Origin of the sequence: Nostoc sp. PA-18-2419 (assembly GCF_005869855.1) — a bacterium.
Lineage (GTDB): Bacteria > Cyanobacteriota > Cyanobacteriia > Cyanobacteriales > Nostocaceae > Nostoc.
The window spans coordinates 1-57,671 of the sequence record NZ_SZNH01000008.1 but is presented as its reverse complement, the minus strand read 5'-3'; the positions used below and the strand labels follow the sequence as shown (position 1 = coordinate 57,671).

General features: G+C 39.5%; 39 protein-coding genes, 1 pseudogene, 1 CRISPR repeat array and 1 riboswitch (1 of these 42 running past the window's edge). Of the genes and pseudogenes, 12 read left to right on the top strand and 28 right to left on the bottom strand.

All coding sequences use genetic code 11. The features are described from left to right. A protein-coding gene (locus FCR06_RS10405; protein ID WP_138499279.1) for an HhoA/HhoB/HtrA family serine endopeptidase crosses the window boundary here: on the bottom strand, positions 1-46 show its beginning. It extends 1,187 nt beyond the left edge of the window; the window shows 46 of its 1,233 coding nt (coding positions 1-46); the start codon lies at positions 44-46; its stop codon lies beyond the left edge, outside the window. Positions 47-210: 164 nt separating this feature from the next. Here FCR06_RS10405 and dnaA point away from each other — a divergent pair, with 164 nt between their 5' ends. Both dnaA and FCR06_RS10395 read left to right on the top strand, forming a co-directional pair. Further along, a complete protein-coding gene (dnaA, locus tag FCR06_RS10400) occupies positions 211-1,584 on the top strand; it encodes a chromosomal replication initiator protein DnaA (protein WP_138499277.1) in 1,374 nt (457 codons plus the stop codon). Between the two features lie 787 nt (positions 1,585-2,371). After that, entirely contained in the window at positions 2,372-3,484 is a 1,113-nt protein-coding gene (locus tag FCR06_RS10395) for a sulfate ABC transporter substrate-binding protein (RefSeq protein WP_138499607.1), read from the top strand. Between the two features lie 121 nt (positions 3,485-3,605). Here the strand turns inward: FCR06_RS10395 and FCR06_RS10390 are convergent, their stop codons facing one another. From FCR06_RS10390 to FCR06_RS10375, 4 genes are all read right to left on the bottom strand, one after another. Continuing rightward, a complete protein-coding gene (locus FCR06_RS10390; protein ID WP_138499275.1) occupies positions 3,606-3,971 on the bottom strand; it encodes a cupin domain-containing protein in 366 nt (121 codons plus the stop codon). A 136-nt stretch (positions 3,972-4,107) separates the two neighbouring features. Further along, the gene (locus FCR06_RS10385; RefSeq protein ID WP_138499273.1) at positions 4,108-4,260 is read right to left on the bottom strand and encodes a lmo0937 family membrane protein; all 153 of its coding nucleotides are present in this window, start codon (positions 4,258-4,260) and stop codon (positions 4,108-4,110) included. Between the two features lie 542 nt (positions 4,261-4,802). Next, positions 4,803-8,123 carry a GAF domain-containing protein gene (locus FCR06_RS10380; protein ID WP_138499271.1) on the bottom strand — a complete coding sequence of 1,107 codons (3,321 nt, stop codon included), beginning with the start codon at positions 8,121-8,123 and terminating at the stop codon, positions 4,803-4,805. Between the two features lie 250 nt (positions 8,124-8,373). Next, entirely contained in the window at positions 8,374-9,561 is a 1,188-nt protein-coding gene (locus FCR06_RS10375) for a TRC40/GET3/ArsA family transport-energizing ATPase (RefSeq protein ID WP_138499269.1), read from the bottom strand. Between the two features lie 191 nt (positions 9,562-9,752). Between FCR06_RS10375 and FCR06_RS10370 the strand changes: the two genes are divergently transcribed. Further along, positions 9,753-10,361, top strand: coding sequence for a hypothetical protein (locus FCR06_RS10370; RefSeq protein ID WP_138499267.1), 609 nt, complete (start codon positions 9,753-9,755; stop codon positions 10,359-10,361). A gap of 35 nt (positions 10,362-10,396) precedes the next feature. Here the strand turns inward: FCR06_RS10370 and FCR06_RS10365 are convergent, their stop codons facing one another. The 3 genes from FCR06_RS10365 to FCR06_RS10355 all read right to left on the bottom strand — a co-directional run bounded on the left by FCR06_RS10365 (position 10,397) and on the right by FCR06_RS10355 (position 12,848). After that, positions 10,397-10,678, bottom strand: coding sequence for a hypothetical protein (locus FCR06_RS10365; RefSeq protein WP_138499264.1), 282 nt, complete (start codon positions 10,676-10,678; stop codon positions 10,397-10,399). A gap of 52 nt (positions 10,679-10,730) precedes the next feature. Continuing rightward, complete coding sequence (locus tag FCR06_RS10360; protein ID WP_138499262.1) at positions 10,731-11,948, bottom strand: acetate kinase; 1,218 nt, start codon at positions 11,946-11,948, stop codon at positions 10,731-10,733. A 432-nt stretch (positions 11,949-12,380) separates the two neighbouring features. Further along, positions 12,381-12,848, bottom strand: a complete 468-nt coding sequence (locus FCR06_RS10355) for a hypothetical protein (protein ID WP_138499260.1) — start codon at positions 12,846-12,848, stop codon at positions 12,381-12,383. Between the two features lie 412 nt (positions 12,849-13,260). Between FCR06_RS10355 and menH the strand changes: the two genes are divergently transcribed. Together menH and FCR06_RS34760 are read left to right on the top strand one after the other, a co-directional pair. After that, complete coding sequence (gene menH, locus FCR06_RS10350) at positions 13,261-14,076, top strand: 2-succinyl-6-hydroxy-2,4-cyclohexadiene-1-carboxylate synthase (protein ID WP_138499258.1); 816 nt, start codon at positions 13,261-13,263, stop codon at positions 14,074-14,076. A 49-nt stretch (positions 14,077-14,125) separates the two neighbouring features. Next, positions 14,126-15,031: direct repeats of the CRISPR family, unit length 36 nt; unit sequence GTTTCCATTAATTCCGATTTAAAGCAATCGGTAAAG. A gap of 201 nt (positions 15,032-15,232) precedes the next feature. Then, a complete protein-coding gene (locus tag FCR06_RS34760; RefSeq protein WP_411267989.1) occupies positions 15,233-15,457 on the top strand; it encodes a glycoside hydrolase 100 family protein in 225 nt (74 codons plus the stop codon). Positions 15,458-15,607: 150 nt separating this feature from the next. Here the strand turns inward: FCR06_RS34760 and FCR06_RS10340 are convergent, their stop codons facing one another. The 5 genes from FCR06_RS10340 to FCR06_RS10320 form a co-directional block, all read right to left on the bottom strand. Next, positions 15,608-18,415, bottom strand: a complete 2,808-nt coding sequence (locus FCR06_RS10340) for a Calx-beta domain-containing protein (RefSeq protein WP_138499256.1) — start codon at positions 18,413-18,415, stop codon at positions 15,608-15,610. A gap of 155 nt (positions 18,416-18,570) precedes the next feature. Further along, complete coding sequence (gene aspS / locus FCR06_RS10335) at positions 18,571-20,358, bottom strand: aspartate--tRNA ligase (RefSeq protein ID WP_138499254.1); 1,788 nt, start codon at positions 20,356-20,358, stop codon at positions 18,571-18,573. A 642-nt stretch (positions 20,359-21,000) separates the two neighbouring features. After that, the gene (locus FCR06_RS10330; RefSeq protein ID WP_138499252.1) at positions 21,001-21,909 is read right to left on the bottom strand and encodes a hypothetical protein; all 909 of its coding nucleotides are present in this window, start codon (positions 21,907-21,909) and stop codon (positions 21,001-21,003) included. A 225-nt stretch (positions 21,910-22,134) separates the two neighbouring features. Continuing rightward, positions 22,135-23,415, bottom strand: coding sequence for a S41 family peptidase (locus FCR06_RS10325; protein WP_138499250.1), 1,281 nt, complete (start codon positions 23,413-23,415; stop codon positions 22,135-22,137). Positions 23,416-23,554: 139 nt separating this feature from the next. Next, positions 23,555-23,941 carry a hypothetical protein gene (locus FCR06_RS10320; RefSeq protein ID WP_138499248.1) on the bottom strand — a complete coding sequence of 129 codons (387 nt, stop codon included), beginning with the start codon at positions 23,939-23,941 and terminating at the stop codon, positions 23,555-23,557. Between the two features lie 660 nt (positions 23,942-24,601). Here FCR06_RS10320 and FCR06_RS10315 point away from each other — a divergent pair. Both FCR06_RS10315 and FCR06_RS10310 read left to right on the top strand, forming a co-directional pair. Beyond that, a complete protein-coding gene (locus FCR06_RS10315) occupies positions 24,602-25,813 on the top strand; it encodes a sensor histidine kinase (protein WP_223280096.1) in 1,212 nt (403 codons plus the stop codon). Between the two features lie 290 nt (positions 25,814-26,103). After that, positions 26,104-26,748, top strand: coding sequence for a response regulator transcription factor (locus FCR06_RS10310; RefSeq protein WP_138499244.1), 645 nt, complete (start codon positions 26,104-26,106; stop codon positions 26,746-26,748). Between the two features lie 318 nt (positions 26,749-27,066). Here the strand turns inward: FCR06_RS10310 and FCR06_RS10305 are convergent, their stop codons facing one another. The 3 genes from FCR06_RS10305 to FCR06_RS10295 form a co-directional block, all read right to left on the bottom strand. Next, a complete protein-coding gene (locus FCR06_RS10305; protein ID WP_138499242.1) occupies positions 27,067-27,495 on the bottom strand; it encodes a hypothetical protein in 429 nt (142 codons plus the stop codon). 119 nt (positions 27,496-27,614) lie between these two features. Then, positions 27,615-28,484 (bottom strand): zinc metalloprotease HtpX, encoded by an 870-nt coding sequence (locus FCR06_RS10300; protein WP_138499241.1) that lies wholly within the window; start codon positions 28,482-28,484, stop codon positions 27,615-27,617. 377 nt (positions 28,485-28,861) lie between these two features. Then, the gene (locus tag FCR06_RS10295; protein ID WP_189523369.1) at positions 28,862-30,940 is read right to left on the bottom strand and encodes a potassium channel family protein; all 2,079 of its coding nucleotides are present in this window, start codon (positions 30,938-30,940) and stop codon (positions 28,862-28,864) included. Positions 30,941-31,071: 131 nt separating this feature from the next. Next, positions 31,072-31,156: riboswitch (Fluoride riboswitch) on the top strand. A 95-nt stretch (positions 31,157-31,251) separates the two neighbouring features. Between FCR06_RS10295 and FCR06_RS10290 the strand changes: the two genes are divergently transcribed. Then, positions 31,252-32,703, top strand: a complete 1,452-nt coding sequence (locus FCR06_RS10290) for a voltage-gated chloride channel family protein (RefSeq protein ID WP_223280095.1) — start codon at positions 31,252-31,254, stop codon at positions 32,701-32,703. Positions 32,704-32,781: 78 nt separating this feature from the next. Here FCR06_RS10290 and FCR06_RS10285 read toward each other — a convergent pair. The 4 genes and pseudogenes from FCR06_RS10285 to FCR06_RS10270 form a co-directional block, all read right to left on the bottom strand. Further along, positions 32,782-33,418 (bottom strand): annotated as a pseudogene (locus tag FCR06_RS10285) (Uma2 family endonuclease). Positions 33,419-33,540: 122 nt separating this feature from the next. Continuing rightward, positions 33,541-34,776: an LL-diaminopimelate aminotransferase gene (locus FCR06_RS10280; RefSeq protein WP_138499240.1), complete on the bottom strand. Its 1,236-nt coding sequence runs from the start codon at positions 34,774-34,776 to the stop codon at positions 33,541-33,543. 154 nt (positions 34,777-34,930) lie between these two features. Beyond that, on the bottom strand, positions 34,931-36,271 hold the full coding sequence (locus FCR06_RS10275) for an NAD(P)/FAD-dependent oxidoreductase (RefSeq protein ID WP_138499238.1): 1,341 nt from the start codon (positions 36,269-36,271) through the stop codon (positions 34,931-34,933). Between the two features lie 140 nt (positions 36,272-36,411). Beyond that, complete coding sequence (locus FCR06_RS10270) at positions 36,412-37,320, bottom strand: DUF4349 domain-containing protein (protein ID WP_138499236.1); 909 nt, start codon at positions 37,318-37,320, stop codon at positions 36,412-36,414. 251 nt (positions 37,321-37,571) lie between these two features. Here FCR06_RS10270 and ilvC point away from each other — a divergent pair, with 251 nt between their 5' ends. After that, positions 37,572-38,567, top strand: coding sequence for a ketol-acid reductoisomerase (gene ilvC / locus FCR06_RS10265; protein ID WP_138499234.1), 996 nt, complete (start codon positions 37,572-37,574; stop codon positions 38,565-38,567). A gap of 264 nt (positions 38,568-38,831) precedes the next feature. Next, positions 38,832-40,379, top strand: a complete 1,548-nt coding sequence (locus tag FCR06_RS10260; RefSeq protein WP_138499601.1) for a glycine betaine ABC transporter substrate-binding protein — start codon at positions 38,832-38,834, stop codon at positions 40,377-40,379. A 186-nt stretch (positions 40,380-40,565) separates the two neighbouring features. Here FCR06_RS10260 and FCR06_RS10255 read toward each other — a convergent pair whose 3' ends face one another. The 5 genes from FCR06_RS10255 to FCR06_RS10235 form a co-directional block, all read right to left on the bottom strand. Further along, on the bottom strand, positions 40,566-41,060 hold the full coding sequence (locus tag FCR06_RS10255) for a DUF427 domain-containing protein (RefSeq protein ID WP_138499232.1): 495 nt from the start codon (positions 41,058-41,060) through the stop codon (positions 40,566-40,568). A 126-nt stretch (positions 41,061-41,186) separates the two neighbouring features. Beyond that, positions 41,187-42,524, bottom strand: a complete 1,338-nt coding sequence (ovoA, locus tag FCR06_RS10250; RefSeq protein WP_138499230.1) for a 5-histidylcysteine sulfoxide synthase — start codon at positions 42,522-42,524, stop codon at positions 41,187-41,189. A 33-nt stretch (positions 42,525-42,557) separates the two neighbouring features. Next, positions 42,558-43,532 (bottom strand): L-histidine N(alpha)-methyltransferase, encoded by a 975-nt coding sequence (gene egtD / locus FCR06_RS10245; RefSeq protein ID WP_138499229.1) that lies wholly within the window; start codon positions 43,530-43,532, stop codon positions 42,558-42,560. A 676-nt stretch (positions 43,533-44,208) separates the two neighbouring features. After that, positions 44,209-46,365, bottom strand: a complete 2,157-nt coding sequence (locus tag FCR06_RS10240) for a polyribonucleotide nucleotidyltransferase (protein WP_138499227.1) — start codon at positions 46,363-46,365, stop codon at positions 44,209-44,211. 154 nt (positions 46,366-46,519) lie between these two features. After that, on the bottom strand, positions 46,520-47,065 hold the full coding sequence (locus tag FCR06_RS10235; protein WP_138499225.1) for a GNAT family N-acetyltransferase: 546 nt from the start codon (positions 47,063-47,065) through the stop codon (positions 46,520-46,522). A gap of 151 nt (positions 47,066-47,216) precedes the next feature. On the opposite strand from FCR06_RS10235, the gene FCR06_RS10230 reads away from it, so the two are divergent. Further along, positions 47,217-50,525, top strand: coding sequence for a DEAD/DEAH box helicase (locus tag FCR06_RS10230; RefSeq protein ID WP_138499223.1), 3,309 nt, complete (start codon positions 47,217-47,219; stop codon positions 50,523-50,525). A gap of 223 nt (positions 50,526-50,748) precedes the next feature. On the opposite strand, the gene FCR06_RS10225 is transcribed toward FCR06_RS10230, so the two are convergent. Further along, on the bottom strand, positions 50,749-51,699 hold the full coding sequence (locus tag FCR06_RS10225; protein WP_138499221.1) for a hypothetical protein: 951 nt from the start codon (positions 51,697-51,699) through the stop codon (positions 50,749-50,751). Positions 51,700-51,970: 271 nt separating this feature from the next. Here FCR06_RS10225 and FCR06_RS10220 point away from each other — a divergent pair, with 271 nt between their 5' ends. Further along, complete coding sequence (locus FCR06_RS10220) at positions 51,971-52,807, top strand: SWIM zinc finger family protein (protein WP_138499219.1); 837 nt, start codon at positions 51,971-51,973, stop codon at positions 52,805-52,807. Between the two features lie 191 nt (positions 52,808-52,998). Here FCR06_RS10220 and FCR06_RS10215 read toward each other — a convergent pair whose 3' ends face one another. Continuing rightward, positions 52,999-54,681 carry a S8 family peptidase gene (locus FCR06_RS10215; RefSeq protein WP_138499216.1) on the bottom strand — a complete coding sequence of 561 codons (1,683 nt, stop codon included), beginning with the start codon at positions 54,679-54,681 and terminating at the stop codon, positions 52,999-53,001. A 948-nt stretch (positions 54,682-55,629) separates the two neighbouring features. Beyond that, positions 55,630-57,671 (bottom strand): CARDB domain-containing protein (locus tag FCR06_RS34580; RefSeq protein ID WP_317616812.1); only part of this gene is annotated, 2,042 nt, incomplete at its 5' end.

Here is a 57,671-nt window from a genome sequence, read left to right as displayed (position 1 = left end):
TGGTATTAATATTTTTGAGTATTAAGTCATGGTTTGTTATCTTCATGTGTCGTTGCTTCTCCCTTGTCAGTCAGTGGGTGTTAGGATCTTGCCTACCGGGTATGTCCCAAAATGATTACAACTTAAAAGCTTGTTCAGGTCTAGCGTCTGGGGATGCTAAATTGATGCTTTCTTTTCTATTGTGACGATTAGCAGCAAAGGTGGTGGAGAATGGAAATTTCCATAGAAAATCTGTGGAGTCAGGTACTAGAGCGCTTACAACTTGAGCTATCCCGACCTACCTTTGAAACTTGGATCAAAACTACTAGTGCAGAACGATTAGAAAATAATTGCTTGGTGATACGTACTCCTAATCCATTTGCTCGTAATTGGTTACAGAAGTATTATGTCAACACCATTGCTCATGTAGTACAAGATATTTTGGGTCATCCTGTAGAAATTTACATTACTGTTGTTCAAGGTGATGAATCTCATGTTAATGAAGCAGAGGTTGCTTGGGAATCACCAAATCCTAGCAGTATTTATGAACCCATTTCTCATAACAACCAAAAAACTACGGAATTAAACTCTAAATATATATTTTCACGTTTTGTAGTTGGCGCTAACAATCGCATGGCTCATGCTGCTTCTTTGGCAGTTGCCGAATCTCCTGGAAGAGAGTTTAATCCTTTATTTTTATGTGGTGGCGTTGGCTTAGGTAAAACTCATCTCATGCAGGCTATTGGTCACTATCGCTGGGAAATTTCTCCAAATTGTAAAATATTTTATGTTTCTACTGAGCGATTTACCAATGATTTAATTACAGCAATTCGTAAGGATAGTATGCAAAGCTTTCGAGAGCATTATCGAGCTGCTGATGTTTTATTAGTAGATGATATTCAGTTTCTTGAAGGTAAGGAATATACTCAAGAAGAATTTTTTCATACTTTTAATACTTTACACGAGGCAGGTAAACAAGTTGTCATTGCTTCTGACCGTCCTCCTAACCAAATTCCTAGTTTACAAGAACGTCTTTGCTCTCGGTTTTCTATGGGGTTAATTGCAGATGTTCAAACACCGGATTTGGAAACGAGAATGGCGATTCTTCAGAAAAAAGCTGAGTATGAAAATATTCGTCTGCCCCGGAATGTAATTGAATATATTGCTTCTAACTATACTTCTAATATTCGAGAATTAGAAGGAGCTTTAATTCGAGCTTTGGCTTATATTTCTATTTGGGGTTTACCAATGACGGTGGAAAATATTGCCCCAGTTTTAGAGCCACCGAACGAAAAAGTGATGGTTACCCCAGAAGCAATTTTGACAGTTGTTGCTGAGAATTTTGATGTTTCAATTGATGACCTAAAAGGAAACTCACGACGCCGGGAAATTAGCTGGGCGCGTCAAATTGGTATGTATCTGATGCGTCAACACACCTCTTTGAGTTTGCCGAGAATTGGGGAGGAGTTTGGTGGTAAAGACCATACAACGGTGATCTATAGTTGTGACAAAATTGCTCAACTCCAAGAGAGCGATCGCACTTTAGCACAAACACTACGCCAACTGAGCGATCGCATTAGTATGACTAGCCGCTCTCAAAAATGATGTCATCACTCAAGCAAACTCAATATCTCGTTTTGAGTTTTCGATTCTATACTTTGCTTAGTTGGAAAATAGTTAATTTAAAGTTTTCCACAACCATCTTCCTAAATTATTAGTCTTGAAAGCTAAACTATTACTCGAAAATATTAAGTAACGTATAAAAATTGATTAAATTTAACTTAGCTTGTGGAAAAAATCTTACTTTTTGTGGAAAAATCTGTGGAAAACTTGAGATTTTTTTGATAAAACTTAATTAAGTATAATTACCTTGTGGAAAAACTATGGTATTTTTCCACAAGTTTTCCACAGGCCTTTAACTGGTTGAATTCAGATCCAACATAGCTTGTAATAGGTTTTCCACAATTTCCACAATACTAGCGATCAGCACTACTACTACACTCGAATTCAAATCGAGTAGATGACGATTCCGTCTAGTAGCCAGATGTAAAACCTGTTTCTGCTGTATGTGTTGTGGGAGCGATCGCACAACTAACAGTGACAGCTGTAACGCTACTGTTAATACTAAGGGCAGATGTTTTATTCAAGCTGTAAATCTTTTGAATAAATAGTTAGCAAAACTGATGTCACCACAAGCTGGCTTCATTGACAATTTAAAATTAGGTTAACAAAAGGTTATGTAACCTTAGCTACTGCTCTATAATCACCTTAAACTACTATATCTCGCGCAATTTACCGCAGTTTAAGGAAAAAGTTGATGAACCAGTGGCCAACAACTTCTCAATCAATCAGACGCTTCATCGAGTTAGTTCAAACTTATACCGTCATCTCTATGCAGGCTATCAGAAAATGGAAGCTACATCCAATCAGAAGTTGGACGCATAAGCTTTCTTTGTGGGGCTTTATTAGTTTATTTTTTATCGGAGTTAGCTTGAGTGTAGCGATAACAGCTTGTTCATCACGCAATGCAGATAACACAAGTAATGTGAATTCCACTGTCAAGGATAATATAAAGCTAACGCTTGTTTCCTACTCAGTTACCAGTGAAGCGTATAAGCAAATTATTCCCAAATTTATAGAACTGTGGAAGAAAGAACATCAACAAGATGTCACTTTTGAGCAGAGTTATGAAGGTTCTGGTTCTCAAGCATTAGCTGTGATTGATGGCTTAGAAGCCGATGTAGTACACTTGTCACTCGACCTTGATGTTCAGAAATTAGTTCAGTCAGGTTTGATTCAACAGGGTTGGGAAAAAGAAGCGCCTAATGATGCAATAGTTACTCAATCTGTAGGAGCGATCGCTATTCGTCAGAATAATCCTAAAAATATCAAAACTTGGGCAGACTTAACACAAAATCAGGTGGAATTAATTACAGCTAATCCTAAAACGTCTGGTGGCGCGCGCTGGAATTTTCTTGGTCTTTGGGGTTCAGCAATCAAAACTGGCAAAAACGAAGCTCAAGCATTAAACTTCATCTCGAATGTTTATCAACATGTACCTTTGCTACCCAAAACTGCTCGTAATGCCAGCGAACTATTTTTTAAAAAAGGTCAAGGTGATGCTTTGCTCAACTATGAAAATGAAATGATTTTATCGGCACAAAATGGTGAAAAATTTACATATGTAGTACCCGATGTCAATATTTCCATTGACAATCCTGTAGCTGTCGTAGATACAAATGTCGATAAACATAAAACTCGTTTAGTCGCAGAAGCATTTGTTAAATTTCTTTACACTCCAGAAGCGCAACGAGAGTTTGTCAAGTTAGGATTTCGCCCTGTTGATACCACAATTGCCAAAGAAGTAGAAGGCAAATATCCGAAAATAAAAACTATTTTCAAAGCTCAAGATTTGGGAGGATGGGACGAAATTCAAAAAAAATTCTTTAATGAAGGTGCAATCTTTGACCAAATTCAAACTAAGATTCACTTGAAACAGGTGTAGGTTGGGTTAAAAAGCGAAACTGAACTTCAAACCTTGATATTGTTGGGTTTGGTTGCGTTTAACCCGACCTACCCCTTTATTCTTTATTGTCAAAATTTCTTGGAACTCTTGGTAACTCTTTCTAGGGAGAATATACAGTCTCGTCTGACTGACGCCATGCAGGATCGACTATGCATATAAATACTAGTGGTTCAACCCCAGAATTCCGAATAAATTGTTTAGCATTGGGTGGAATATAGACAGCATCTCCTGGTTCTACTATCTCTAGTTCATCATCTATGTGCATTTCTCCTTGACCACTAAGAATGTAGTAAACTTCAGAAGTTGTCAAGGAATGAAGTGTAGAGGTTTGGCCAATGGGCAATATTGCATGAGCTAGACTGTAGCGTAATTTCAAAGGTTGCTTATCAGGATGCAACAATTCTCGCAAGATAGTACTATCACCTGCAATGAATTCTGCACATGCATTAAGTTTTTGTACTAACACTGTAAAAAGCCTTTAAAACAAGAAATAAACTTTAATTGTGGCTGACTACCAGCCATTAAAAAAGCCCAAATTTAATCTTCCAGCTAGCCCATAAACAGAGAAGGCCGATTCATCAGGGATGTTATTAGTTATTCATCTAGACATCACGGGCTTTGAAAAAATTGTAAATGGCAAGTGCAATAGCTAAAAGCAATACTGCATGAATTAAATTACCAGCAATATGAAGTGTTAATCCTAGTGCCCAAAAAGCAAACAGTACAACAACAATGCCCCAAAGTATACTCAACATATATTTACTCTTAGTAAAGTGATTTTTAGTTATTGAAATATTTTATAGCTTAACTTCAGTTTTACTGTATTTATCTGGAGATAGGTTTATAAATTTAAATCATCCTTCTTCAGGAATAAAATTTAGTAACATGAGCCTTGAGTGGTTTTCACCAGTCATTCTTGTTTAGTTACATAATAATAAAATAAGGTTCTATTTACTATCTCACTTCACAAGGGGAGTAAGGGACTTCCAATTAAAAAAATATTCCATCCCTGCGGGACGCTACGCGAACGCCTTGAGGGCAGGGGAGCAGGGAGCAGGGAAAGAGAAAGTCGTTTTGATGGGCATGAAATTGGATAATTTATTTTCTGGAAGTCCCTAAGCTGTTAAGTATTTAATTTACACATTGAGGTTGCTGGGTAGCAGGGAGCAAGGGAGAGGGTTTGCAGCTTTTTTGACAATGAAAATGGTGCAACTAACTTGTAGGCACGAGAGCTTACTATAACCTCAGACCAAAAAACTTGGATTTTGTTGGGTTTGGTTCGACCTAACCTCAATGGTTAATAGTGTGATTTGGTGATTTGTGTAATTGGAATTTCAATCCAAAATTCTGTACCTAATCCTGGCTCAGAATTACATTTAAATACGCCACCGTGTTTATCCACAACGATCTGGTAACTAATTGATAACCCTAAGCCAGTGCCTTTTCCCACTGGTTTAGTAGTGAAAAATGGGTCGCAGATTCTTGCTTTCAGGTCTTGGGGTATTCCTGGGCCATTGTCTGTTATGCGAATTACTACACTCTTAATATTCCCTTCTATCTTCCCAACAGCAGTATGGATAGTAATTTGACTGCTATGAAGTTTGGATGTAGAGCCTCTGTAATCTTCTAGGGCATCGATCGCATTGCTTAAAACATTCATGAATACCTGATTCAATGGCCCGGCATAGCATTCTACTAAAGGAAGGTCACCGTACTCTTTAACTAATTTAATCGCCGGACTTTCTGGTTTTGCTTTTAAGCGATGCTGCAAAATTAGCAAGGTGCTATCAATACCCTCATGGATATTAACTGGTTTTTTTTCTGCTTGATCGAGGCGGGAGAAGTTCCGCAAACTCAAGACAATTTGCCGGATGCGATCAACGCCAATTTTCATTGAGGAGAGAGTTTTGGGTAAATCCTCAGTCAAAAATTCTAAGTCTATTTCTTCTGCGCGCTCGCGAATTACAGGGTTGGGGTTAGGGGAGTTTTGCAAATACAGGTCGAGGATACTGAGTAAATCTTGGGCGTATTCACTGACATGATTAATGTTGCCATAAATAAAGTTGACTGGGTTATTAATTTCGTGGGCAATACCAGCTACCAGTTGACCTAATGAAGACATTTTCTCAGTCTGGATGAGTTGGGTTTGAGTTTGTTTTAAATCATCCAAAGCTGTAGCCAGTTTTTCTGCCTGCTCCTTAGTCTGATTGAGTAATTCGACTTGTTGGAGTGCAACCCCAAGCTGATTGGCAATTTGAGTCATAAACTTAATTTCTGAGGTTTCCCAGTGACGGGGTGCAGAGTTTTGGTAAGCTGCTAACAAACCCCACAGCTGTTGCCCAATAAATATTGGGGCGATCGCATACGCCTTTGCCTGAATTTGCTCTAGGCCTGCAACATGGCACTCAGAGTGACCAGCTTGATAGATGTCATTGACTGCAAAGGTTTCATTGTGGCGATATCGCCCACCTTGGGTTTCCTGCAAATAGGTATCTCGCCAAACTGTGTTAGTATCTGGACTTACTAGCTTTATCCAATCCTCACCCACAAACTCCGCAATGTATTCACCACTCCAATCAGTTTGGAAGCGGTACACTGCAACTCGATCCGCTTGTAGTGATTTACAAATTTCTTGAGTAGTTGTCTGAAAAATTGCATCTAAATCCAGAGATTCCCTAACTTTGGCCACAACTTCAAACAATACCCTTTGCTGTTCTGCTGCTTGTTGTAAATCTAAGGCCTGTTCTCGTGTCTGAGTGAGTAATTGAGCTTGCTGGAGTGCTACCCCCATTTGAGCAGCAATCTGACTGATAAAGTTGATTTCAGAAGCTTTCCATTGACGAGGACCTGAGTGTTGATAAGTTGCCAGTAAGCCCCAAAGTTTTTGTCCAACAAAGATTGGAGCAAGCACAAAAGCGTGAATTTTAAACTGCTCTAGATTGTCGATATGACATTGAGCAAACCCCATTTTGTAGATGTCATCGACTGCAAATGTTTGATTGTAACGGTAACGTCCTCCCTGGGTATCTTGTAAGTAGGTATCATTCCAAACTGTATTAATACCTAGTTTGGACTCATTCGACCAGTATGGAGTAGCAGCCTCGAAATCTCCAACAAATTCACCACCCCAATCACCATCAAAACGGTAAACAGAAACGCGATCAGCTTTGATTAATTGACAAACCTCTTTAGTTGTTGTTTGAAAAATCGTATCTGTGTCCAAAGATTCACGAATCTCAGCAATCACTTTAAACACAGCCTGTTGTTGTTCAGCCGTCCGTTGTAATTCGCTTGTGCGCCTCTTAACTTGGTGTTCTAAATTTTCATTAAAGACTTGTATTTGTTGATATAGTTCATACTGTTGAATTGCAGAAGCAAAGTGTTTACTGAGGTTTTTAGCCAGTTCAATTTCTTCGATTGTCCATTTTTGAGCTTGTGCTTTTTTTGCTTCACGCCAAACTTCAAAGGATTGTCGGGGGTACAATTGTCTTTGATCGCTGTCATACTGTCCCGCCCACAGGGTTTCTGTATCTATTTCGTTGCGGAAAATAGTTAAATAGCCTAGCAACTGCTGACGATATTGAAGTGGAATCGCCAACATACTGCGAATTTTAGTTGGTTGAAAAGCAACTTGCAAACTTCGCAAACTAGAAGTTAGATAAATATCTGAAATTGCCCAAACATCGTATTCTTCACTGGACTTATAGTGTTCTTGCCAAACATTATACTGCTCTATCAGTGGATATATCGTCTGTTCTGGCATTATAGGTTGCTGACCACAAGTATAAAGTTTGATGCAGGTGTTTCCAGGAATTAAGCATTCTGTGAAGCTCGCGACCCTGCTATGGTGAAAATCAAAAGGTGCATTTCTGATGCAAAGCCGACCACCAACACCATCAAAGGCAGTAACAGCGGCTTCTAGGGCTGGCTGTAATACAATTGTCGGGAGTGAATGTAGTAAGCTAGCAATGTGGTTAATGATGGTTTGTTGTTCGGCTGTTTTGCGGACTTGAGCCAGGAGGCTACTTTGAGCGATCGCTATTGAGAGCTGATCGACTACCATCTGCATTGCTTCTAGTTCATATTCTGAAATCAGACGCACTTGGGAATTATGAGACACCAACAGCCCCCAGAGTTGATTTTGATAAAGGATAGGGGCTGCAATGCTGGATTTGACACCCATTGCTGTCAAATACTCAATATGGCAGGGGTCTACAGGGCGGTAACGGATTTCCTCTGTTATGGTTTCTCCACTTTCTAAATCACGCAGGTGACTTTGACCAACTTCTTGAGTATCAACGTTGACAATAGAACGCACCCGTGATTTAATAAACAGTTCGCGGGCGGTGGCTGGAATATCATCAGCAGGGAAATTCAGCCCCAGTAGCGACGGCAAGCGATTGTGATAAATTGACTCAGCAATGACCTGACCGCTACCATCGGCATGAAATTTGTAAATCATCACTCTGTCAGTTTGCAGTAGTGATCGCACCTCTGCTGTTGTTGCTGTGATAATCTCTTCTAATTCCAAGCTTCGTCGAATACGGTTTGTAATCCGGTGTAGCAAACTTTCTTCATGGCGAGTTTGCCGCCAGTCTTGTTCTGAGTTCGAGGTCATTGCTGATAATATCTTTAATTAATAATTTTTAAACATAGATAATTAAATCTAATAATATTTTGAAATTTATTGAATCAATTTGTCTTCAGTAAAACTACGGCAAATCAATCAGAGAAAGTTTTATTTTTTTGAGAAAATTCAAAAAGAATATAAAAAAAGACGCTAATATAATTGCGTCTCTATCAGCTATTAATCAAGATTTTTACTTTGTAGTTTTAGTTTTTTGTAGAGATATAAGCATTCTACAAAATTAAACTCTGATGTTGTCAGCAAAGCTAATTTTCAGATAATCCTCTTCCATTTTTGCTCCTGCTGGTTGTAGTGCTGCTAAGGCTTGTGGCAAAACTAAGTTACGCCGATGATTGCCAATAGTAATATTTAATTCGTCCCCTGTTTTACTCAATTGAACTTGGTTTTTAGGAATACCAGGTAAGTAAAGTTCTAAGCTGTATTGATTTTGTTCTTGCACAACTCGAATCGTCGTTTCTTTATAATAAACCTGAGTCGGGTCTTCATCTTTATAAAGAGTTTCTTTCAAGCGTTCTAATGCAGCTAATCCACACATTTCCTCAGAGAATAATGGAACTTCTTTCACAGGTAGAGGGTGGAAATTATCGTGAATCTCCTGGCGATATTGCTCTTGACTTTTCTTCCAACGTTGAAAAAATGGGTCTTGGACTTCACTGGGAATAATCCGATTGGCCACAACTAAATCAGTGGCAACATTATATAAACTCAAATAAGCATGGGCGCGAAGAGACTCTTTAATCACCATCTTTTCAGGATTAGTCACCAGACGCACTGAGGTTTGAGTATTGTCTGTCAATACTTTTTCTAGAGCTTCGATTTGTTCATAAAACTCATAAGGCGCATCCATTACCTCTTTATCTGGTAATGAAAAACCAGCAATTGGTTTAAAAATAGGTTCAACTAAAGGCCGGAGTGCTGCTGAGATATTTTGAAAAGGTTTGTAAAAACGGCGCATATACCAACCACCGACTTCAGGTAAACTCAACAAACGCAGTGCTGTACCAGTCGGGGCTGAGTCGATAATCAAAACATCAAACTCACCTTCGTCATAGTGGCGTTTCATCCTTACCAAGCCAAAAATCTCATCCATACCTGGCAAAATTGCCAATTCTTCCGCTTGCACCCCTTCTAGACCTCTAGCTTGTAAAACTTGGGTAATGTAACGTTTCACAGCACCCCAGTTTCCTTCTAATTCTTGCAATGCATCTAATTCTGCACCCCACAAATTTGGGCGAATTTTTCGGGGTGCATGTCCCATTTCCATGTCAAAACTGTCTGCTAGGGAGTGAGCGGGATCTGTACTTAAAACCAACGTTTGATAGCCTAATTCTGCACAACGGAGTCCAGTTGCAGCAGCAACAGATGTTTTACCCACGCCACCTTTGCCGGTCATCAATATTACACGCATGGATGATTCTTTCCTGCCTGAGGATTTTAACAATTATTTACATTATCGACTGTTTAAGGAAAATAAATGCTGCTTTAGCACGTCTAGACGCGAACACTTCAATAATAAATATGGGAAATAATCCAGCCATATTGTCATACTGACTGCTATTTATATAGTAGTGGATTAATGAAATACGGTAGGAGGCGGTAATGTCAAAACCAAAAATTCTCCAACCGGATGGAAACTATTCGTTTCGTTCATACTTTGAGTTTTTCAGTGATACAGATGAAGTTTTAGCAGAGTTTGATTATGCTTTTGTGCGTAAGCGTTTGCAACTTCCGAGAACGAGTAATCAAATAGACGGACTCGATGAACTTCGACAACAACTTGAAGATACAATTCCCTACGTTACTCTTAGCAGTGAAACCGCCAAAAGAGAAATTTTGGTTGCACCAGTCTTAAGTCGAGTAGCAGTTATTTGTAAGCGACTGCTGCGGATTGAATACCCGTTGAAAATAAATAATTTACTTCAAGGTAATTTGGACTATTTCATTCAATCGCAATACAACTTAGTTGTAATTGAAGCAAAACGAGATGATTTGACACGCGGATTTACCCAGTTAGCAGTAGAAATGATTGCACTGTCGATGTTAGAAAATGCGCCAAATATAGTCTATGGTGCTGTGACAATGGGGGATGTCTGGGTATTTGGGACTTTGGAGCAGAATTTACGTACTATTACACGAGATATTACATCGTATACTTTGCCAGATGATTTAGCAGAGATAGTCAAAATTTTAGTGGGAGTATTGGAGTAAGTTTTATTACTAAATACATACACTTAATATAAATATTACCCTAAATTCTCTGTTGGGTCTTGCTGCAATAGTAGATCGAGCTTTGTTTCTATTGCTGAGAGTTTTTTAATAATTGTCGGACGATCGCCATCAACAGAAATTAGTAAGTTGGTTATTCTATCTTGTATATTGCTTAATTGTGCCATTGCATTCTGAAGCTGGATCATTCCTTCTCGGAGTTCCTGGCGTTCCTGTCGCGCTTCAGTTATTTCATCTAACATAGCTTGGACTGTTTTAGCATTACTCTCAATTAGATGTTTGAGTTCTTTATCAGTCATTGCGATCGCACTTTCAAGTTAAGTTTATTATTAATCATAAATTGTTGGTTGATTACTTTTTAAATAGTTGCCAACATTGTTGAGCGATCGCCCAGTCTTCTTGAGTATGGATTACTAATACTCTCACTGCTGAGTCGGGTGTGGCAATATCTTCATCTACAGGCTGCTGTTGATTTTTTTCTAGGTCTATTTTTAATCCCAAAAATCCCAAAGCTTCACAAGCGGCTTGGCGAATTGCTGGAGTGTTTTCACCCACGCCTGCGGTAAACACCAAAGCATCTAATCCTCCCAAACTGGTAAGCATTGCACCAATACCTGAACACAAGCGATGCACGTAGATATCCCATGCCAGTTTAGCGCGAGTATTGCCTTGGGCGATCGCTTTTGTGACTTCACGCATATCGCTAGATACACCCGAAATTCCTCGTAAACCAGAAGCTTTATTTAAAACTTCATCTAATTTTTCTACAGAGTAATTGCAGTACTGCAACAGGTAAATCAAAATTCCCGGATCGAGTGAACCAGAACGACTACCCATCATTAATCCTTCCAAAGGTGTCATTCCCATAGTGGTATTAATACTCTGACCATTTTTAATCGCTGCCAAAGAGCAACCATTGCCGAGATGACAGATAATTAATCGTAGCGATGCTAAATCTTCACCGAGAATTTGGGCAGCACGACTAGAACAATATTGGTGACTGATACCATGAAACCCGTAGCGGCGGATAGCTTGCTCTACCCATTCATAGGGTCCGGGGTAAATTGCTGCTGCATCAGGAAGAGTGCTGTGAAATGCAGTATCAAAAACTGCAACTTGGGTGACTTCTCCTAAGATATTTTCAATTGCTTCTATACCTGCCAAAGCGCTCGGATTGTGTTCTGGAGCAAGGTTAGACAGACGAGCGATCGCCTTTTTGACATCCTCCGTAATTACCACACTATCTCGATAATCTTGTCCACCATGTACTACACGATGTCCTACTAAATCAATTTCTGACAAGCGATTTATTACTTTAGTAGCATCACGAGTGAGTGTATTGAGCAGATGAGTAAGGCGTGTCTGTGGAGAGTCACCAGAAATTGATTCTTGTAACTTTGCACCTGTAGCAGTTTTCACTTCGATTTCTGCCACACCGTTGTCTTGAGTCCAGTTGACTTTTCCTTCCCAAAGGGGTTGGGCTGGTTGATTAGGGAGAGCCTGATCTGGAATTTCATACAGACAACTTTTTTGACTGCTTGAACCAGCATTTAGCACCAATATCTTCATAATCGGAAAAGGCAACCTGCTCTAATCATGTCACAATGCTACAGTTAGTCGCGACTGCGTGCTATTGGGCATTAGACGTATTTTAAAAATAGGGAACTATTGAGAGCTAACTGAACAAGCAGAAAGACTGAGGCGCAAGGGTGTTAAGGGACTTTTACAAGAGGTCTAATTTTTATACGTCGATGCAATCGCATTGCAGGTCGATGCACTCACATTGCAGAGCGATTGTGACTACAAGCAGAACGGAGTGAAGCGTACCACTTCCCTGCGGAACGCTATGCGAATGTGGAAGCAAGCTACCGGGAGCGTCTCGTAGAGAAGTAATCGCAAAGATTCTATTATCAAATATTAAAAGTCAAAATTCAAAAGTAAAACAATAGTTTGTTTATTCCTATTGAACTTTGACTTATAAGTTTAAAGTGATTAAATTACCTAAGCAGCAGTATTATTCAATAACTTTTCTAAGTTTTGCTTTTGAATAAAATTGAGATACTGTGACACAATTTCTGGACTAAGCAATTCTATCATCAGGTGGTTCTCAATCCAAAATTCAATCACTTCAAACTGACCCCGGCTACAATGCAGTACCCGCCATCCTTCATTAGCAGCAATTTCTTCAATCTCTTTTTCGCTAACAGGTACACTTATAGCAGCATGAACTGCATTGAATTGGCTAAAATTATTATTTTCACGAAATTGAACTTGTTGTTCGCCATTACCAGGAATCAACTCAGTACCCACTGGGTAAACTTCAATCAGAGTGCCTTGTTCATCAAGAGCTAATGCTACATAGCTACCAGCGTTGGGACGAAATGGAGCAGTCTTTCCGCCCAATAGTTTAGCTAAAACCTCAGCAACATGACGAGGATTATTCGCTGGAATAGAAATATGGTGAATCATTGGTGCTACCTCCAAATTTTAGATAATTTATAGTTATTTAGACCTTTAGTCGATAGTTAATATTGACTTGATATAGCGAGCTACTTCGATTTTCAACTTATTTGTGTAGGTAGTGAGGAGGAAATAATAAGTAATAAATTAACCATTTAGAGTTGAAGGCGGGTTTTTCACCCAATCTAAAGGATTACTATATATAATAACTATTTAAAAAATTGTTTTTTAAAATACTACTGACTTTTTAATAAAAGTTAGTATTAATTAAAATTAGTTAGAGCTTCTATTCTCTATAAATAACTTTAAGTCTTGATGACATCTATCTTTATTAGTATTTTTTTTAAATCTGTAGTAATATTTAAAATTTAGTTGTCTAGATTAAGTCTTCTGAATTTATTTTTATTCAAAAACTAGTTTTATGATTTTAGAAAATTATCAGTTTAATTATTCATTAATTAGTAAACAAAATAAATCAATAATTATATTTTTACATGGCTTCATGGGTAATAGTGATGAGTTTGATGAAGCAATAAAATTACTATCTGATGAATTTTCTTACTTAACACTTGATTTACCTGGACACGGCAATACTCAAATTTGGGGTGGAGATGAATACTATACAATGACAAAAACTGCCGATGCGATAATTAATTTATTAGATAAATTAAAAATTAGCAAATGCTTTTTAGTTGGTTATTCAATGGGTGGGAGATTAGCTTTATATCTAGCCCTACATTTTCCAGAACGTTTCTTTAAAGTTATTTTAGAATCAGCTTCCCCAGGTTTGGCAACAGAAGCAGAACAATTAGAACGAATTAAACGTGATACGCAAATAGGCAGGAAATTGACAAGAATTACTACTAAAATTGATTTTGCTGATTTTCTCTCAAATTGGTACAGTCAAGCAATTTTTGGTTATATAAAAAATCATCCACAATATGACAACATGCTAGAAAATCGCTTGCAGAACAATCCGCAAGAATTAGATAAATCATTGCGCTTCATGGGTATTGGATGCCAGCCTAATTTGTGGTCTAAGTTAGCAGAAAATACAATTCCTATGCTTTTATTAGCTGGCGAATATGATGAAAAATTTATATCTATAAATATAGAAATGGCTAAAACATGTAAATTTGCCCAGCTAAAAATAATTAGTGGTGCAGGACATAATATTCATTTGGAAAACACTTTGACGTTTGTACAAATTCTGAGAGATTTTTGTAAGGTGCTTTGAGGACTTACAAAAGAGAATTATCCCAAATTATTTATAATCATCGCTTCTCGTTTCCGTTAATTGCGATTTAAAGCAATCAGTAAAGCAATGATTTTGTTTTTACTGGGTGTCTTCGGCATGACGTTTCCATTAATTCCGATTTAAAGCAATCGGTAAAGGGCTAAGCAAGTTTTGGCTGCTGCTTTATCAGTTGGTTTCCATTAATTCCGATTTAAAGCAATCGGTAAAGATTATGAATGCACAGGTTGTGAAAGTGACGCCTAGGCCGTTTCCATTAATTCCGATTTAAAGCAATCGGTAAAGACAGCGTTTGATCGTGTCTATGACTTGGGGGTAAAGTTTCCATTAATTCCGATTTAAAGCAATCGGTAAAGGTGGTTCTGAGGTGCTTCGAAGGGGTCGCATTTTTGTTTCCATTAATTCCGATTTAAAGCAATCGGTAAAGCTTAAGAATAAGTAGGAAATAAAGCCTAAGAATCCCAAGAAGTTTCCATTAATTCCGATTTAAAGCAATCGGAAAAGGAAGATGATAATGAAGGAGTAGACCTTGGTTGTTTCCATTAATTCCGATTTAAAGCAATCGGTAAAGAAAAAGCGAAAGACCAAAAAACTAAATAATATTTAGGTTTCCATTAATTCCGATTTAAAGCAATCGGTAAAGTGCTTCTGGTGGTATTGACGGATCATGGGTATTTTTGTTTCCATTAATTCCGATTTAAAGCAATCGGTAAAGACAACCCCAAGTTCAGCAACAGGTTGAGTTAAAAAAAAGTTTCCATTAATTCCGATTTAAAGCAATCGGTAAAGGCGATTTTGCCTTGGTTGTCCTCCCAACCAAGATCGGGTTGTTTCCATTAATTCCGATTTAAAGCAATCGGTAAAGTCTCTACGTGTGTTCGCCAAGCATGGGATTGGCGGCGTTTCCATTAATTCCGATTTAAAGCAATCGGTAAAGAGTTAGTTCAGGAGCCTTCGCCCCATAAGGGTTTCAGCCGCCAAATCGACGCATCTCTGAAAAGGATTATATACCTTGTGCAAAATTAAGTAAAATACATACTTCAAATCCTTGTGCTGTAAGGCATCGACGCATGTCAACGAAAAATATAGGGTTTCGGCGATTTGGCGAGATGCGTCGATGAACATTTGAAAGTTCCCTTTGAGAGTCAAAAGTCAACACTGGCGTTGTACAAACTTTATAATAAGATTAAAGGGGAAGAATGCGCTAATTACAGGTGCAATATCAGGTTTCGACGAAGCGATCGCAATTGCTAAAAGTCGTTTATTTGAACATAAATTCCCCGAATACTACGATGGCAACAATGGTCGTTTGATTGGCAAAGAAGCCAGAATTTATCAAACTTGGAGTATTGTGGATTGTTAGCAGCAAAACAATTCCTCGCAAATCCAGATTACTTGAAATTAATTAGTTTTCCAGAGGGACTGGAAGGCCCTGGCTGTAGCATATAGTCTCCTACAGAGGCAAGATAGGATGCATCCTATCTTTGCCTCACCTTGTTTCCCTCATCTAGTATCAAGCAATGATAGTAAAATCAGCAGTGGTCAAACTAGGCAAATTCAGCAAATTAGCTAATTCCGCACCAGTACCAAACCCAGCAGCACTACCATTTTGGTTATAGTAAAGACTGCCACTACCGACACTGTAAACCAGGAATGCTGTACTAGTTGCAGCTAAATCATCATCCTCTACAGTAGTAAAATCAGAAGCTTGACTCAACCCATCGCCTACAACACTACTCAAAGCAGTAAAAGTCTGTTTACTCAACACCAACTTGTCACTGGCAGATGTAAAGTCAGTCAAGGTATCATTGCCAAAATCGCTACTGGTAAAAGCTCGCCCACTACTGTACCAAAAGCGATCGCTCTCCGTCCCACCAGAAAGAATATCATTTCCCGCCCCGCCAATTAAAATATCTGCACCGCTTCTACCTGTTAATACATCATTGCCACTGCCCCCATTGAGATTATTATTGAGGCTATTGCCAATCAGGCGATCGCTACCACTACCACTAACCACATTTTCAATGACATTATTAGCAGATAGAGTCAACTTCAAGTTACTGTTGACTGTCTGCGTAGTAGTGACACCTAAATTAACCCGTACATCAGTACTAGTGCTACTAAAACTGATAGTATCATTGCCGCCTGTGCTGGTTTCTTGTATGGTATCGCTACCCAATGGGGTGGAAGTATTGAATGCGTAGGTATCATTCCCAATACCACCTGCCAGAATATTATTGCCACTATTGCCCGTCAATATATTATTGCCACTATTGCCAGTGCCATTAATATTGCTCGTTCCAGTTAGAGTTAAATTCTCGATCCCATCAGCTAAGGTTGTGGTGGTACTAGCTTGCAAAGTGTCAGTTATGGTGACAGTCCCAGAAGCTTTTTGCAAATTTGCATTGGTAGGGCTAGAAAGGTTAACTTTAAAAGTTTCGTTGGCTTCGCCCTGACTATCATTCAGGATGGGAATGGTAATTGTGCGAGTGGTAGTATTGGCAGCAAAAGTTAAAGTACCGCTGCTGCTAGTATAGTCAGCATTGGCAGTAGCAGTCACAGGGGCTGTAGCGTATTGAACTGTGACTGGTTGACTAGAGGCACTGCTAAGAGTGACACTTAAGACTGCTTGCGGAGTTTGTCCTTCGACAACAGTGATGTCATTGATAGAGAGAGTCGGCAGAGTGTCATCATTGGTTATAGTTCCCACTGCCTGATTATCTGCAATGGTGGCATTAGCGGCATTGCTGAGATTAACAAAAAAAGTTTCGTTCGGTTCAATTGTTAAATCGCCAGTTACAGCAACGTTGAGAGTTTTACTGGTATCACCGGGATTGAAAGTTAATGTACCTGTGGTAGCGATATAGTCACTACCTGCTGTAGCTGTGCCGTTAGCAGTAGCATAGTTAACTGTAACAGCAGAGGTACTAGCAGCAGAAAGAGTTACAGTAAAGGTAGCGTTCGTTGTGCCTGTATTACCTTCAGTAACAGTAATATCTTTAATGCTAAGGGTAGGTAAGGTAGCTGGTTGTACCTCAAATGCGCCGATATCGACTGTACCGCCAACAATCCGCGTCAAACTGCGTTGGTCGTAGGGAATTGGTTCTGCTGTATCACCATCGCCATCAAGGTCTTCTGTATCAGTAGGAATTAAGCTGTTGTTACCAGCATTAATTGCAGGACTACCAGGAAGAAGAGCATGGGTAAGGGTGAGTCCACCGTTGTTTTGTAAAGGGCCGAGTCCGGGGTTGGGCTTAACGATATCTGTACCAGTGCCTACAGTACCTTTAGCACCAGTTAAGCTACCAATAAGGTTGTTATTGTTACCATTAAATAACGCTGAACTCAAAGTAGAAGAGAGAAGATCGGGAGCATTACTATTCGTATTCCCAGCTACAATCGTGTTTTTGAGATTAACTGTGGCACTAAGACTATAAATACCGCCGCCGCCGTAGCCGGATGCGGTGCTGACAGCAGTATTGTTAGTAACAGTGCTGTTGATCAAATTGAATACTCCATCAGTAGAAGCATATATACCGCCACCTTTAGAATCTGCACTATTGCCACTGACTGTAGTATTTAGTAAGGCAACTGAAGTAGCGTTACTTCTGATTCCACCCCCATTTCCCGCATTATTGCCACTAACAGTAGTATTGATTAAAGTCACCGATCCGTCGATGGTGGAGATACCGCCACCGTAAACTCCCGCTTGGTTGTTACTAATTGTAGAGTTAGTTGCAATTAGTGTACCGTTAACATTGTAGATGCCCCCACCTTCTTGACTAGAGCCTCCAGCAGCGATATTGTTACTAATTGTGCTGCCGTTACGTAGGTAGACGACACCACTGTTGTAGATGCCGCCGCCGTTATTATAAGAACCGGACGCTTTGTTGCCCGTAACTGTCGAATTATACAAATCGAGAGCGGCATTAGAATCAACCCTAATACCTCCACCATCACTAGATATATTGCCGCCCGTAACCACGACATTCTGTAAACTTAATGCTCCTCCAGTTAATAGATGAAAAACGCGATCGCTATTTAATAAACCTGACGCATTAATAGTTGCTTGCCCACCAACTGCCACAATATAAAGCACATTACTGCGACTTTTAATATCTAAATCTCCTGTCAGGGCTGCATCTTCATTAATCCCATTTGATGTGAGGTTGTAAGTTGTTCCTCCAGTTAAGTGAATTTCATAATCAGTAGTCGGATTCGCATTAGCAATTAAAATCGCATCCCGCAGAGATAAACCATTAGCAGCACTACCATCATTTTGATCGGCTGTAGTGTTGACTGTCAAAATAGTAGAAGCCATATTACTGTTCTTGCATCAAAAAATGCATCTTAGATTAACACAACCTACTGGATAATTTTTTTGGCGTTGCTGATTTCATGTATGAAAACGATTCTGTATGATATCAAAATCCTTGTAGAGACGTTGCAATTCAACGTCTCTACCCATGCGTTTTGTTAAGATTTGGGCTTATATGTCGAAGCCACATGCAATTCTTTTAATTGCTTGACATCTACACCAGAAGGTGCGTCTGTTAACAAACAACGGGCTTGTTGCGTCTTCGGAAAAGCAATCACATCGCGAATCGATTCTTCCCCAGCTAGCAACATTACCAAACGGTCTAAACCGTAGGCAATGCCACCATGCGGCGGTGTACCATATTCAAATGCTTCCAACAAAAAGCCAAATTTATTTTGTGCTTCTTCAGGAGATAAACCGATCGCATCAAATACCTGTTGTTGAATTTCTCGCTGATAAATCCGCAGACTTCCACCGCCAACTTCCACGCCGTTGAGTACTAAATCATAAGCTTGGGCGCGTGCAGTTTTTAAATCGCTCAAATCCTCAGGGTGGGGTGCTGTAAACGGGTGATGCAGTGCTTCTAGGCGTTTTTCTCCAGCGTTCCACTCAAACATCGGGAAATCTGTAATCCACAGCAAGTTAATTTTTTCTGGATCGATTAAGCTAAATTCCTTGGCAATAACTTGCCGTAATCTATCCAAAGTTTTATTGACAGTGGCAGCATCACCAGCTCCGAATAACAATAAATGTCCAGCTTTGGCATCTGTGCGTCGGAGAATTTCTTGTTTTTGTTCAGCGCTGAGGTTGTCTTTTATTGCCCCAATAGTGTCAATTTCGCCATCGTCTCTGACGCGGATATAAGCTAAACCTTTAGCACCGGCTTCGCTGGCTTCTTTGAATAAATCACCACCTGGTTTAATGCGGACATTAGAAATTACATCATTACCATTGGGAATGGGTAGGATTTTGACGACACCGCCATTGATTACAGTGTCTCGAAAGACTTTGAAATTAGAGTCTTTGACAATATCCGAGACGTTGACTAATTCCAAACCATAGCGAGTATCTGGTTTATCGCTACCGTAGCGTTCCATTCCTTCGGCATAAGTGAGACGGGGGAAAGGGCGCTGTAACTCAATGCCTTTAACCGTTTTGAAGATATGACAAACTAACTTTTCGTTGAGTTCGATAATTTCTTCTTGAGACATGAAGCTCATTTCCATGTCTAACTGAGTGAATTCTGGTTGTCTGTCGGCGCGTAAATCTTCATCGCGGAAGCAACGGGCGATTTGATAATATCTATCCAAGCCGGATACCATCAGCAATTGTTTAAATAGCTGGGGTGATTGGGGTAGAGCAAACCATTCACCAGGGTTGACGCGACTGGGTAAGATATAATCTCTAGCACCTTCGGGAGTCGAACGCGTAAGTATTGGGGTTTCGACTTCGATGAAACCTTCTAAATCTTCCAGGTAACGGCGCATGGCTTTGACTATTTGATGACGCAGTTGCAAATTTTGCGCCATACGTTCGCGCCGCAAATCTAAATAGCGATATTTCAGCCGCAAGTCTTCCCGCACTGTTTCGCTGTCAGTTATGGAAACTTGGAAAGGTAACTGTTTACGGACAGCGTTGAGTAGTTGAATTCGGTCGGCGTAAACTTCTATCTCACCTGTGGGTAGACGGGGATTTAGGGATTCTTCGGGACGTTGTGTCACCCTACCAGTGATTTCAACAACATATTCATTTCGCAGAGCGTTCGCCTGCTCATAGGAATCGGGGGTGCGTTGCGGATCGCTGACGATTTGGACAATACCAGAGCGATCGCGTAAATCTAAAAATATCACGCCCCCATGATCGCGGCGACGGTCTACCCATCCGTAAAAGGTAACTGTTTCTCCAATATGTTCTTTTCGGAGTTCGCCGCAATAGTGAGTTCGCATAATTGTTAGTTCTGTTTATCTGGGCTAGATTGGCAAGTAAATCTCAAAGCTTTCCCATTATCTAGCATCAATAGTAATTGTAGTAGTTTCAGTTCCATAAAAAATAGATTAAGCTCATCCCATGCCTAAAAGGGGATAGCATTTGACGTTGAGAGTTGACAGTTGACAGTTAATGGCGTCGGGAACACAAACTCTCTGCACGCCAACGAACTCTAATGCTTCAACATTTCTTGCTCAACCTCTAAAATTAGTTCGTTTAAAGACTTGGTTTAAATGTAACAGTGAACAAGACTAAGTACTGAGGCAATAAAATTAACTTCAGAGTCCGCTTCGATAATGACGTCAAATTCTCTGGTCATCTAAAAATTGTTATTTAAGTTAGATAGAACCAAGTAGTATAAAATTACTGTTTTATCATCCAAAACTGATAATTGTTAATCACTGTCTCTATAAAATTTTCATCTAATAATTGTTCAACAAGAAAAGGACAATCTAGTTAGTGAAAATTGAGGATGAGCAGTTTTTCTGACAGTGGTTGGAAGAATTACCTAAAATGACTGAAGCTGAAAAAACCTTTCTAGAAACACTGCGGCGCAGATATCTATATCACTGTGGTTCAGCTAATTTATTAGCTTCAACCGATTAATCAGGGTATTTTGCATTAGGAAAGAACCGCCGATAATGACTCGGCGATCCATAAAGACTTTTATAAAAAAACCAGGTATCAAGTACTAGCTCTAACAGAGAAATTAATAACCAAAATGCTAGAGTAAAAATTACAGGTAGGCTGAGATCGGGAAACTTACTTTGCAAATCGATAATGCCAAATAACAGCAAAAACAGCAGCGAAACTCCCAGCAGAAAAGACAACTTAACAATCGCGAGAATGAAACGGCTCATCTCCAGAATCCGATTGTAAAGCCGAGAAAATCTTTCCAGGATTTCTTCCATGTTATTGATCACAAGAAAGATTTGTTGCCTATGCATATGGGTAGCTAAGGAGTATTGTTGCTGCACTTGCGGCCGTTGATATTCATTCTTGAAATTATCTAAAAGCTTGTCCAAAGATAGCACTTGGGAGCTAGTTTCCCAGATTGGGAAATCCTTTAAATGCAAAGGAACTAAATAGTTAATCAGCTCTACCAAATTTTCATTAAAATTACTGAGTTCGGCAGGAAGAGACTGAGTTAGACGAATAAGTTGGTCAATCTGAATCTGAAGTGTATAGTAATCATCATACTGCCTTTGAGCAATTAGCTGACTATTAAACGTGAGAAAAACAATTAACACCCCCAATAAAGCAGCTAAGGACTGGGATACAGCAGAAAAGAATTCAATCGCCACCTGTTTAGGTACTGTAAGCCAAGGGCCGTTTTCCCGCATAGCAAAAAGCAAGCTGCTAACAAATACAACTCCTACAAACGCTAGCTGATGGCGGGTAAGAGTAGCTATGACTGTCCGCACTAAAGGAATGTTACTGAGTTGAACCAGGATTTTCAGACCTGGAACTGGCTCACAAATTTCAAGTCGTTGGGCTTTGCGCGTTGGCATGATTGAAGAAGAATACAGAATACAGAATTGGTGAATTCAGCAATTTTTAGTGTAGCCAACTACCACCAACACTGAGAACCACTAAATCAAAGATTTAGTGTGATGTTTCACCCTTTATTCATCCACCAGTCACACTTCAATTTAATTGGAGAATTCTGGTGAGTTATATCATGTCCGCTTGATTACTTACTGAATTCTAAGAACTCCAAAGAGCCAAACCTATACTTATTCCCCACGCTGTAAACTCACATGATTTGCCCCGGACTGAATCAATTTGTTCAGGTTAGCCACGGCAGTAGCATACTGAGGATCGGCTAATGTGGCCAAGGTTCGGTTTTGGATTAATGCTTTCTGTTGTGCCTGGGTTAACTCCACATTAATATCTGGTGCAATGCCAACATGATTGATATCTCGACCTTTCGGTGTATAGTATTTGGCGATCGTTAGTTTTAATGCCGAACCATCCTCCAGTGGCTCTACAGATTGAACTAAACCTTTACCAAAGGTGCGAGTTCCTACTAAGGTGGCGCGATTATCATCTTGCAAGGCTCCCGCCAAAATTTCGCTGGCACTAGCAGATCCCTTATCGACCAGTATTACTAGGGGTTTGTTGGTGAGAGGATGTCCTGATGCATTGTAGCTATCTTTAACTTGGTTTCGATTTACCAAAGACACGATCGCCCCTCGGTCTAACCACATACTGGCAATTTGCAAACTTGCATTTAGCAGTCCACCTGGATCGGAACGTAGATCCAAAACGTAGCCCTGCACTTGCTGTTTTTCTAATGCTTGAATTGCCCGATACATCTCTTGGGGAGATGTTTGCGTAAACTCTGGTAAACGAATGTAACCAATCTTGCCGGCTGTGGTTGTTTGCGTGTTGTAAGTTACAGGATGGATAGCGATATTTGCGCGGGTAAGTTTGAAAATTTGCGATTGATTGCCCCGTTGAATCGTCAGTACTACTTTGGTTCCCACTGGGCCGAGAATCCGTTTAACGGCATCCTCTATTTTCATTCCCTGAGTGATTTGACCGTTAATTTGGACAATTATATCGTCGGGCAAAATACCCGCCTTAAAAGCAGGCGTTCCTTCAATCGGGGCGACAACGGTTAAAGCTTTAGTTTTCTCATTCTGTGCTAGTTCCAGTCCTACGCCACTGAGGTTGCCAGAAAGGTCGTTATTTAGGGCTTTAAATTCCTGGGGGTCGAAAAACTCTGTGTAGCGATCGCCTAATTTAGCCACCATTTCTTGAATTGCCCCATAAGCCTGTTCCTTGGAAGTATAGGAACGGCTGAGATATTGCTGTCGAATTGCTTTCCAATCTTGATGGTTAAAGCTGACATCAACATAATTCTTATCTAGGATTTGCCATACCTCATCCACGAGTTTTTGAGGGCTAGATTGGGGTTTGCCCAAAGCTTTTGAAGCGTAGAGGCTACTTCCTGCCAGGATTATGGCGATAACGGCAAGTTCTATCTTGACGAGCAATTTTTGTTTGAACATACTTTAACTATTGAAGAATAATCCAGAATTCAGAATCTAGAATTCAACAATACTTGAAGAGGGGGATTAAATACCTCTAGTCGGATATAATTTTTTGAATTCTGACGACTGACTCCTAAATTTTATTTTAATCAAACTACTAAGAATTATTTTGGGATTGCCCTTTACGGTGTGGATAGGCAGTTTTAAAAATATTTTGAATTTTAGTCTTTTGTTCAGCCGTGAGATTCAAGCTTAACACTGCTTTACGCATTTTTTCACCTTCTTGCAATTTCGTTGACAATTGCTTTACCTGATCTGGAGTCAGAACTGCCTCAACTTGCTTGCGAACTGCTTCGCGCTTCTCGGCGCGTTCCGGGGTATTCGATGCCGGATTTTTTGTAGAAGTGTTAGTATCAGATACCTTTGTTCCAGAGTTGTCCCCTTGAGACACATCTGGAGACTTAGAATTGCTGCAACCCGTGATTCCTGCAATCAGGATAGTTGCAAGTAAAAACGCTGGTAAAACTATCTGTTTTTTAATCATTTAATTGTGTTGTTTTTCTTGTATACGATTATGACTGTTGTAATTCGATTTTAGTTGATGACTTTTAAGAAGATGTTTAAAAACTTGCTACTTGAGTAACATCTCCAGCTAATCTTAAAAGTTGAGATAGATTTGTGCATGGACTAGAATTCCTAAGCTGACCAGTAAAAAAGTACCTAATTTTTTGTGACTTTTTTCCTAGATTATGAATAGTTAATCAGTCGAAATAGCTCTATCGATATTAGAGAGAGATTCGTTATAGAAAAAGAAGAGTTTAATTATCCACTGCGCTAATTTCTTTAACTTCTTAAACAAATCAACTAATTTTGAAAAGTTCTGTAGCCTGTGGGATGGCAAAGCCAGACCTTGCAGAGTTGACTTCGGGATTTGTAATAAATAAATTACTACTACTTGTCGGGTAGAGATTTCTAGAAAAGAAATGATCCCTCTGGTGAAGTGGGCAGGAAAGCCCGCCCTAAATATAAAACGGATCTGGATACCCATCCCATAAGAAAATTTGGAATATTTTTATTTGTCAGTCTCTTACCCTACTCGCACTTTGCAATTTAAAGGACTAATGTGTTTTTTAACAATATTCCCTCTAAAATTGTGAAAATACTGATGGTTTTGTCATCGAGACCATTGAGTTGGAACAGTTCTATGGTTAGCTTAACCTACCCATCATTTCGTCTGTTGCTTTACTTAGAGTGGTTATTATTAGCCACGGCAATGTTCATGGAAGTTTTGTTGCCATTTGAGTTGTCCTGGTCATTGCTGCTACGAGTTCTGGCGATCGCAACTTTCAGCTTGATGGGCTTGAGACTACCAATGGTTAAGCTGGAAACAAAATTACTTTATACGGCCCTCGAATTTGGTTTAATTTTGCTACCAGCGACTCACCATAGCTTATCTAGTCGCTCCGTTTTCCTGCTGTGTCTGGTACTGGTGATGCGGAGTTGTCTAATATTTAAGCGTTTTGGACAGTTGATTGTCTTAGGTTTATCTCTGCTTTGTTATGGAACACTGCTTTTGTCAAAACCGATTGTACCTAAGAATTTTATCCCAGATAAACTGGTTGTCATGTCCTGGGACTGGCGATTAAGTAATATACTATTGTTTAGCTTAACGTTAGTATTCGCTTTACTGTTAATTAATGCCCTGCTGGCAGAGCGCCAAAGTAGAGAGCAATTAGAAATCGCCCATCAGCAATTAGAAATAACCAATCAACAACTGTGCCAATATGCGCTACGGATTGAAGATCAGGCAACCTTGCAAGAACGCAACCGAATTGCCCGCGAAATTCATGATGGGTTGGGTCATACTCTAGCCGCCCAAACAATTCAGATTAATAACACCCTGTTGTTCTGGGAATCGAATAATGATAAAGCATTGGCATTTCTCAAACAGGCAAAGCAACTGGGGGCTGAGGCACTGCTGGAAATTCGGCGATCGCTTTCTGTTTTGCGTTCAAATCCTTTGCAAGGACAATCTCTCAAATCAGCGATTGAAAAGCTGTTGACAGATTTTCAGCAAACCACAGGTATTGAACCGTCCTGTAGAATTGATGTCCCACACATGCCAACAGAAGTAAACACCGCTCTTTACCGTATAGTACAAGAATCGCTGACAAATATTTGCAAACACGCTCAGGCGACGACTGTCACGGTTAGACTACTGGCATACGCTGGAATGATTTATCTGTCAGTTGCAGATGACGGAAAAGGATTTAACCCAACTCAAAATACAACTGGCTTTGGGCTACAAGGGATGCGAGAACGAGCAGTTGCACTGGGTGGTCAGTTGAATCTCCACAGTCAACTAGAAACAGGTTGCCGTATTTGTGTTTCTTTACCACTATCAAAACTATTGTAAAGTTAATGTTTCAAAAGGCAGTTCTTGCAGGAGGTAAAACTATTACTGTTCCTAAAATTCACGCTTGTATTTATGTCCTAAAGGGTGTGACTACGGCTATAAATCCAGAACTAAAGTTTTAATTAATACTTCCTACCTTCTGCCTTCTGCCGACGCTCTCTACCAGACGCGCAAGGGACGCGGACATGGCTTAGCTGCGCTATCCTAACTCCTGCCTTTGTTAGTAACTTTGTACAAATATTTATAAAGGCCACAACAGTGAATTGGGCAATGAATATGCATTTTTACTTATGATTAACATTTTATTAGTTGACGACCAGCATCTTATTCGCCAAGGACTTAAGAGTATGCTCGAGTCGAATGCCCAGATGCATGTAATCGGTGAGGCAGAGAATGGGCAACGGGCACTCGAACAGCTTGCTGCGCTGCAACCCGATATTGTATTAATGGATATCCGGATGCCGATAATGGATGGAGTTGCCACCACAAAAGCGATCGCTCAACAATATCCTAATATTAAGGTTCTTGTCCTCACCACCTTCGATGATGATGAGTATGTTTCTCAAGCAATGCGGCTAGGTGCAAAGGGGTATTTGCTCAAGGATACCGAACCAGATGAACTAATGTTAGCAATTTTAGCCGTCTACAAAGGACAAACCCTACTCGGCCCAGGATTGTTTGAGAAAGCACTCATACCTATGGCCCCAACTATCGCGTCTGTACAACCTCCTCCAGAATTGGCACAACTTACACCTAGAGAACTAGATGTATTGCGCTTAATTGCTTCTGGAGCCAATAACCGTGAAATTGCCGAATCGCTGTTTCTTTCAGAAAATACTGTTAAGAATTATGTGACCAATATTCTCAGTCGCCTGAATTTACGCGATCGCACTCAAGCTGCTTTGTTTGCCCATTCGTTGTTTGGTGGACGGTAGTTGGTAATAACAGTAGTTCGCAAAATTCTCTGTTGAGGCTGGGTATGGGGTGTTGGGTGTAGGGAAGAGCTTGTATGTTCTGAGTGGCTATAAAAGTTAATTAATATTAGTAAATAATAGTTTTTACCAGCAAAAAACTATTATTTACTTAATTAACATTTTATATCACCAAAAAAACTATTTCCACCATCACTCTTTAGAACGTCCAATAGTATATGTTGTAAAAAATAAACAATAAGGGCACAATAATGTTATATTGTACCCTTACTAAAATGCTGTATTTTGCCTAATTTTAAACAGTTATAATTCATCCCCTATTTAACTTTGAGAATAAGGGTGATTAAAGGTTTCCCAAGCAGCTTGACCTGCTTTTTGGAGGCGAAAGCTAAAGTCTACTAAATCCTTCATTAATAAGTGCCAGTTTCTTTCAGCTTCATCCTGAATTATCGCCCAAGAGTCTTCTAAGCGATCGCCTTTGACAATTTTCCTTCTTTCAATCAATTCTCTGGCTCGACGCACAGTATTTAAATAAGTTTCGCGTGTAAGAGTACCTGTTGAATCCGTCTCAGCTTGGGCGCGTCTTAATGCCTCAATCAACGCTTCAGTTTCGCGCTTCACCTCATCACTTTCACCAACCATGTCAATTTCGAGTAATTCGTCAGTTGAAGAATTTATCTCTACAATTACTGTTGATTCGATTGATTCAATAAATGTAGCTTCAATGGATTCGATGTTGTTATTAGTCATACTTCAAACATCCTTAATTAGAAACTTTAGTCTCAAATTATAATTGCACGCCGTATTTAATAGTCATTTGTCATTGCTCGTTGGTAAATTACCAATGATTAATGACTAATAACTAACATTTAATAAGCTTTTGTTGTCAGTTTTTGCTCTAATTTCAGTAATGCTGTAACTCGTGCTTCTGTAGCAGGATGACTAGAGAATAAGTTACCCAAAAATTGTCCAGAAATGGAATTGATAATTAATAATGGCTCAAAAGCTGGATTAGTATTTAAAGGTATCTGTTTTGCTGTAGCTTCTAACCTTTGTAGCGCTCTAGCTAAAGCGCGGGGATTACCTGTTAATTTAGCAGAACCAGCATCAGCAGAAAATTCTCGCGTGCGTGAAATTGCCAATTGAATGATTGTTGCAGCTAATGGTGCAAGCATTACTGTTAATAAAACACCTAAAGGATTTCCACCTCTATTATCATTTCGTGAGCCACCACCAAACCATAAGCTGTAACTTACCATTTGGGCTAGGAATGAAATAGCACCAGCTACCGTAGCAGCAACAGCTTGTGTGAGGGTATCGCGATTTATAATGTGAGTGAGTTCATGGGCAATAACGCCTTCAAGTTCGTCTTCTGGTAATATATTTAAAATTCCTTCGGTGACAGCTACAGCAGCATTTTCTGGATCTCGTCCGGTAGCGAAGGCGTTAGCAGTTTGACTGGGGACAATATAAACTCTAGGCGTAGGAATATTGGCGCGGCGAGATAGCTTTTCTACCATCCGATAAAGTCCCGGTGCTTCCCTTTCACTTACAGGTTGTGCCCGATATACTGCAAGGGCAATTTTATCTGATTGATACCAGGAAAACAGGTTTGTTACTGCTGCTAAACCGATTCCGATAATCAAGCCGCTACTACCACCAATTACCCAGTAACTAATTGCAATTAAAAGACCACTTAGTGCAGCTAGCAAAGCAGCCGTTCTCAATTGATTTGTCATATTTTTGCTCTCCTGTTAATGCTGTGTATATGGTTTTTAAAGAAAACAGCATTAATTAAGCTACGCTTTGATTGTATCTAGATAAATTCAGATATATAGTGCAGAAAACCTATCTAATGAGTACGGTTCTCCCTATTTTATTGGATAAATGTCATCAAATTAATATCTTTATTTTGAACTTTTTCTATGTTTGTTTTATATCAAATAAAGACGAGATGATAAACAAGTGCATCTGTCTATAGTAAGACATTTTCTAAAGATAGAATTACTCTTTGATTATTACTCTTACTAAAACCCCAGAGGTTTATCTTTCTACTCTTGAGCTACACATGTATGTTAAAAAATCAAAGCAGATTATAAAAATTTAGAAGGTGAATTTAACTATCTCTATCTTCAGAACAGGGTTTCAAGCGAGCTGTAACTCTTATTTTAGTTAGCCTCTGCACTAGGTGCAAAGCTTGTTGTTTATATAATGCTTTTGGGAGATGAACAGGTAAATTATTCATCAATTTTCTTGCTGTGCCAATGTTACATCCTGAGATTATACTTATTTCATTCGCTCCATCAAAAATAGCATCTGGAGCTAATACCTTTTCAATCTCTACTTGCCAAGTTTGAGGAAACATTTCGCCGCGTTCAATCTGTTGCAGGCTGTTACTGTTAGCTAGAACGATCAGGCGATCGCCAACAGCAAGTTGTATATTATCAGAAGGCATTAACTTAAGAGGCGATCGCTTCAGGCTTTGGTATAAAATAGGTACAACTCCATAACCATAAGCAACCTCAGACAATAGTAATCCATTGAGTGTATCACCAGCTTCAATCATATACTCAACTACTAAAATAGTTTGAGTATCAAAACTAAACAAGCTGAGAATATTTTCTCCAAAAGCCGCAGCTACAAAAACTTCTGCGGAAATAGCAGAGGTGCAAATAACTTGGGCATAAGGAAATAACCGGGCGACATTATCACGAAAATATCGGTCGTAAGTCCGAATCACTACACGAGTTGTAGGACTTTGAGCATGGACTGTCAAAGCTATTTCCAGATTCTCTATGCTATCTTCTGTAACTACAACGACACTTTTACTATTAGTAAGATTCGCTTTCCCTAGAGCATCAGCAATGCTATCAATTATTATTGGTATTTTTTTAAAAAAATCTACATTAGGTGCTGTGCTGTTAATACCTAGTAAAGGTTGTTTAAATTCTTGTAATAAAGCTGCGACTCGTTGACCAACTCGATTAAATCCAATCAGTATAATATGGTCTTTTTGAGGTATTGATGGCTGGTAGCTATTGAAAAACCGGAACCTGAAACTTAAAAGAGCATCAGTAAGTAATGCATATAATACCCCAACAAAACCTATACCGATTAAAGTTAGTCCCAGACTAAACAATCGTAACCATCCTGGCATGTGTTCGGCTGGCTCTGGTGGTGTTTTAAAATTAATACCACCAAAAATATCTCCGTATCCTCCCAAAAGCAAAACAGCAGTAGCATAAAATGCTTCTGATATATTACTTTGAGGATAATTTAAAATATAAATAAGTGTTCCAAAACACCAGAGAAAAAGTACTGTAATTCCACAAATTAGTGCTACGCGCAAACTTTGATAATGAGATAATGTTTGTGAAAAATATACAATTTTTTGTTTAACATTATTCCAAGCATTACCAAATAAAATCTCTCGCCAGAACTGCTGCAAGTTGTACTTAGGCTGAGCAGCAATTTTTTTTAAACTTCTGATCTGCTCTGTAACTTCAATATAAATAATCGTATCACCAGGGTGTAGTGTTGCTTCTGGCTCCCACTGATGAAATTCTTTAGGTAAAAAAGATGAACTATGAGCGTGATTTAATACGCGACGATGTGGAGTATTTAGTTCATATATATGCAATTTGTTGTACCAGCGATCGCTCATTTTCATCTGATGCTTGACTACTCGAAATTGATGCCCTTCAATTTGAAAATAGCCAATACTCTCATCTCCAAGGGCTGCGATAGCAAAGCCAGAAGCGGAAATTTGATTTGGCTCAAAAGCGATAAAATTACCAAGAGTCTGACTTAAAAGTTGATTGAGATTTTGTTTATCAGAACGTATAACTAAGCGAACTTGAGGATTTAACAGTCGTGCTGCCAAGGCGGCTTCTATATTTACTCGTTCGTTACCAGTAGCTAAGATTATAGTTCGGCAGTGAGTAATGTTTGCTTGTTCTAAAACACCAGCCTGACGACAATCTCCGATTAGTAATTGTTCTAATAAACTTAATAAATTTGGTATCTGTAAATCTTTTGGTTGTTCTTGGTCGATAGCATTGACAACAACACCATACTCTTTGAGGATGGAAACACAATGCTGACCCAAACTTCCGAGACCACAAACTATAAATCGATCTAGTTTGATTTGAGAATCTGAAACTGACTGGTAATTGCTTTGTGATGATGGCAGCATATCATACCGTTAATGGTACACGCTTTACTGAGGCGGATCGTATATTGCTATTTTAATTGGGAAAGGCAGTGATTAATTTTAGAAACTAATACAACAAGGCAAAAGCAAAAATGGTATTCTTAATTTAATGTCAAATCAATGGCGATGGAGCTCGCCAAAACCGCCTTTCTAACCCGATAAATCATCAATGAAAAGGCTGATAGCTCCTACTTTCCTCGCTGACTGCGGGAGAGTAGGGCTTGGCTAAATGCATTACCTGACTCTTCTGTAGAAAGTACCTATCTACAAATCGCGCTTCAAGGAGTCATGGGATGCTAGCCAGCGTATTGTCGATTTTAATCATGGGCTTTTTTGCCGCTCAACTTACGCATCGTTTAGATATTGCGCCTTCTATCGGCATAATTTTAGTGGGGATTATTCTTAGCCCCCAAATTCGCAAGGTGTTCACTCAATTTGAACCGTTTATTGCACTACCCCACCTAATTAAATGGTTGCCGATTTCCTTTGTGGTTGGGATTTTTGCTGGAACTGCATCTGCAATTCTTTTAGCATCATTGGAATGGGCAACCGATTGGCGAGAATCACATCGATGGATTATCGCTTTACTTCCCCTTGGTGGCTTCTTGAGTGGTTGGATTTATCACCAATTTGGTCGGACTGTGGAAGCTGGAAATAATCTTTTGTTGGAAGAAATCCATAAACCTAAAGATATTATTCCCTTCCGGATGGCTCCTCTTGTTCTACTAGGAACAGACCTAACTCACTTATTTGGAGGTTCAGCCGGTCGTGAAGGTACAGCATTACAAATGGGTGCTTCTTTAGCAGACCAATTGACCAAAATATTTCATTTTCAAGGAGCTAATCGGCGAATTTTATTAACCGCAGGTATCAGTGGGGGATTTGCTTCAGTTTTTGGTACTCCCTTAGCTGGAACTGTATTTGGTCTAGAAGTTTTAGCGATTGGCAAAATTCATTACGACGCTCTTTTTCCGGCTTTAATTGCAGCGATCGTGGGAAATCAAGTAACTTTATTATTGGGTTTGCATCATACAGCATACCGACACGCTCCCTCTATACCGATACTAACAATTTGGGGATTAATTTCTGCAATAATTGCAGGTGTAATCTTTGGAATAGTCGCCAGATTTTTTGCTCGAGTAACTCACCAAATTAGTCACTTCTTTAAAGCCAAAATATCATATCCTCCAATACGCCCTTTAATCGGCGGTGCACTGATAGCAATAATTGTTGGATTGACTGGTACAACGAAGTACATTGGGCTTGGTATCCCTACTATCGTTGATTCTTTCTACACTCAACTACCTCCTTGGGATTTTGCTGCAAAATTAGGTTTAACTGCTTTAACTTTAGGTGCAGGTTTTAAAGGAGGAGAGGTGACACCTTTGTTTTTTATTGGTGCAACTTTAGGTAATGCTTTGTCTTTTATTTTGGGATTACCTGCACCATTATTAGCAGGAATGGGATTTGTAGGCGTATTTGCAGGTGCAGCAAATACACCTTTAGCATCAACCTTAATGGGAATTGAACTATTCGGTTTGGAATCAGGCGTATTTATTAGTATCGCTTGTGTAGTCAGCTACTTATTTTCAGGTCATTCTGGAATTTATTCATCACAGCGTATCGGGTTGAGTAAATACTCTGCTGTATATTTAGAAGAAGGAGTGAGTTTGGCTAATTATAGGCGGCCAAACATGGATTTACCTAATGATAGCGAACAAGAAGAAAGTAATTCTCAGAAATAATTTTTTAATTCAATTAATAAAGAAAACCGAACCTTTAATTTAACTAGTCATCTCAAGACTAATCATTTTGGTCATTAACTAAATGATTGCTTCTAATTCTTGTAAAACTTGATAACTTCCTACTTGCCAACTACGTTCCACAGCCGCAGGAATAATTTCTGTAATAGCTATATCCTCAAAATTAGGACTTATGTCAGATTTTATGTATTTTCCTTCTTTGAGCAAATAAATAGAAAGGCTACCACTATCGTATACCCATAATTCTGGGACTCTAATGGCTTCATAAGCATCAAGAGTAGTTTTTGATGTCACATCAGTCTCAATCGCTAAATCTGGCGGTGGGTCATCAGGTTGTAAACGGCGACGACCAATCATCTGTTGATAATTCTGAATATAAAAGCAAGCATCAGGCTCAACTCCTGCTAAACCTTGCTGTTTAAAGGTAGTGAAACCAAAAGGTTGATATCTGATATCTTTAGCCTTCAGCAATATTTTAACAATATCAGAAATTAAATCTTTGGGAATTTCATGTTCTGGCAAAGGAGCCATAATTTCTAAATTTCTCTGGCTATAAGCAATTCTTGTAGTTCTTTTTTCTCCCAATTCTTGCAAATATAGATTCAAATTCTTCCCAGCTAACATCAGGAATGGTTACGGTGCTACCAGGCGACAATTGCATCTGACTAACAGGTTTGAAAACGGTAATAGCAGTCATAACCAAAATATCAGTAAGCTGATTTTTAATAATTACCTATCAGGTTGCGGTGGATAATATAGCCCACCGTAACCTTAAGACTAATAGAATGAGTTTAACAAAAGCAGCAAAAAGCGATCGCTTTACACTTTAAACTTTTCAGTAATCCGCTTCATCGCTTCTTCTACATTCTCCCGACTGTTAAACGCGGAAATCCTAAAGTAGCCTTCACCCGCAGCACCAAAGCCAGAACCAGGTGTTCCCACCACGTTGACGGTTTGCAGCAATTTATCAAAGAATTCCCAGCTAGATAAACCATTAGGCGTTTTCACCCAAACGTAAGGTGCATTCACCCCGCCATAAACAGATAATCCGGCCGCTGTGAGTTTCTCGCGGATAATTTTGGCGTTTTCTAAATAGAAACTAACCAATTCTTTGATTTGTGCTTGTCCTTCTTGGGAGTAAACCGCTTCCGCTCCCCGTTGGACGATGTAAGAAACGCCGTTAAATTTGGTAGACTGGCGACGATTCCACAGTTTCCACAGTTCGACATCGGAACCATCGGCGGCTTTGGCTGTGAGTGTTTTCGGTACTACAGTTAACGCACAGCGAGTTCCTGTAAAGCCTGCATTCTTAGAAAAAGACCGAAATTCGATCGCAACTTCTCTTGCACCTTCTATTTCATAAATTGAATGCGGAATCGATGCATCGGTAATATAAGCTTCGTAGGCTGCATCAAAGAAAATAATCGAGTTATTAGCTTTGGCATAATCCACCCATGCCTTGAGGTGTTCTTTGGTAGCAGTTGCACCTGTGGGGTTATTAGGAAAGCAGAGATAAATTAAATCAACTTTCTGGGAGGGAATCTCAGCGGTAAAGTTGTTTTCTGCTGAAATCGGTAGATAAACTAAGCCTTCAAATTCACCTTTATCATTAGCATTTCCTGTATTTCCCGCCATTACATTTGTATCTACATATACGGGATAAACAGGGTCAGTAACGGCTATAGTGTTGTCATGACCAAAGATTTCCAGAATATTGCCCGTGTCACACTTGGAACCATCAGAGATAAAGATTTCTGAAGCATCGATTTCGGCTCCCCGTGCTTGGAAATCTTGAGTAGCAATTTTCTCGCGCAACCAAGCGTAGCCTTGCTCTGGGCCATAGCCTTTGAAGGTATTGCGATCGCCCATTTCTTCCACAGCTTTAATCATCGCTGTCCGGCAAGCCTCCGGCAGAGGTTCGGTAACGTCGCCAATGCCCAATCTGATGATTTTAGCATTACTATTCGCTTCTGCAAAGGCATTCACCCGCCGAGCAATTTCTGGAAACAGGTAACCCGCTTTCAGTTTTAGGTAGTTGTCGTTAATACTTGCCATACTAAATTATCAAAAACGCCCTCAAACAGCTTACTGCTAATTTATCGGGCGATAACTTTTGAGTGGGGAGTGGGACAGATGAGGAGTGGGGGAGGTGGGGAAAATTCCTAACTCAATACTCAACAGTCAACTGTCACCACTTCCAACACCCAATTTAGATATTTACTGGCTGTTTATTTTCTGATGTATAAATTTCTAACTCCGTGACTGATTCTTGACCTGTAATTAATCTTGCTCCACGATTACGGGTAAAATAGTTCCACGCCCACTGAATTATTACTACTAATTTGTTGTTAAATTCAATTAAGAAATAAATGTGTATCAATAGCCAAAAGGCCCATGCAAAGAAACCTTTGAGCTTGAGAAAACCTAAATCTACTACAGCGGAATTTTGCCCAATCATCGCTAAACTACCGCGATCCATATAAGTAAAGGCTGGCAAACTTTTACCTGCAAGGCGTTGTTGAATTAGTTTTGCTACATATTCTCCTTGTTGGATCGCTACAGGTGCAACACCAGGTAGTGGTTTATTATTTTGATGAGAAAAATTTGCTAAGTCGCCAATTACAAAAATATTCGGATATCCTTTAATACTCAAGTCAGGTTCGACAATAACGCGTCCAGCGCGATCGCATTCGCCAACTGTGCGTTCTACTAGCACTTTTCCCATTGCGGAAGCTTTCACACCTGCTGCCCATAATATCGTTTTTGAGGCGATTTCTTTAACTTCATCGCCTTGTTTGAGGCTAAGAATATGATTTTCAATATTGGTTACCAGTGTTTTCGTTTGCACAACTACCCCCAACCGCGTTAGGGATGCTTCTGCTTCTTGGGATAACTCTGGCGCAAAAGGTGGCAGAATCCGATCTAATCCTTCTAAGAGCAAAATCTGGGCTTCTGAAGTGTCGATGTTGCGGAAATCTTCTTTAAGAGTTTGGTTTGCTAATTCAGCGATCGCCCCCGCCAATTCTACACCAGTGGGACCACCACCAACAATCACAAAAGTTAACCAGGCACGGCGTTTTTCTGGATCGGTTTCTTTTTCTGCTGCTTCAAATGCCATAAAAATCCGGCGACGTATTTCTATAGCATCTTCTACAGTTTTCAACCCAGGGGCGAATTCTTCCCAGTTATCTTTGCCAAAATAGGAATGCTTCGCGCCTGTGGCAACAATCAATGTATCGTAAGGTATTGCCTCGTCGCCTACAATCACTTTTTGTGCTTCTGGATCGATATTATTCACTTCTCCTAGCAGCACTTTAGTATTCTTGCTCTTACTAACTATAGAACGCAACGGTGAAGAAATATCAGCTGGAGATAAGGCACCTGTAGCGACTTGATACAACAGAGGTTGAAATAGATGAAAGTTGCGTTTATCGATTAGAGTAACGTTTACTGCTGCCTTAGCAAGTGTTTTTGCTGCATAAAGTCCACCAAAACCACCGMCAACAATGACAACTTGATGAATTGAGTTCTTGTCAAGTGAGTTTACCATAAGAAATATTTCTCTAGATGACGATTATTGTAACTATTCTTAACAGATTTGTATCAAAATTGTCATCATGTATTTTGTATTGCTCTTTACATTTGAAATTTACCTCCTGCCTCATTCCAACTAGAAATATTTATACCGTTCTAGTTAGTTGACTTTGGTGTTTGTGTCAAACGTGATGAATGAGTTCGCTGCCAACGGTTAAAGCCATAGATAACAGCAGCAAGAATCAACAAATAGGGACTGTAAACAATTAACCAAATACCCAGCTTGAGTAAGCCAACGGAAAATGCACTCAAAGAATGGGTAGAGTTGTTCCAAGTTTCTTGAACTTGCAAACCCAAGGCAGGTTGGGGACTGGTGCTAGAAACTGCTGCTTCTAGGTTGAGCGTAATAGTGGAATATGCAACTTGATTTTGTAAGCTTTTAAGTTGGGCATTAATTTGTTCTATAGTTTCTCGGACATTACTTAATTCTTGAGCAACACTCAGCACATCTCTAACAGAACCAGCCCGATCCATAATTTTTTGCAAATTGGCTTCAGTTTTTTGCAAATTCGTTAATCTAGCTTGGAAATCCACAAGGCGATCGCCTACATCTTCGGCAGTTATATTACGACTCTCAAGAGTGCCCAATTTAGCTAATTGTTCTAGAGTAGGTTCTAGCCGATTCTCTGGTACCCGTAATTCTATTGTTGCTGTGTAACGCGGGTTGTCGTTTTTGGGTTGTTGTTGTTTCAACCCGATTAAATCCCCTTGCTGTTGATTGATAATTTGCGAAACGGCATCAATAGTCCGATCTACAGAGTTGACTCTCAAAGACATTGCTGCCTTTTTAATGAGTTGAGGACGAGAACGCGGTGCAGCTTCCACCTTTTGGGAAAGACTGTTTTCACGAGCAGATAATTGATTTACCGCGCCATTGGCTGCAATTTGAGGTGCAGACTTATTTGCCGTCTGTTCGGAAGAGGCGCAACTAGTGAAAATTACCCCTCCTAATAACGCACTTATAAATAAAGCAGATGTGCGCGGTAATTTAGTCGAAGTATACATAATCTACCCCCAGATGGATGAAGTTAATCCCAGTATCACTGAATAAAAACTCAAAATCTGGATTGTTGCAATTTATGTAACACGATTTGTTTATTTGTAATTTCTCATTTGTCCCCAGCCCCCAGTTCTAGAGTTCAAAGAGATAAATACAAATAAATTGAATGATTGACAGTTCATCTGTGTTACTCAATTTGGGGTACAATCAGAAGCCTGCCAAGAAATGATGATGCTTGCTGACAGGAGATGCTTCTATGGCGCGGATGTATTATGACGAAGATGCCAATTTAGACCTTTTGAGTGGAAAAACTATTGCTATTATCGGCTATGGTTCCCAAGGTCATGCCCACGCTCTCAATTTAAAAGATAGTGGTTTGAATGTGATTGTGGGATTATATCCGGGCAGTAAGTCAGTTTCCAAAGCCGAAGCAGCTGGGTTAACTGTTAAAAATGTTGCTGATGCGGCTAATGCTGCTGACTTCATTATGATTTTGTTACCTGATGAAGTCCAAAAAACAATTTATAAAAATGAGATTGAACCCAATTTAGAAGAAGGGAATGTCTTAGCCTTTGCCCACGGTTTCAATATTCATTTTGGGCAAGTTGTACCACCGCCAAATGTAGATGTGGTGATGGTAGCACCAAAAGGGCCGGGGCATTTAGTTCGACGGACTTATGAAAATGGAGAAGGCGTACCAGCGCTGTTTGCAGTTTATCAAGATGCTAGTGGTCAGGCACGCGATCGCGCAATGGCATACGCTAGAGGTATCGGTGGTAGTCGTGCTGGTATTCTCGAAACTACTTTCCGCGAAGAAACCGAAACTGATTTATTTGGCGAACAAGCAGTATTGTGCGGTGGTTTGAGTGCTTTAATTAAAGCCGGATTTGAAACTTTGGTAGAAGCTGGTTATCAACCAGAATTGGCTTATTTTGAATGTCTCCATGAAGTCAAGTTGATTGTTGACTTGGTTGTAGAAGGCGGTTTAGCCAAAATGCGCGACAGCATTTCTAACACAGCTGAATATGGTGATTATACGCGTGGACCGCGGATTGTCACCGAACAAACCAAAGCTGAGATGCAGAAAATTCTCAGTGAAATTCAATCTGGACAATTTGCACGAGAATTTGTCTTAGAAAATCAATCTGGTAAACCAGGATTTACCGCCTTGCGTCGTAAAGAAGCTGAACACAAAATTGAGGAAGTTGGTAAAGATTTACGCGCCATGTTTAGCTGGTTAAAAAAAGCCTAAAAATAAAAATTCAGAATCCAGAATCAATCTTTTGTAGAGACGCGATTTATCGCGTCTTTTGATTTATCACGTCTGGGTTTGACATTAAGTTAACATCTATGAACATTGCTGTGCTACTACAATATATATGCTTCAAATAATAATACCTTCGCAATTTTTCATTTAGGGTACTCTGACGCAAAAGCAAGCTATGCATAGTGTCTTGCACTAGAAGGTATTCAATGAATGATAATTGCTGTAACTAAACTCTATTGGGAGATAACCTTGTTTTTCAGTCAATATTTCCTAGAAATTATCCTCCGTACTGGAGAACATTTAATATTAGTTGTAATTGCGATGGTGGTGGCCGTTTCTGTCGGTATTCCTTTAGGAATTTTGATTACTCGTCAACCGAAACTCGCCCAACCTATTATCGGTCTCGCTAACGCTATTCAAACTACTCCCAGTTTAGCTATTTTTGGCTTCCTGATTTCTGTACCGTTTCTGGGAGGAATTGGCAAAATTCCCGCTATTGTTGCCTTGATTCTTTATGCTTTGCTCCCATTAATTCGCAATACTTATATCGGTATTAATAGTGTCGAGCCGGCAATTCGAGAGGCGGGACGGGGGATGGGGATGACAGACAGACAATTGCTGTTTCAAGTAGAAATTCCCCTGGCTTTAGGCGTGATTTTAGCAGGAGTTAGGGTAGCAACAGTTATCTCTGTGGGAATTGCTACGATTGCAGCAGCAATCGGTGGTGGAGGGTTGGGGGTGTTTATTTTTCGAGGGATTTCTACCCTTAATAACCAGCTAATTTTAACTGGAGCAATACCTGCTGCATTGATTGCGTTAAGCGCAGATTTTACTTTAGGATGGTTAGAAAAAAATCTCACTCAGCAAAAAGAAAAAAATATATTAGTTAATCGCAAAACTGCTGCTTATTTAGGTATATTAACGTTACTCATTGGGGCATTAATTGGCTTTACATCTTGGTTAACACCACCAACAATTGTTATTGGTTCAAAAAATTTTACCGAACAATTTATTTTAGGAGAATTGTTAGCTCAACAAATAGAATCTCATACTAAATTAAGAGTGAATAGAAGTTTAAATTTAGGAGGAACTTTTATTTGTCATGAAGCTGTTAAAGTAGGACAAATTGCTGGTTATGTAGAATATACAGGAACAAGTTTAACATCTGTTTTGAAAGATAAACCTATTAATAATTCTCAACTAGTATATGAAAAAGTTAAAAAAGACTACAGTCAAAAATTTAAATTAGAAGTCATGTCACCTTTGGGATTTAACAACACTTTCGCTATGATTATCCGGGGTGAAGATGCCAAACGGTGGCAGATTAAAACCCTTTCTGAAGCTGCTAAATATACACCACAAATGCAAGCGGGATTTGGTTATGAATTTCTGGAACGAGAAGATGGTTATCCGGGATTAGCTAAAACTTATAGCTTAAAATTCACCAAACCTCCCCGACAAATGGAATTGGGATTAATGTATCAAGCCTTAAAAGAAAAGAAAGTAGATTTGATAGCGGCTAATTCTACAGATGGGTTGATTCCTGTTTTGAAGTTAGTCATTTTAGAAGATGACAAAAAATATTTTCCACCTTATGAGGCTGTACCGATATTTAATCAAGCAATTTTAAAAAAATATCCAGAGTTACGAGCAGTTATTAATCAATTAGCTGGATTAATTTCTACTGAAGAAATGCAAAAAATGAATTATCAAGTTGATAATCAATCTCGTCCGGTTGAACAAGTTGTCCATGATTGGTTGAAGTCTCACAAACTGCTAAATCCAATGGGAACATAAGACTTCTATTTGATTTTTAAGACTAAAATAAAAATGATGATTAAAATTTGAGATTAATAGTCAAAAAAGTTTAATGGCTAAGGATCGCTTTCACAGTTGTAGTTAGAACCGCTCTAGAGAAAGAAGGGTGGACAATTACAGCCAACCCTTAACAAGATAAAATTAGTAAAGGCGATCGCGCTGGAATTACCACCACATTGTTCCAGCACTACCTTTAAATGGCCCAACAATATCAGCAGTAATCCATCCCCCATAAAAATCACCCGGTTGAGGTGTCACTAACTCATCATTGACATAACAAGCATCCATTAAACTGGCGGTGAAGCCATAGTATTTTGCAATCGAAATAAAATCAGGGGTGGGGTCAAAATATCGCCATGCAGCATATTTTAGATATTTATCACCAACGCTGACATCATAATATTGATATGCACCTTTCCATTCACACAAGCCTTTTTTAGACGTTTCAATCAAATGTTCTAGTTTAATGTCTTCGGGAGGAAAGTAATAGACAGGAGGATGGCTTGTTTCTAAGACTCTTTTACCTTTGTTGGTTTCTGCCAAAACAATACCATGACAAATTATTCGCAGCTGTTTATTAGTATCTTCTAAACAAGCCGGACGAGGATAATCCCAAACTGATTCTTGACCGGGTTGTGGTGGTATTGGATTCGGTCTCATGGTTAATAATCTCCTGTCTTGATGTCACTCTGAGGATTACTCTTATAAATGGAGGATGTAAAAACTGCTATTTCTGTAACTATTAGTCATCTTCACAAATAATTTATTGAAAATATCACCTCCATGCTAATGTTTGATATTTTCAACAATCCTAAAACCGGCGTGTTGATAAAAATTGGGGCGGAACCAGTTGCGATAATATTTTAAAGCTTCTGCACCGTTAGTTATCCAACATCCTCCTAACATCATATAATGTTTAGTATCAAAAAACATAGCAGAATTATCTTCGTACAGATAATGAGGTTTATATCCTGAAAGGGGATTTAAATTATCGCTCAACCATTCCCAAACATTGCCTCGTAAATCGTACAATCCAGAGTGACTTTTGGCTGTTTCTAACATGCCCACAGGACTAGGTGAACTAAGTTTTAAATTAAGATTATAATTGTCTATATTTTCTGATAAGCTATTGCTGTAAGTTGCTAAATGATATTCTGCTTCACTCATTAAACGGGTATCTTTACCTTGCCAACGACAATAAGCCATTGCTTCATAATGATTGACTTCTACTGGCCAATCTAAAGGTAATTCCATTTCATCAAACATGGCTCGATATTTATAATTACCATTTCCTAGCAGCCAAAATTTGGGATGTTTGATGTGATTTTGAGTTTTCCAATCCCAAGATTCTTTATCCCAAAAATCTTGATTTTGATAGCCGCCAGCCTTGATAAAATAAATAAATTCGGCATTGGTAATCAGATATTTACTGGCAAAAAATGATTGAACTTCAACGGTGCGATCGCCATAATCAATATCCCATCCATAAGTTGGGTCGTCAAAGGCTTTGCCGAGTTTTACTACCCCACCAGGAACTTCTACCATTTCATTTTCTGGAGTGTAACCATTAAAAGAAGCATATTCCCAATTTTGGGGACGTTTCACTCTTTCAATTGGTAGTTGGCGAATTAACATCGAAGAAGTTTCAATATGAATCCGCTGGTGTTCAATTGCCATTATTAACGCCCAAAGGTGATGAGCAGGATGAATTGGCAGAGTAATTTTAGTTGTTTTAATTACTTGAGAAATGATGGAAAATGCTTGTTTTCGATACTCCCAAGTCTCAGTAAGTGACGGCCAATTCAAATGAGCGATCGCTTCATTCAATTCCTCTGGTTTTTCTGGATCGACTCCAATTTCAAACAAAATTTCATAGTCGCAATTCAAACGTTTTTCTAATAATCCTACACTAATTAATTTATTAATGTAGAAAACAGCCGAATGTCCCAGATAAAAAATTAGAGGATTTCTCAGAGGGTCAGGATTGATATAGAATGTATCTTCCCCAACTAAACTTTGCATCAGAGTATCTTCTAGTTGCCAAGCGTTCTCAAAATAATCGAGAATAGCTTGAGAATTACAACTATCAAGTTTTAAAGGTTTAGCAGATTGCAGACTACTCATAATGTCACTTTATTGATATTGAGGAACTACGATTTAAGCTTGACAAAGAATTAACCCAAACCACTGCTGGGGATCTGTCCAAGTGTTCAGTGTCTTCAGTCCATGTATCTCGAGTTGTTGTTGCATATTTGCTAAATCAAATTTGCGCGAAATTTCAGTGAGAATGCTTTCTCCATCTACAAAGGAAACTTCTAAATTTAGCGCTTCTAGAGATACCCGATGACTCTTTTGACAGTGCAGATACATTTCAATTTGGGCATCAGCTTGATTATAAATAGCTTGATGAGTAAATAAATTCAGGTCAAAATTACCTTGAAAACGCCAATTTAAATGAGACAGCATATTCAAGTTAAAAGCAGCCGTTACTCCCTGACTATCGTTATAAGCTGGCTCCAAAATTTCCTTGGGTTTTTGTAAATCAATCCCTAACAGAAAGTAATCCCCTACTTGCAGAGTTTTAGCAATTTGCTTTAAAAACATATTACATTCTTGGGCATTAAAATTGCCTAGAGAACTGCCCAAGAAAAAAATCATCCGTGATGCTGCAAAAGTTGATTCTAATTTTGCTAAGGCTTGTTCGTATGTTCCGATTAATCCCTGAATAAAGAAAGCTGGATATTTTTGTTGTAGTTTTACTACGGTAGATTCAACGATTCCTCGGCTAACATCAACGGGTATATATCTACAGTAATTAGTAAGTTTTTGGTAAGCATCTAATAGAAATAGAGTTTTTGTAGAACTACCACTGCCTAATTCTACGAGTTCACAAGCACCTGTCATCTGAGCTATTTCATCGGCATATTGCTGCAAAATTAATGCTTCTGTTCGTGTTGGGTAATATTCTGGTAACTCACATATTTGTTCAAATAATTCTGAACCGCGATCGTCGTAAAAATATTTGGGTGGTAAACTTTTCGGCGTTTGAGTCAATCCTTGCATGACATCTTGCCCCTCACTGTTTAGAGCTTGATAATAGTCATTCAAAAATTTTAGAGATTTGGTCAACATTATGTTAATGTGTTAATTTCTTGATTCAATCCTTCAATATTACAGATTTAGAATTTAATAGCAAGTGTGATTTTTAAATAGAATTATAACTATTTTTTATCTACTACAAGTCAATCGGATTACTGTGGTAACCTATGGTATTTGAATAATTCAATGTTCATTTAATAAAGCTTTTTTATTACTGGTATTTATATTATTAAATAGATAATACATCATAGCAGAAATAAATCTACCATTTGGAATTAGTAACAAGCTTAGAGGAAGCTTAGAGGAAGCTTAAAATATAAGTATTCTTTCTTTTAACTTTAAAATTTTGACTTTTGCCTTCTTAATAGTAGGCATAATTAAACATCAAATATAATTCTAATTCTAATTATTAGCGAGCAATTCCTCGCTGATTTAGCATTATCAAGACTTTAATCTTGCTATAAACTTTAATTTATTTCTGCCTAGTTACTTAGTGTGTTTGAGCAATATTATGTAAGCAAGTCGGTAGGAAAAAACATAACTATGTTAACAAAGATAAACGAGGCTGAAATCCTATTTTTTCTGCCTCCTGCCTCATGCCAACTACAAATATTTATGCCGTTCTACTTAATTAGAGAAGCATACGGCGATGCCTTCACAATAGGCATCGCGAATTTTAGATTTTATCGATCTAAAATCCCAAATCGATTTAACGATTTAGCGCCGCAGCTTCCCTTGCTGCTGCTGCTTGATCTGGGTGGATACCCAAGCGTGTGAGATTAATCCGACCTTTGTTATCAATTTCCCGCACTTTGATAATCACTTCATCGCCAACTGCGACTTCATCCTCAACTTTGCCAACGCGGTAGTCAGCTAGTTGAGAAATGTGAATCATGCCCTCTTTCCCAGGCAGAAATTCGACAAATGCACCTATTGGTATAATCCGAGTTACACGCCCTGCATAGACATCTCCTTCGTGCAGTTTGCGCGTCATGCCTTGAATGATACTACGTGCTTTCTTCGCCTTACTCTCATCCACAGCAGAAATTGTTACTGTACCATCGTCTTCAATGTCAATTTTTGCACCAGTATCCTCAGTGATTCCCTTAATAGTTTTGCCTCCAGGCCCAATTACTAAACCAATCATGTCTGAATCAATCTTGATTGTTAACAGACGTGGGGCATAGGGTGAGGTTTCGGTGCGTGGTCCCTCAATACAAGCGAGCATTTTTTCTAGGATGTGCAACCGGGCTGATTTAGCTTCGTGGATGGCTTGGGCAATAACGTCTAAAGACAGACCGGAGATTTTCATATCCATTTGCAAGGCAGTAATTCCGCTATCTGTCCCAGCAACTTTAAAGTCCATGTCGCCCAAAAAGTCTTCAATGCCCTGAATATCCGTCAGCACACGGACTTCATCTCCTTCCTTAATCAAACCCATTGCTGCGCCACTAACGGGTTTAAGAATTGGCACGCCGGCATCCATCAAAGAAAGGGTGGAACCGCATACGGAACCCATTGAGGTGGAACCGTTGGAGGAAAGTACTTCAGATACTATGCGAATTACGTAAGGGAATTGTTCTTTTGATGGTAGCACAGGCAACAGCGATCGCTCTGCTAAGGCACCATGACCAATTTCACGCCTTCCCGGCGCGCGTAAGGGCTTGGTTTCTCCGACTGAGAAAGGCGGAAAGTTGTAATGGTGGATGTAGCGTTTGGATTGGTCTGTTTGCAAATCGTCGTTGAGGTTTTGAGCATCTCCTGGTGTACCAAGGGTACAAGCAGATAATACCTGAGTTAAACCCCGATTGAATAAACCGCTACCGTGGACTCGCTTTGGTAAAACATTAACTTGACAAGAAACTGGGCGCACTTCATCGAGTTTGCGACCATCAACGCGAACGTTATCTTCGATGATTTGACGACGCATGAAGTGTTTGGTAATGTCTTTAAATGTGTTACCAAGTGCCTTAGAGTTTGTAGTTGCGGCAACTCGAATTGGGTCTTCTTGTGGCAGTTCGGCGATCGCAGTTGCAATTCCTTCTTTGACGACATCTAAAGCAGCATCACGTTCGGGTTTACCCAAATCAAATTGCGCCAAAATTTTCTTAATTTCATCATTGGCGCGATCGCGGATATAATTTTCCAGCGTCGGGTCTACCTCTGGTGGTGCTTCTTGCACTAGTTGCAAACCGAGTTCTGCAACCAAATCTTGTTGGGCTTTAATTAAGTCCCGCACTGCTTCATAACCAAAGTCAATAGCCTCGATAATATCTCGTTCTGGCAATTGATTGGCTCCCGCCTCCACCATAATCACACCATGAGGTGAACCTGCGACTATTAAATCCAAGTCTCCAGCTTCAATTTCTGCATAAGTAGGATTAATAATGAAATCATCTCCTACTAAACCGACCCGCACAGCTGCCATTGGCCCGTTAAAAGGAATCTGAGCAATCAGGGTAGCAATTGATGCACCTGTAACTGCTAGCACATCGGGTGGCACTAACTCGTCCATTGACAGCGTTAAAGCGACAATTTGCAGGTCATCGCGTAACCACGAAGGAAATAGAGGACGCAGAGGACGATCTATCAGACGACTGGTAAGAATTGTTTTTTCTGGTGGGCGACCTTCGCGCCGCATGATTCCTCCGGGAATTCTACCAGCGGCATATAGCCTTTCTTCGTAATCTACTGTTAGGGGAAGAAAATCAATGCCTTCTCTGGCTTGCGATCGCGTAGCCGTCACCAAAACAGCTGTATCCCCTGATTCTATCAAAACCGACCCACCAGCCTGGGGAGCTAGTAGGCCTACTTTCAGTCGAATATCCCTTCCATCGAAGGATATTGACTTATCAACTTCAGCCATTCAGTTTTTTTTCCTTCTCTTTCGCTATTCTCTTTCTGTGGCAATCCTAACATTTATGCACTATGGCTGACTTCTGGTACATACAAAGTTAACTGATGAGTGTTGACGCCGAATAGTCATCAGTCAACAGTTAACGAAATCAGATTGGCATCTTTCAATGCAAAGTGCGATAGAAGATTAGCGCATCTACCACTTGCCCATTGTCTAGGTTTGCAGCAGCAGGAATCCGCCCAATAATCTCAAATCCTAACGACTGCCAAAGTGTAATTGAAGCTATATTAGTTTCAAAGACCAAGTTGAACATTACTGCCTCGTAGCCAAGGTTTGCTGCTATCAACAGCATTGCCTCTCCCATGAACCGACCTATACCTTGACCCCGCAAAGGAGCTTGTACAATAAAACCAGCGTTGCAAATATGGCTACACCGACCGGGAAAGTTTGGCTTTAAATAAAATGCTCCTAATATTTCTTTTGGTTTATATGTCGCATCCACAGATGATGCCCTAACAACAAAGGCATMCTTACTTAACCAGTAAGCGGAAAATTCTGTTTCAGATAAAGGTTGCTTTTGAGGATAAGTTTTCCCTTCAACAATTACACTATTTAATAATGCTCTCACAGCCTCCTCTTCTTGAGGATGMATATAATCTAGTTCAACTTTTATGCTATTTTTTAAAAATTTAATAATCGGGAAATACATTGTCAATAATATCTCAAATAACAGAATAAGTCTTAGTATAGAATTTGAAGAGAACAATATATACTTAATTAAAAAATAGTTAAAAAAATGTAGATATTCAAATATTAGTGATTGAAATTATTTAATTTTAGAAGAATTTGAGTAGTGACAAATGGCGATTTTACACGGAAATTGGGTAGTAAAAAATCAAAATGGGTGCTTGTTTATTTGGGGAGAAACTTGGCGAGCATCACGAGTAAATTCGGCGTCGAGTGAATGTGGAGAAATACCATTACATCCATTGGCAATGACATCGGTTGAGTTAAGCGAGTGGTTGCGTTCTCAGAATATACCAATCGCCAACTTCATCCAGCAACCCCAAGTTACTGTAACTACTACTGGGCCGACACGCAAAGCAACCAGTACTACTGAGATTAATTTGCCAACCCACTATCAAATTATTGCCTTACCAACTTATATCCCAGAAACAACTGCTAAAGATATAACAGCGATTTTTCCTGTGCATTCTGCTAGTTTTGGACTGGAAGCAGACTCACCGCAATATCTACAACCGTGGCGAGTTGAGGGTTTTTCTCTCACCCCCACCCAAGCAGTAAAATTTCTTGCTGCCATTCCCCTGAATGCTACTAGAGGGGAAGATGCATTTTTAGGCGGAGATTTACGCTTTTGGTCGCAGGTTGCCCGCTGGAGTCTTGATTTAATTTCCAGGTGTAAGTTTTTACCAGTTATCAAACGGCAATCCGATAGTTCTACAGTTACTAACTGGCAAGTACTTTTAGATAGCGCTTTAGACGGAACTCGCTTAGAAAAATTTTCTGCGAACATGCCGTTGGTTTGTCGCACCTATCAAGAGGGACTGGAGAGATGGGGAACTCGGGGCCCCCACGTTAGCAAAGCGGGGCAAAGCCTAGTGGGGATTAGGGGAGATGAGGGAGATAGGGAAAATAACCAATGCTCAATATATGTGGACTTCCCTACCGAACCTCAAGAATTATTATTAGGATTTCTTAATAGCACAATAAACGCCCAAGTGCGAGAAATGGTGGGTTTCCAATCGCCGATGGAAGCCAAGACCCCATCTTTACCAGCTGCGGTGCGAGAGTGGTTGCCAGCTTTAACTAGTGCATCTGGTAAAGTCAATGCAGATGCGATCGAAGTGGAACGACTAGAAGCGGCACTCAAGGCTTGGACTATGCCGCTACAATACCAACTAACTCTGAAAACACTCTTTCGTACCTGTTTTCAACTGCATTCTCCGGAATTTGGGGAAACAGATTGGACATTAGCGTATTTCCTGCAAGCAGCTGACAATCCAGAGTTTTTGGTAGATGCAGCAACAATTTGGAATCATCCAGTTGAACGATTGATATATGAAAATCGCACTATTGACCAACCGCAAGAAACATTTTTGCGGGGTTTGGGGCTAGCTTCCCGATTGTATCCAGTGCTTGCACCGAGTTTAGAAACCGAATATCCCCAATCTTTTCGTCTTAATCCCATCCAAGCATACGAGTTTATCAAGTCTGTGGCTTGGAGGTTTGAAGACAGTGGTTTGGGAGTGATTTTACCTCCCAGTTTGGCGAACCGTGAAGGATGGGCGAACCGTTTAGGTTTGAAAATTACTGCCGAAACTCCAAAGACAAAGCAAGGACGTTTGGGATTGCAGAGTTTGTTAAATTTCCAATGGAAATTGGCAATTGGTGGACAGAATATTTCCAAAGCCGAGTTTGATAAACTTGTGGCTTTAAATAGCCCCTTGGTAGAAATTAATAACGAGTGGGTGGAGTTGCGACCCCAAGACATCAAAACAGCCCAAACCTTTTTCGCTTCCCGCAAAGACCAAATGGCGTTATCTTTGGAAGATGCTTTACGTCTGAGTACAGGGGATACCCAAGTAATTGAAAAATTACCAGTGGTCAGCTTTGAGGCCTCTGGGGCATTGCAAGAGTTAATTGGGGCGCTAACCAATAATCAGGCCATAGCACCTTTACCTACACCAGCCAGCTTTCAAGGGCAGTTACGACCTTATCAAGAACGCGGTGCTGCTTGGCTGTGCTTCTTGGAACGTTGGGGCTTGGGTGCTTGTCTGGCGGACGATATGGGATTGGGTAAAACTATCCAGTTTATCGCTTTTCTTCTACATCTTAAAGAACAAGATGCATTAGAAAATCCAACTCTACTAGTTTGCCCAACTTCGGTTTTAGGCAACTGGGAAAGGGAAGTCAAGAAATTTGCACCAAGCTTAAAAGTTTTACAATATCACGGTGATAAACGTGCTAAAGGAAAGGCATTTTTAGAAGCAACTAAAAAGCATGATTTAGTCATCACTAGTTACTCGCTAATTCATCGTGATATTAAGTCAATGGAGAGCGTTAATTGGCAAATAATTGTTTTAGATGAAGCTCAGAATGTGAAAAATTCAGAGGCGAAACAGTCAAAAGCAGTACGGCAATTAGCAGCAACATTTCGGATTGCCTTGACAGGCACGCCAGTAGAAAATAGACTCCAAGAATTGTGGTCAATTTTAGATTTTCTCAATCCCGGATATTTAGGCAATCGGCAATTTTTTCAGCGTCGATTTGCTATGCCAATTGAAAAGTATGGGGATACAGCTTCTTTGAGTCAATTACGTTCGTTGGTTCAGCCATTTATACTACGGCGATTAAAAAGCGATCGCGACATCATTCAAGACTTACCAGATAAGCAAGAAATGACAGTATTTTGTGGTTTGACTGCCGACCAAGCCGCACTTTATCAACAAKTAGTAGAAGCATCTTTAGCTGAGATTGAATCTGCCGAAGGATTGCAACGTCGGGGGATGATTTTGGCTTTACTAATCAAACTCAAACAAATCTGTAATCACCCAGCCCAATATTTGAAACAAACCACATTAGAACAACATCATTCAGCCAAATTGCTGCGCCTAGAAGAAATGTTAGAAGAAGTTTTAGCAGAAAGCGACCGTGCTTTAATCTTTACCCAATTTGCTGAGTGGGGTAAGTTACTTAAACCTCATTTAGAAAAACAGTTAGGACGAGAAATCTTCTTTTTATATGGCAGCACTAGTAAGAAACAACGTGAGGAAATGATTGACCGTTTCCAACATGATCCCCAAGGGCCACCGATTATGATTCTTTCTCTAAAAGCAGGTGGAGTAGGATTGAATTTAACCCGAGCAAATCACGTATTCCATTTTGATAGATGGTGGAATCCAGCGGTAGAAAATCAAGCTACAGACCGAGTATTTCGGATTGGTCAAACTCGGAATGTGCAAGTACATAAATTTGTCTGCACTGGGACTTTAGAAGAAAAAATTCACGACATGATTGAAAGTAAAAAACAACTAGCTGAACAAGTTGTAGGTGCTGGTGAAGAATGGTTGACTGAACTAGATACAGACCAACTTCGCAACTTACTAATCCTTGACCGCAATGCAGTAATTGACGATGATGCAGAATAAATCAGGTCTGCACCATCATGTCAAACCACTTTGCCCACGGTTATACGTTATTAATTGGGGTTGGCAGAACAGCCCTAAGTAAAACTGTGCCAGAGAGTGCTAGAACTTACTTAAAGTAGAAGTTTATCTGACGTTTTATTCTCAGAAAAATGATTATCGATTGATGCAGCCTGATTTCACATAAACACTCTTTGTTCTAGTAGAAATCTTGAATCTATATTTTTTAAGGCTGGATACTGTAACCACTAACATCAACCAATCGATACCCTTGACCCACTAATTGGTCGAAGGTACTTTGATATTCAGATGAGGTCAAACCATGTCGTGCTACCCAAGCTGAACTACCAGATTTGTCCCAAATAGCGGCATATCTGTCTTGTCCATTGACATTGTAACCACTGACATGAACTAATCTATAGCCTTGTCCAATTAGTTGGTCGAAGGTGCTTTGATACTGAGATGATGTCAAACCATGTCGTGCTACCCAAGCTTCACCATCAGACTTCTGCCAAATAGCAGCGTATCTAGCTTGTCCGTTGACACTGTAACCGCTAACATCAACCAATTTATACCCTTGACTCACTAGTTGGTCAAAAGTGGCTTGATATTGGGCTGAGGTCAGTCCATGTCGTGCTACCCAAGCTGGGCCATCAGACTTCTCCCAAATGGCGGCATATTTATCTTGTCCATTTACTGCATAACCACTGACATGAACTAATCGATATCCTTGTCCAACTAATTGATCAAACGTGCTTTGATATTGAGATGAAGTCAATCCATGTCGTGCTACCCAAGCTTTACCACCAGATTTCACCCAAATAGCAGCGTATCTGTCTTGTCCGTTCACAGCATAACCATTGACATCAACCAATCGATAGCCTTGACCTACTAGTTGATCGAAAGTTGTTTGATATTGAGACGAGGTCATTCCGTGTCGTGCTTGCCAAGCTTCACCAGCAGATTTTACCCAAATTGCCGCATATCTATCTTGTGTGTTAGTGATCGCTTGGTGTCTGTGCAGAGGTATTCTCTGTGCTAGAATTTGATTTTGCTCAATTGCAGTAAGATTACTGAAATTACCAGCAGAGTGAACGGACCCTGCAAAAGCAGTACTTATTAAAGATGACAGTAAAACTGCACTAGAGGCAGTCACAGCTAAAGTGTATTGAAGCATAGCAGTCAAATAAATTTTTTAGAGTGTGTATGTTTGGCTTGTTCAGCCACACTAGCTAAATAGGTTGATGTGAAATTTTTTATGCAGTACTCACTCAGGAGCAGGCGCACAAGCAGCACACCGCCTGCTACGAATGAAATAAACAAGTCAAATCCTCTTCCCTTGTGCCTCGTCTGCGACACGCTACGCGAACTGCCTTCTGCCTCCTGAGTCTGAGGTGACTATCACAAAATGAGATTAACCTGTCTATTCCATAATTTTAAATTTATTTATGACTAATGACACATTACAAGCAAGCCGCGAATGGTGGTCGCAACAATGGCTAGATTTGCTAGATTCTTATCGCTTTAAAAAGCGTTTGGAACGTGCTAGAAATTATGCACGCCAAGGAAATGTTTTAAGCATTGAGTTTCAAGGCGCAAAAGTATTGGCTAGGGTACAAGGTAGTGAAGTCGAACCTTATAAAGTTTCCCTTTCCCTTGAACCTTTTAGCAATGAAGAATGGGGTTATGTGATTGAAACAATGTCCCGAAAGGCAATTTTTGCTGCCAAATTGTTGGCGGGAGAAATGCCGCAAAATATTGCAGAAATTTTTACAGCTAATGGTCTTTCGTTATTTCCTTTTACCCTTGCTGATGTCAAGAGTAAATGCTCTTGTCCAGATAAAGCAAATCCCTGTAAACATGTTGGTGCGGTGTATTATCAGTTAGGCGATCGCTTTAGTGAAGATCCGTTTGTATTATTTCAGTTGCGGGGACGCACCAAAGAGCAAATTATCAGCGATTTACGGCAGTTACGTAGTGGTAAAATTGAAGCAGATACCTCGGAAATTTCTAATGTTCAACAGTCAATTGCTCACAACAAATACTCGGTCAAAATTGACTCTTTCTGGCAATATAATGAGCCATTAGAGTCATCTCTGGTAGTAATTGCACCCTCCAGTAGCGAGACAGTATTAGATGTATTGGGAGCAATTCCCCTGGCAAAGGAAGAGGAAAATTTAGTGAATTCAACATCTAGTGATGTGGTCATGAAGTATTTGAATACCATTTACACAGATGTMAGCCAGAAAGCTGTTTTAGCAGCAATGAATGTGGGAGGAAGTTGACCGAATTTCAGATTTGAGATTTCGGATTGAATTAACAAAACAGTAATATTGGCGTCAGTCGCCAGAATTCAGAATTTAATTAGAGTCTGACTGGGGGATAGTCCAGTGATAGCGAGACACACTGAAGCTGCTGCTAATAACTTTCTGCACTTATCCTCCATTCATTGATTCTGAATTCTTCTTTAAATTTTTCAACCCATACCTAAGAATTTTCTAATATCTTCTAATTGTTTTAATTGTCTTTGCATTTCCTTCATTAATTTGTCATAATCAACATTATTCTCATCTTGATTATTCTCATTACTATTTATATTGCTATTGCTGAATATTGGATTGTAGTCTAGAGATTGAGACCAGGATTCTGGATTAAGCAGTCCATTATTATTTTCATAAGAGGTCAGAGATTTTGTTGTTTCTGTAATTGACTGATTTTTTGCAAAACTAATATCGTAATTATTAAAACTAGAGATATCTGGTTTCAGATAATTTACTGTTTCTGTACTTGGCTGATTTTTTGCAAAACTAATATCATAATTATTAAAACTAGAGATATCTGATTTCAGAGATTTTTCTGTTTCCGTAAATATTTGATTTGTGAGAGAACCAAAATTAGAATTATTAAAACTAGAAATATTCTTCGGTGTTAAATATTCTGCTGGTTCTGTAATTACTTGACTTGACAAAGAATTCACATTATAAGTCTTCAAATTAGAGGTTGTACTTTGTGTAGTATTTTCTGCCGTTTCTGTAACAATTTGACGTACTTGCGCATCAGTCAGGTTTGGATTAGCACTCAGCATCAGGGCAACTACACCAGCAACATGAGGAGCAGCCATAGAAGTGCCGCTATAAGTGGCATATTGATTATTTGGAACTGTGGAGTAGACATCGACTCCTGGGGCTGTAACGTAGCTGATTTGATTTGTTCCGGCGCGATCGGAGAAGTCAGCTAGGTTTTTATTTCTATCTACCGCCCCAACAGCAATTCCCGACTTGTATGCATACCGGGCAGGATAATCTGGTGATGATTCACCGTCATTACCAGCTGCCATAACCACAATCACTCCTTTGCTGCTGGCATAATCAATGGCTGACTCTAGAGTGCGATTAGAATATTTGCCTCCTAAGCTGAGGTTAATCACATCGGCTCCATTGTCTACGGCATAGCGAATGCCTTTAGCTATGGAATTATAACTACCGGAGCCAGAGTCATTCAAAACTTTGACAGGCATGATTTTGGCATCATAGGCAATGCCAGTAACACCGTAGTCATTATTTTCTCCGGCGATCGTGCCAGAAACGTGAGTACCATGACCGTTTCTGTCTAAGGTATCGTTGTTATTATCAGAAAAGTTCCAACCGTAATCATCATCAACGTAGCCATTACCATCATCATCTATACCGTTACCTGGAATTTCTTTGCTATTCGTCCAAATATTATTTTTTAAATCCTCGTGGTTGCGATCAACCCCAGTATCTACAACAGCAACAACAACGCCTTTACCTGTATATCCTTTTGCCCAAACTTCTGGTGCTTTCACAAGGTCGGCTCCCCAATTATTGCCACCAAGGTCGGGAACATCTGCAAAGGTATTTTGACCAGTAACTTTGGCTACTGCTGCTGCTGCATTAACTAAGCCATAACCTGTAGTAGGATTATAATTTCCACTGCTAACAGCGCTTTTATCAATCTTAATTTTTGAATGATTTTTCTTTGGCAAGTGCATATCAGCATCAGTTGAATTATAGCTACTATGACCACTAATATTCAGATTGTAGTTATCCTTGGTATTAAAGGTATCTAATGATGATATTGAAGTTGCATTTAATGTTTTGTTGGTAAATAAATTGTTATTAGCATTATCTTTGAGCATGAGTATTTTCTCTCAAAATAGCAATAGTTTTTGACAGCCGGAAGCATTAAAACCTTTTTTCAAAGATTTTAATTTACGAACAAACTCCATTGTCAATAATTACTATGTAATTTTAGAAAAAATTGCTAATTTTACTACAAAAAAGTATTTAAAAAATAGGGATTTTTATCAAGAGTACAATTATCAATTAATTATTAAGTTTTAATAGTAAAATTATATTTTGATACTTGTAAGTCGCAGATCCCTAACTTCACAAAAAAATTGGGGATCTTGTTTATAACCAATCATTTAGGACTGGTAGACAGCAGACTTCGACAAGTGTGAAGTACACTATCTAGGTTTGGTAGCTAAGCAGAAAGTTTATTCTAATTCTGAATTCTGCTGTAATTATTTTTTTAGTGTTGTAAATTCAAAAACATACAATCTCCATATATTCGGTATATTAAGTGTTGGATTTATGATTAATCATCTGATTTATCTTGTATTTGTGTATTCTTCTTGTAGCTTTTAGTATCTTTTTCCATCTTCCTGTTTTGCGTGCTGCTTCTGTTAGCAGATACTCAATTTGCGCGTTAACGCTCCTTAATTCGTCAGAAGACCGTTTTTCTAGCACTTCATTTAAACTGAACTTTTAGCCAGAAAATTAAGCTAACCATTGACTCATTGGCTTGGTAAGCTAAAACACATTTAATTTACAGATTAAAATTTTATCAATATCTTGTGGGATGGGCAATATGAGCGCCCTGATGATGCAAGTTAAACGCCGATTAGCTTAAGCTGTTGCACATTTAACTTGCATAGTTAGAGCGGGCAAGATGCCTACTCCACATGAGTTATATAAATTTTAGATATGCAAACTAGATGTGGTTTAGCTTATTAGACCTAAAAACCTGATGTTGGGTAGTTTAGGTTGAGGAACGTAATCTAACATTAAATATTAAAGGATTGTTACGCCAGACTATTTTCTGCTGTTGTTGTAACAATCTGACGTACTTGGGTATCAGTTAGACCTTTCTTTGCACTTAACATCAAAGCTATTACCCCAGCAACGTGTGGAGTTGCCATAGACGTTCCGTCTTTAAAACCATAGTCATTGCTTGGTAATGTAGAGTAGATATCAACTCCTGGAGCTGTGATGTAGGSGAGTGTATTAGCTCCAGCTTTATTTGAGAAGTAAGCCATCTCTTGATACTTATCAATTGCCCCAACAGCCAGCCCCCATTTCTTGGCGTAGCGCGCGGGATAAATTGGTTCTGACCCAGTAGAATTGCCTGCTGCCATGACGACAATTACACCTTTGCTGGCAGCATATTGAACGGCTGATTCTACGTCAGTATTAGAGTTCTCGTCACCAAGGCTGAGGTTAATGACATTAGCTCCATTGTCTACAGCATAACGAATGCCTTTAGCTACCCCACTATCCTCGCCATAGCCATCATCACCCAAGACTTTGACCGGCATAATCTTGGCATCATAAGCAATACCTGTAACACCAAAACTATTTTTTACTCCAGCGATGGTGCCAGATACATGGGTGCCATGACTATTTCCATCTAGAGTATTGTTATTGTTGTTGACAAAGTTCCAGCCATAAACATCATCGATATAGCCATTGCCATCATCATCTTTACTATTGCCAGCAATTTCCTTAGTATTCTTCCAGATATTAGATTTCAAGTCTGAGTGATTGCGATCGACACCAGTATCAACCACAGCAACGATAACACCTTTACCTGTGTATCCCTTTGCCCAAACTTCCGGAGCTTTTACTAGGTCGGCTCCCCAATTATCACCACCGAGGTCAGGAACATTAGCAAAGGTAGTCTGACCAAGGGCTTTAGCGACTGCGGCGGCTGCATTTATTAGTCCATAGCCATCAGTGGAGTTATAACCAATATTTTTGATAATGGTAATAGCTTTGGCAACAATATTGTTAGTTTCATTGCTTTCAGCAACATCCCCATCGCCATCAGCTTGATACAACAGGTAGTAGCTACCCACTGCGGTACTTTTGCTAATCTTGATTGAAAATGTTCCGCTAGTATAACTTCCAGATGCAATACTGCTAGTGTATTCAGAACTCAATAAGGTATCTTCATTGCTCAGAATTTGGTCTTTGGATAAGTAAAAATTAGTGTAAGTATAGCTAGCACTACCTGTACCTTGATTCTTCACTTGATAGCTAACTTGAATGCTAGCGCCTACTGACCCAACACTGGGATTGACGGCATTTTGAATGATTAAATCAGCTTTATTAATGGTTATCGCTTTGGCAAAAACATTGTTAGTTTCATTACTTTCGACAATATCTCCATCGCCATCAGCTTGATACAGCAAGTAATAATTACCTGTGGCAATGCTATTACTGATGCTGAGTGTGGTGGACTCAGAACTGTAAGCACCCGCAGCAATGYCACTGATGTATTCATAACCTAAATAAGTGTCTTCATCGCTGAGGGTTGTATTTTTTGAGAGAAAAAACTTGGTTTGTTGATAGCCAGCACTACCTGTACCTTGATTTTTGACTTGATAGCTGACTTGAATGCTACCACCCACTGACCCAACACTGGGATTGACGGCATTTTGAATAATTAAATCAGCTTTATTAATGGTTATCGCTTTGGCAAAAACATTGTTAGTTTCATTACTTTCGACAATATCCCCATCGCCATCAGCTTGATACAGTAGGTAATAATTACCTGTGGCAATGCTATTGCTGATGCTGAGTGTGGTGGACTCAGAACTGTAAGCACCCGCAGCAATGCCACTGATGTATTCATAACCTAAATAAGTGTCTTCATCGCTGAGGGTTGTATTTTTTGAGAGAAAAAACTTGGTTTGTTGATAGCCAGCACTACCTGTACCTTGATTTTTGACTTGATAGCTGACTTGAATGCTACCACCCACTGACCCAACACTGGGATTGACGGCATTTTGAATAATTAAATCAGCTTTATTAATGGTTATCGCTTTGGCAAAAACATTGTTAG

What these genes read in the sequence shown, in the direction of transcription:
- dnaA (WP_138499277.1), top strand. Translation starts at nt 211, where the DNA reads ATGGAAATTTCCATAGAAAATCTGTGGAGTCAGGTACTAGAGCGCTTA.
- FCR06_RS10395 (WP_138499607.1), top strand. Translation starts at nt 2,372, where the DNA reads ATGCAGGCTATCAGAAAATGGAAGCTACATCCAATCAGAAGTTGGACG.
- FCR06_RS10385 (WP_138499273.1), bottom strand. Translation starts at nt 4,260, where the DNA reads ATGTTGAGTATACTTTGGGGCATTGTTGTTGTACTGTTTGCTTTTTGG.
- FCR06_RS10380 (WP_138499271.1), bottom strand. Translation starts at nt 8,123, where the DNA reads ATGACCTCGAACTCAGAACAAGACTGGCGGCAAACTCGCCATGAAGAA.
- FCR06_RS10375 (WP_138499269.1), bottom strand. Translation starts at nt 9,561, where the DNA reads ATGCGTGTAATATTGATGACCGGCAAAGGTGGCGTGGGTAAAACATCT.
- FCR06_RS10370 (WP_138499267.1), top strand. Translation starts at nt 9,753, where the DNA reads ATGTCAAAACCAAAAATTCTCCAACCGGATGGAAACTATTCGTTTCGT.
- FCR06_RS10365 (WP_138499264.1), bottom strand. Translation starts at nt 10,678, where the DNA reads ATGACTGATAAAGAACTCAAACATCTAATTGAGAGTAATGCTAAAACA.
- FCR06_RS10360 (WP_138499262.1), bottom strand. Translation starts at nt 11,948, where the DNA reads ATGAAGATATTGGTGCTAAATGCTGGTTCAAGCAGTCAAAAAAGTTGT.
- FCR06_RS10355 (WP_138499260.1), bottom strand. Translation starts at nt 12,848, where the DNA reads ATGATTCACCATATTTCTATTCCAGCGAATAATCCTCGTCATGTTGCT.
- menH (WP_138499258.1), top strand. Translation starts at nt 13,261, where the DNA reads ATGATTTTAGAAAATTATCAGTTTAATTATTCATTAATTAGTAAACAA.
- FCR06_RS10340 (WP_138499256.1), bottom strand. Translation starts at nt 18,415, where the DNA reads ATGGCTTCTACTATTTTGACAGTCAACACTACAGCCGATCAAAATGAT.
- aspS (WP_138499254.1), bottom strand. Translation starts at nt 20,358, where the DNA reads ATGCGAACTCACTATTGCGGCGAACTCCGAAAAGAACATATTGGAGAA.
- FCR06_RS10330 (WP_138499252.1), bottom strand. Translation starts at nt 21,909, where the DNA reads ATGCCAACGCGCAAAGCCCAACGACTTGAAATTTGTGAGCCAGTTCCA.
- FCR06_RS10325 (WP_138499250.1), bottom strand. Translation starts at nt 23,415, where the DNA reads ATGTTCAAACAAAAATTGCTCGTCAAGATAGAACTTGCCGTTATCGCC.
- FCR06_RS10320 (WP_138499248.1), bottom strand. Translation starts at nt 23,941, where the DNA reads ATGATTAAAAAACAGATAGTTTTACCAGCGTTTTTACTTGCAACTATC.
- FCR06_RS10315 (WP_223280096.1), top strand. Translation starts at nt 24,602, where the DNA reads ATGGTTAGCTTAACCTACCCATCATTTCGTCTGTTGCTTTACTTAGAG.
- FCR06_RS10310 (WP_138499244.1), top strand. Translation starts at nt 26,104, where the DNA reads ATGATTAACATTTTATTAGTTGACGACCAGCATCTTATTCGCCAAGGA.
- FCR06_RS10305 (WP_138499242.1), bottom strand. Translation starts at nt 27,495, where the DNA reads ATGACTAATAACAACATCGAATCCATTGAAGCTACATTTATTGAATCA.
- FCR06_RS10300 (WP_138499241.1), bottom strand. Translation starts at nt 28,484, where the DNA reads ATGACAAATCAATTGAGAACGGCTGCTTTGCTAGCTGCACTAAGTGGT.
- FCR06_RS10295 (WP_189523369.1), bottom strand. Translation starts at nt 30,940, where the DNA reads ATGCTGCCATCATCACAAAGCAATTACCAGTCAGTTTCAGATTCTCAA.
- FCR06_RS10290 (WP_223280095.1), top strand. Translation starts at nt 31,252, where the DNA reads ATGCTAGCCAGCGTATTGTCGATTTTAATCATGGGCTTTTTTGCCGCT.
- FCR06_RS10280 (WP_138499240.1), bottom strand. Translation starts at nt 34,776, where the DNA reads ATGGCAAGTATTAACGACAACTACCTAAAACTGAAAGCGGGTTACCTG.
- FCR06_RS10270 (WP_138499236.1), bottom strand. Translation starts at nt 37,320, where the DNA reads ATGTATACTTCGACTAAATTACCGCGCACATCTGCTTTATTTATAAGT.
- ilvC (WP_138499234.1), top strand. Translation starts at nt 37,572, where the DNA reads ATGGCGCGGATGTATTATGACGAAGATGCCAATTTAGACCTTTTGAGT.
- FCR06_RS10255 (WP_138499232.1), bottom strand. Translation starts at nt 41,060, where the DNA reads ATGAGACCGAATCCAATACCACCACAACCCGGTCAAGAATCAGTTTGG.
- ovoA (WP_138499230.1), bottom strand. Translation starts at nt 42,524, where the DNA reads ATGAGTAGTCTGCAATCTGCTAAACCTTTAAAACTTGATAGTTGTAAT.
- egtD (WP_138499229.1), bottom strand. Translation starts at nt 43,532, where the DNA reads ATGTTGACCAAATCTCTAAAATTTTTGAATGACTATTATCAAGCTCTA.
- FCR06_RS10240 (WP_138499227.1), bottom strand. Translation starts at nt 46,365, where the DNA reads ATGGCTGAAGTTGATAAGTCAATATCCTTCGATGGAAGGGATATTCGA.
- FCR06_RS10225 (WP_138499221.1), bottom strand. Translation starts at nt 51,699, where the DNA reads ATGCTTCAATACACTTTAGCTGTGACTGCCTCTAGTGCAGTTTTACTG.
- FCR06_RS10215 (WP_138499216.1), bottom strand. Translation starts at nt 54,681, where the DNA reads ATGCTCAAAGATAATGCTAATAACAATTTATTTACCAACAAAACATTA.